The sequence below is a fragment of the Geothrix oryzisoli genome (assembly GCF_022808865.1).
Classification (GTDB): Bacteria; Acidobacteriota; Holophagae; order Holophagales; family Holophagaceae; genus Geothrix; species Geothrix oryzisoli.
This window is the reverse complement of record NZ_JAKZLB010000004.1, coordinates 1-54,891: the sequence shown is the minus strand read 5'-3', so window position 1 is coordinate 54,891 and position 54,891 is coordinate 1. Positions and strand designations below refer to the sequence as shown.

The 54,891-nt window shown below is 67.2% G+C and carries 51 protein-coding genes (1 of these 51 only partly in view); 24 read left to right on the top strand and 27 right to left on the bottom strand.

The annotated features are described in order from the left end of the window. From MLE43_RS11390 to MLE43_RS11355, 8 genes are all read right to left on the bottom strand, one after another. Window positions 1–1,183: the 5' portion of a vWA domain-containing protein gene (locus MLE43_RS11390; RefSeq protein WP_275976204.1), read on the bottom strand. 329 nt of this gene lie to the left of the window's left edge; the window shows 1,183 of its 1,512 coding nt (coding positions 1–1,183); it begins with the start codon at window positions 1,181–1,183; the stop codon falls past the left edge of the window. Beyond that, complete coding sequence (locus MLE43_RS11385; RefSeq protein WP_243304095.1) at window positions 1,180–2,136, bottom strand: VWA domain-containing protein; 957 nt, start codon at window positions 2,134–2,136, stop codon at window positions 1,180–1,182. Before MLE43_RS11385 ends, MLE43_RS11390 begins: the two co-directional genes overlap by 4 nt. Further along, window positions 2,133–2,888 carry a hypothetical protein gene (locus tag MLE43_RS11380; RefSeq protein ID WP_243304092.1) on the bottom strand — a complete coding sequence of 252 codons (756 nt, stop codon included), beginning with the start codon at window positions 2,886–2,888 and terminating at the stop codon, window positions 2,133–2,135. The genes MLE43_RS11385 and MLE43_RS11380 overlap by 4 nt, the downstream gene beginning before the upstream one ends. Window positions 2,889–2,971: 83 nt before the next feature. After that, window positions 2,972–3,736, bottom strand: a complete 765-nt coding sequence (locus MLE43_RS11375) for a DUF58 domain-containing protein (protein ID WP_243304090.1) — start codon at window positions 3,734–3,736, stop codon at window positions 2,972–2,974. Between the two features lie 50 nt (window positions 3,737–3,786). After that, window positions 3,787–5,217 (bottom strand): DUF4139 domain-containing protein, encoded by a 1,431-nt coding sequence (locus MLE43_RS11370; protein ID WP_243304088.1) that lies wholly within the window; start codon window positions 5,215–5,217, stop codon window positions 3,787–3,789. A 209-nt stretch (window positions 5,218–5,426) separates the two neighbouring features. Next, window positions 5,427–5,852, bottom strand: coding sequence for an SRPBCC family protein (locus tag MLE43_RS11365; protein ID WP_243304086.1), 426 nt, complete (start codon window positions 5,850–5,852; stop codon window positions 5,427–5,429). A gap of 83 nt (window positions 5,853–5,935) precedes the next feature. Further along, window positions 5,936–6,601, bottom strand: coding sequence for a YggS family pyridoxal phosphate-dependent enzyme (locus MLE43_RS11360; protein WP_243304085.1), 666 nt, complete (start codon window positions 6,599–6,601; stop codon window positions 5,936–5,938). Next, window positions 6,598–7,296: a zinc ribbon domain-containing protein gene (locus MLE43_RS11355; RefSeq protein ID WP_243304082.1), complete on the bottom strand. Its 699-nt coding sequence runs from the start codon at window positions 7,294–7,296 to the stop codon at window positions 6,598–6,600. The genes MLE43_RS11360 and MLE43_RS11355 overlap by 4 nt, the downstream gene beginning before the upstream one ends. A gap of 213 nt (window positions 7,297–7,509) precedes the next feature. Between MLE43_RS11355 and MLE43_RS11350 the strand changes: the two genes are divergently transcribed. The 6 genes from MLE43_RS11350 to MLE43_RS11325 all read left to right on the top strand — a co-directional run bounded on the left by MLE43_RS11350 (window position 7,510) and on the right by MLE43_RS11325 (window position 14,920). Then, a complete protein-coding gene (locus MLE43_RS11350; RefSeq protein WP_243304081.1) occupies window positions 7,510–7,797 on the top strand; it encodes a co-chaperone GroES in 288 nt (95 codons plus the stop codon). A 108-nt stretch (window positions 7,798–7,905) separates the two neighbouring features. Then, window positions 7,906–9,531 (top strand): chaperonin GroEL, encoded by a 1,626-nt coding sequence (gene groL, locus MLE43_RS11345; RefSeq protein ID WP_243304078.1) that lies wholly within the window; start codon window positions 7,906–7,908, stop codon window positions 9,529–9,531. Window positions 9,532–10,037: 506 nt separating this feature from the next. Beyond that, the gene (locus MLE43_RS11340) at window positions 10,038–10,811 is read left to right on the top strand and encodes a 4Fe-4S dicluster domain-containing protein (RefSeq protein WP_243304076.1); all 774 of its coding nucleotides are present in this window, start codon (window positions 10,038–10,040) and stop codon (window positions 10,809–10,811) included. Then, the gene (nrfD, locus tag MLE43_RS11335) at window positions 10,808–11,977 is read left to right on the top strand and encodes an NrfD/PsrC family molybdoenzyme membrane anchor subunit (protein WP_243304074.1); all 1,170 of its coding nucleotides are present in this window, start codon (window positions 10,808–10,810) and stop codon (window positions 11,975–11,977) included. Before MLE43_RS11340 ends, nrfD begins: the two co-directional genes overlap by 4 nt. Window positions 11,978–12,250: 273 nt before the next feature. Further along, a complete protein-coding gene (locus MLE43_RS11330; RefSeq protein ID WP_243304073.1) occupies window positions 12,251–13,789 on the top strand; it encodes a sensor histidine kinase in 1,539 nt (512 codons plus the stop codon). A gap of 9 nt (window positions 13,790–13,798) precedes the next feature. Further along, on the top strand, window positions 13,799–14,920 hold the full coding sequence (locus tag MLE43_RS11325; protein ID WP_243304072.1) for a response regulator: 1,122 nt from the start codon (window positions 13,799–13,801) through the stop codon (window positions 14,918–14,920). Window positions 14,921–14,955: 35 nt separating this feature from the next. On the opposite strand, the gene lipA is transcribed toward MLE43_RS11325, so the two are convergent. After that, entirely contained in the window at window positions 14,956–15,840 is an 885-nt protein-coding gene (gene lipA / locus MLE43_RS11320) for a lipoyl synthase (protein ID WP_243304071.1), read from the bottom strand. Between the two features lie 50 nt (window positions 15,841–15,890). Here lipA and MLE43_RS11315 point away from each other — a divergent pair, with 50 nt between their 5' ends. The 3 genes from MLE43_RS11315 to MLE43_RS11305 are packed head-to-tail and all read left to right on the top strand — an operon-like array spanning window position 15,891 to window position 17,734. Then, window positions 15,891–16,712 carry a segregation and condensation protein A gene (locus MLE43_RS11315; protein WP_243304068.1) on the top strand — a complete coding sequence of 274 codons (822 nt, stop codon included), beginning with the start codon at window positions 15,891–15,893 and terminating at the stop codon, window positions 16,710–16,712. After that, window positions 16,709–17,182 carry a hypothetical protein gene (locus tag MLE43_RS11310; protein WP_243304066.1) on the top strand — a complete coding sequence of 158 codons (474 nt, stop codon included), beginning with the start codon at window positions 16,709–16,711 and terminating at the stop codon, window positions 17,180–17,182. The genes MLE43_RS11315 and MLE43_RS11310 overlap by 4 nt, the downstream gene beginning before the upstream one ends. Window positions 17,183–17,233: 51 nt before the next feature. Further along, window positions 17,234–17,734: a tetratricopeptide repeat protein gene (locus MLE43_RS11305; RefSeq protein WP_243304064.1), complete on the top strand. Its 501-nt coding sequence runs from the start codon at window positions 17,234–17,236 to the stop codon at window positions 17,732–17,734. On the opposite strand, the gene uvrC is transcribed toward MLE43_RS11305, so the two are convergent. Then, complete coding sequence (uvrC, locus tag MLE43_RS11300; protein ID WP_243304063.1) at window positions 17,706–19,553, bottom strand: excinuclease ABC subunit UvrC; 1,848 nt, start codon at window positions 19,551–19,553, stop codon at window positions 17,706–17,708. The two genes, MLE43_RS11305 and uvrC, sit on opposite strands and share 29 nt — an antisense overlap. Window positions 19,554–19,631: 78 nt before the next feature. Then, the gene (locus tag MLE43_RS11295; protein WP_243304062.1) at window positions 19,632–20,315 is read right to left on the bottom strand and encodes a hypothetical protein; all 684 of its coding nucleotides are present in this window, start codon (window positions 20,313–20,315) and stop codon (window positions 19,632–19,634) included. 132 nt (window positions 20,316–20,447) lie between these two features. On the opposite strand from MLE43_RS11295, the gene MLE43_RS11290 reads away from it, so the two are divergent. Together MLE43_RS11290 and MLE43_RS11285 are read left to right on the top strand one after the other, a co-directional pair. Then, entirely contained in the window at window positions 20,448–21,083 is a 636-nt protein-coding gene (locus MLE43_RS11290) for a DUF2846 domain-containing protein (protein ID WP_243304061.1), read from the top strand. A 41-nt stretch (window positions 21,084–21,124) separates the two neighbouring features. Beyond that, window positions 21,125–21,748: an MBL fold metallo-hydrolase gene (locus MLE43_RS11285; protein WP_243304060.1), complete on the top strand. Its 624-nt coding sequence runs from the start codon at window positions 21,125–21,127 to the stop codon at window positions 21,746–21,748. A gap of 1 nt (window position 21,749) precedes the next feature. Here the strand turns inward: MLE43_RS11285 and MLE43_RS11280 are convergent, their stop codons facing one another. After that, window positions 21,750–22,352, bottom strand: coding sequence for a hypothetical protein (locus MLE43_RS11280; protein ID WP_243304059.1), 603 nt, complete (start codon window positions 22,350–22,352; stop codon window positions 21,750–21,752). Window positions 22,353–22,460: 108 nt separating this feature from the next. On the opposite strand from MLE43_RS11280, the gene MLE43_RS11275 reads away from it, so the two are divergent. Next, window positions 22,461–23,231 carry a slipin family protein gene (locus tag MLE43_RS11275; protein WP_243304058.1) on the top strand — a complete coding sequence of 257 codons (771 nt, stop codon included), beginning with the start codon at window positions 22,461–22,463 and terminating at the stop codon, window positions 23,229–23,231. Here MLE43_RS11275 and MLE43_RS11270 read toward each other — a convergent pair. Together MLE43_RS11270 and MLE43_RS11265 are read right to left on the bottom strand one after the other, a co-directional pair. Continuing rightward, window positions 23,224–25,170 carry a transglutaminase TgpA family protein gene (locus MLE43_RS11270; RefSeq protein ID WP_243304057.1) on the bottom strand — a complete coding sequence of 649 codons (1,947 nt, stop codon included), beginning with the start codon at window positions 25,168–25,170 and terminating at the stop codon, window positions 23,224–23,226. The two genes, MLE43_RS11275 and MLE43_RS11270, sit on opposite strands and share 8 nt — an antisense overlap. After that, window positions 25,167–26,288: an anhydro-N-acetylmuramic acid kinase gene (locus MLE43_RS11265; protein ID WP_243304056.1), complete on the bottom strand. Its 1,122-nt coding sequence runs from the start codon at window positions 26,286–26,288 to the stop codon at window positions 25,167–25,169. The genes MLE43_RS11270 and MLE43_RS11265 overlap by 4 nt, the downstream gene beginning before the upstream one ends. A 69-nt stretch (window positions 26,289–26,357) precedes the next feature. Between MLE43_RS11265 and MLE43_RS11260 the strand changes: the two genes are divergently transcribed. Continuing rightward, window positions 26,358–26,948, top strand: a complete 591-nt coding sequence (locus tag MLE43_RS11260) for a hypothetical protein (protein WP_243304055.1) — start codon at window positions 26,358–26,360, stop codon at window positions 26,946–26,948. A 206-nt stretch (window positions 26,949–27,154) separates the two neighbouring features. Then, window positions 27,155–29,980, top strand: coding sequence for a TonB-dependent receptor (locus MLE43_RS11255; RefSeq protein ID WP_243304054.1), 2,826 nt, complete (start codon window positions 27,155–27,157; stop codon window positions 29,978–29,980). Between the two features lie 46 nt (window positions 29,981–30,026). Here the strand turns inward: MLE43_RS11255 and gatC are convergent, their stop codons facing one another. Together gatC and tsaD are read right to left on the bottom strand one after the other, a co-directional pair. After that, window positions 30,027–30,311 carry an Asp-tRNA(Asn)/Glu-tRNA(Gln) amidotransferase subunit GatC gene (gene gatC, locus MLE43_RS11250; protein ID WP_243304051.1) on the bottom strand — a complete coding sequence of 95 codons (285 nt, stop codon included), beginning with the start codon at window positions 30,309–30,311 and terminating at the stop codon, window positions 30,027–30,029. Window position 30,312: 1 nt separating this feature from the next. After that, window positions 30,313–31,335, bottom strand: coding sequence for a tRNA (adenosine(37)-N6)-threonylcarbamoyltransferase complex transferase subunit TsaD (tsaD, locus tag MLE43_RS11245; RefSeq protein ID WP_243304049.1), 1,023 nt, complete (start codon window positions 31,333–31,335; stop codon window positions 30,313–30,315). Between the two features lie 23 nt (window positions 31,336–31,358). Here tsaD and priA point away from each other — a divergent pair, with 23 nt between their 5' ends. Then, window positions 31,359–33,629, top strand: coding sequence for a replication restart helicase PriA (priA, locus tag MLE43_RS11240; protein WP_243304047.1), 2,271 nt, complete (start codon window positions 31,359–31,361; stop codon window positions 33,627–33,629). Between the two features lie 43 nt (window positions 33,630–33,672). On the opposite strand, the gene MLE43_RS11235 is transcribed toward priA, so the two are convergent. From MLE43_RS11235 to MLE43_RS11215, 5 genes are read right to left on the bottom strand one after another with little or no spacing between them, the layout of a single operon-like run. Then, window positions 33,673–38,436, bottom strand: coding sequence for a pilus assembly protein (locus tag MLE43_RS11235; RefSeq protein ID WP_243304045.1), 4,764 nt, complete (start codon window positions 38,434–38,436; stop codon window positions 33,673–33,675). Window positions 38,437–38,489: 53 nt separating this feature from the next. Then, window positions 38,490–39,233: a pilus assembly PilX family protein gene (locus MLE43_RS11230; RefSeq protein ID WP_243304043.1), complete on the bottom strand. Its 744-nt coding sequence runs from the start codon at window positions 39,231–39,233 to the stop codon at window positions 38,490–38,492. An 11-nt stretch (window positions 39,234–39,244) separates the two neighbouring features. Further along, window positions 39,245–40,435: a PilW family protein gene (locus MLE43_RS11225; RefSeq protein WP_243304041.1), complete on the bottom strand. Its 1,191-nt coding sequence runs from the start codon at window positions 40,433–40,435 to the stop codon at window positions 39,245–39,247. Further along, window positions 40,422–40,982 carry a type IV pilus modification protein PilV gene (gene pilV / locus MLE43_RS11220; protein ID WP_243304039.1) on the bottom strand — a complete coding sequence of 187 codons (561 nt, stop codon included), beginning with the start codon at window positions 40,980–40,982 and terminating at the stop codon, window positions 40,422–40,424. Before pilV ends, MLE43_RS11225 begins: the two co-directional genes overlap by 14 nt. 2 nt (window positions 40,983–40,984) lie before the next feature. Continuing rightward, window positions 40,985–41,662, bottom strand: coding sequence for a pilus assembly FimT family protein (locus MLE43_RS11215; protein WP_243304037.1), 678 nt, complete (start codon window positions 41,660–41,662; stop codon window positions 40,985–40,987). 171 nt (window positions 41,663–41,833) lie between these two features. On the opposite strand from MLE43_RS11215, the gene rsmA reads away from it, so the two are divergent. Both rsmA and MLE43_RS11205 read left to right on the top strand, forming a co-directional pair. After that, window positions 41,834–42,658 carry a 16S rRNA (adenine(1518)-N(6)/adenine(1519)-N(6))-dimethyltransferase RsmA gene (gene rsmA / locus MLE43_RS11210; protein WP_338029082.1) on the top strand — a complete coding sequence of 275 codons (825 nt, stop codon included), beginning with the start codon at window positions 41,834–41,836 and terminating at the stop codon, window positions 42,656–42,658. Next, the gene (locus MLE43_RS11205) at window positions 42,658–44,373 is read left to right on the top strand and encodes a ribonuclease J (RefSeq protein ID WP_243304035.1); all 1,716 of its coding nucleotides are present in this window, start codon (window positions 42,658–42,660) and stop codon (window positions 44,371–44,373) included. The genes rsmA and MLE43_RS11205 overlap by 1 nt, the downstream gene beginning before the upstream one ends. 4 nt (window positions 44,374–44,377) lie before the next feature. Here the strand turns inward: MLE43_RS11205 and MLE43_RS11200 are convergent, their stop codons facing one another. From MLE43_RS11200 to MLE43_RS11190, 3 genes are read right to left on the bottom strand one after another with little or no spacing between them, the layout of a single operon-like run. Then, the gene (locus tag MLE43_RS11200) at window positions 44,378–44,884 is read right to left on the bottom strand and encodes a hypothetical protein (protein WP_243304034.1); all 507 of its coding nucleotides are present in this window, start codon (window positions 44,882–44,884) and stop codon (window positions 44,378–44,380) included. Window positions 44,885–44,889: 5 nt separating this feature from the next. Then, complete coding sequence (locus tag MLE43_RS11195) at window positions 44,890–45,396, bottom strand: hypothetical protein (protein ID WP_243304033.1); 507 nt, start codon at window positions 45,394–45,396, stop codon at window positions 44,890–44,892. Beyond that, window positions 45,393–46,040 (bottom strand): RNA polymerase sigma factor, encoded by a 648-nt coding sequence (locus MLE43_RS11190; protein ID WP_243304032.1) that lies wholly within the window; start codon window positions 46,038–46,040, stop codon window positions 45,393–45,395. The genes MLE43_RS11195 and MLE43_RS11190 overlap by 4 nt, the downstream gene beginning before the upstream one ends. Before the next feature lie 114 nt (window positions 46,041–46,154). Here MLE43_RS11190 and hpt point away from each other — a divergent pair, with 114 nt between their 5' ends. Genes hpt through holA form a run of 3 tightly spaced genes read left to right on the top strand, consistent with a single transcriptional unit; the run spans window position 46,155 to window position 48,263 of the window. Then, entirely contained in the window at window positions 46,155–46,676 is a 522-nt protein-coding gene (gene hpt, locus MLE43_RS11185) for a hypoxanthine phosphoribosyltransferase (protein WP_243304031.1), read from the top strand. A 43-nt stretch (window positions 46,677–46,719) separates the two neighbouring features. Further along, window positions 46,720–47,241: an LPS assembly lipoprotein LptE gene (gene lptE / locus MLE43_RS11180; protein WP_243304029.1), complete on the top strand. Its 522-nt coding sequence runs from the start codon at window positions 46,720–46,722 to the stop codon at window positions 47,239–47,241. Continuing rightward, entirely contained in the window at window positions 47,241–48,263 is a 1,023-nt protein-coding gene (gene holA, locus MLE43_RS11175; protein WP_243304028.1) for a DNA polymerase III subunit delta, read from the top strand. Before lptE ends, holA begins: the two co-directional genes overlap by 1 nt. A gap of 283 nt (window positions 48,264–48,546) precedes the next feature. On the opposite strand, the gene MLE43_RS11170 is transcribed toward holA, so the two are convergent. Beyond that, window positions 48,547–48,900 (bottom strand): DsrE/DsrF/TusD sulfur relay family protein, encoded by a 354-nt coding sequence (locus MLE43_RS11170; RefSeq protein WP_243304027.1) that lies wholly within the window; start codon window positions 48,898–48,900, stop codon window positions 48,547–48,549. Window positions 48,901–49,031: 131 nt separating this feature from the next. Here MLE43_RS11170 and MLE43_RS11165 point away from each other — a divergent pair, with 131 nt between their 5' ends. From MLE43_RS11165 to MLE43_RS11150, 4 genes are all read left to right on the top strand, one after another. Then, complete coding sequence (locus tag MLE43_RS11165; protein WP_243304026.1) at window positions 49,032–50,012, top strand: fumarate hydratase; 981 nt, start codon at window positions 49,032–49,034, stop codon at window positions 50,010–50,012. Between the two features lie 21 nt (window positions 50,013–50,033). Next, window positions 50,034–50,612 carry a FumA C-terminus/TtdB family hydratase beta subunit gene (locus tag MLE43_RS11160; RefSeq protein ID WP_243304023.1) on the top strand — a complete coding sequence of 193 codons (579 nt, stop codon included), beginning with the start codon at window positions 50,034–50,036 and terminating at the stop codon, window positions 50,610–50,612. Between the two features lie 149 nt (window positions 50,613–50,761). Continuing rightward, complete coding sequence (gene prmC / locus MLE43_RS11155; RefSeq protein ID WP_243304022.1) at window positions 50,762–51,592, top strand: peptide chain release factor N(5)-glutamine methyltransferase; 831 nt, start codon at window positions 50,762–50,764, stop codon at window positions 51,590–51,592. Window positions 51,593–51,704: 112 nt separating this feature from the next. Further along, complete coding sequence (locus tag MLE43_RS11150) at window positions 51,705–51,959, top strand: flagellar biosynthesis anti-sigma factor FlgM (RefSeq protein ID WP_243304020.1); 255 nt, start codon at window positions 51,705–51,707, stop codon at window positions 51,957–51,959. Here MLE43_RS11150 and MLE43_RS11145 read toward each other — a convergent pair. Continuing rightward, window positions 51,950–53,266 carry a hypothetical protein gene (locus tag MLE43_RS11145; protein WP_243304017.1) on the bottom strand — a complete coding sequence of 439 codons (1,317 nt, stop codon included), beginning with the start codon at window positions 53,264–53,266 and terminating at the stop codon, window positions 51,950–51,952. The genes MLE43_RS11150 and MLE43_RS11145 overlap by 10 nt on opposite strands. Continuing rightward, window positions 53,263–54,609 carry a methylenetetrahydrofolate--tRNA-(uracil(54)-C(5))-methyltransferase (FADH(2)-oxidizing) TrmFO gene (trmFO, locus tag MLE43_RS11140; protein ID WP_243304016.1) on the bottom strand — a complete coding sequence of 449 codons (1,347 nt, stop codon included), beginning with the start codon at window positions 54,607–54,609 and terminating at the stop codon, window positions 53,263–53,265. The genes MLE43_RS11145 and trmFO overlap by 4 nt, the downstream gene beginning before the upstream one ends. Between the last annotated feature and the right edge of the window lie 282 nt (window positions 54,610–54,891).

Genomic DNA, 54,891 nt, shown 5'->3' with positions numbered 1-54,891 from the left:
TCAGGGGGGACAGGGCCTTGAGGGCCTCTTCGGGGGAGCCGCTCCGCAGGTCGATCAGGGCCGCCAGGAGGAGGTGGGAGGGCTTGGCGTCATCGGGGCGCCACCGCTGGGCGCCGGGCAGGTCGCCCTCTTCCAGGGCCCGCTGGGCGAGCCAGGCCTTCACGCTGGGAGGAGCCCAGACCTTGCGCGTCTGAGCGTGGAGGGGGGCGCCCAGAGCCGCCAGCAGGAGCAGGATGGGCCGCCAGCGGGCCATGGGCTTCCCGGCGAAGAACAGCCAGAGGGCCAGGCCAACCAAGGCCAGCCAGGCCCCCACCTCGGGGTGGGCCGGCTGAAGGGAGCGCCGGGTGGGCAGGGGGAGCCTGCCGGCGGCCAGGGCCTGGAGGCCCGTGGCGGCGGTTTGGCCGCTGGTGAAGACCTGGCCTCCGGTGGCCTCGGCCAGGCGCGCGAGGAATTCGGGGTGGGCGGTGCTCACCGCGGGTTCCGCCGCCGGAGGTGCCCCCTCCGGGCCGGGCTTCGCCGGAACGGCATGCGGCTGGCCGTCCCCGAAAGCCAATACGCAGACGGGGAGCCTGGCCTGCTTGAGGGCGCTGGCGGCGCGGTCCAGGGCGGCTTCGGGGGCCTCCCAGGTCTCTTCACCGTCGCTGAGCAGCAGGATCACCGCGGGGGCATCCCGGTCGGCCTGGGCGGCCACCTGGGGCAGGCCCCGCCCCAGGCTGGTGCCGGGGGAGCCGACTTCGCCGGGGACCACGGCCCGCAATGCCTCGCGCAGGAGGGTCCGATCCTCGCCGGGGGGCTGGACGGGGATGGCATCGCCGGTCACCAGGTCCAGGCTCCAGCGCAGGCCGGCCTGGGGCTGGGACCAGAGGTGGTCCAGGGCGCCCACCGCCGCGTCCCACCGGGAGCGTCCACCCGCATCGGGTACGGTCATGGACCGGCTGGCATCCAGCACCACATGCACGGTCAGCCGCGGGAATTCGGGCAGGCCCCAGCGGGGCTCCGCCAGGCCGAGGCCCAGGCCCGCTAACATCAGGGCCATGCCCAGGCCTTGCCAGAGCGGGCGCTGGCCCACCACCTGCACGCCCAGGCCCGGCCGCAGGTGGGCGCGCAGGGCCAGGCCCAGGGCCGTCAGCGCCGCCGCGCCGAAGGGCGCCAGGAGCCAGGGATGGGTGAAGGGCAGGTTCATGATCCCTCCACCCAGGCGGGCCTTGGCTTGCCGCGCTTGAAGGCCAGATCGGCGGCCAGGGGCAGGGCCAGCAGGGCGGCCACCAGCAGGCACCAGCGGGCCAGGGGCTGGCCTTCGGTGGGCTGATCCACGGGCAGGAGGGTCTTCTCCAGCTGGTCCACGGCGGCGAGGCTGCGGGCCAGGCCGCCGGGATCCTCGGCGCTGAAGGACTCGCCGCCGGTGAGGTGGGCCACCTGCTGAAGGGTGGCATGGTCCACCTCCACGCGGAGGCGGGCAAAGCCGCCACCCTCGAGGGGCACGAGGCTTTCGCCGTCCGTCCCGAGGGCCACGGCGTGGATGCGGATGCCGTTGTGGCGGGCCTCCTCGGCGGCCTCCTGGGGCGTGACGCGACCCCGGTTCTGCACGCCATCCGTGATGAGCAGGATCACGCGGCTGCGGGCCGGGCTGTCCTCCAGGCGCCGGACGGCGGTCATGAGGGCCGAGCCGATGGCCGTGCCGTCGTCGCGGCTGTCCAGGTTCAAGCGGGCCAGCATGCGGAGCAGGCGGGTGTGGTCGGCGGTCAGGGGGCTGAGGGTGACCGGATGGGCGCTGAACAGGATGAGGGCGAAGCGGTCATCGGGGCGCCGCTGGACGAACTGGGCGAGGGTGCGGCGGGCCGCATGCCAGCGGTCCTCCTCCGGCCGGTCGAGGATCTGCATGCTGCTGCTGCCGTCGAGGACCACGGCGAAATCCACGACTGGGGCCTCGCCCCGCACGGGCCGGCGCCATTCCGGCCCGGCCGCGGCCAAGCCGAGGGCCAGGGCCAGCAGCGGCGGCAGCCAGTGGGAGCTGAGGCGGGCCAGGGAGCTCGAAGGCCGCGACGAGGGGATGCCCCAGCGGTAGATCACCCGCCAGGCCCAGATGAGCAGGGGGACGGCCACCAGCAGGAGCAGGGGATGGCGCAGGGCGATCATGCGTCCCCCTTCAGGCCGCCGCGGGCATCCAGCGCCGCCACCAGCGGCTCCGGGGCGGGGAAGGGCGGTTCCGTGCGGCCGAACCGGGCCGCATCGAGGCTCTTCACCCACTGGTCCCAGGGGTCGAGGTTGCGGGCCTGGAATTCGGTGGGCCCCCAGGCCCGGGCGGCCTCCCCGAAGCGGGCAGCCAGCAGGTCGCGGCCCAGGGCATGGGCGGCGTCGAGGGCGGCCCGATCCCGGTTGGCCGGGGGCCAGTGCCGGCGGAAGGCGTGGGCCGCGTGGTGCAGATGGCGCTTGGCGGAACCCCTCCGCCAGCGCCGGGTGGCCCAGGCGGCGAGGCCCAGGGGCGGCAGCAGCAGCAGGCTGGCCCAGGCCCAGGGGAAGGGGATGGCTGGCAGGAGATCCTCGTTCCCGCCCCCGAAGCCCACCCAGGGTCCGCCGAAGGGGATGGTGCGGGGTACCTCGATGCGCAGTTCGGGGCTGCGCTGGCCATTGCCCAGATCCAGGGCGGGAATCACGGCGGCGCCCGGCTCCAGGGCCTGCACCTGGAACCGCCAGCCACGCCCATCGGCCAGGGGCTCCATGGAGCGGAGGCGGAGCGGCCCGAGGCGGTCCTCCACGGTGGGTCGAGGCGGCGCTGGCGCCGCCGGATCCTCCTCCCGCAGCTCGAGCACCTGCAGTTCACCCAGCTTGAGCCGACCCGGCGCCTTCCAGGTGGGGCTGGCCAGGACGGACAGGCACCCCGCCAGCACCAGAACCCCAGTCTTTTGATAGCTCGGAATGCGCCTGCGGACTCCGGGCATGAAAGGGCGATTGGAGGAACCCAGCGCCAGCATCATGCCCCCCCCACCCGCAGCCAGGCGTTCAGCTTCACGATGGGGTCCTCCAGGAGGTCCCAGCGCTGCCGCTCGATGGCGGCGGAGAAACCCGGGTCGGGCCAGGCCGGGGCCTTGGGGTTCTCGGGGGTCTCCGGCTGGAACCAGACCAGCCGGTGGCGGGTGGCCAGGGGCTTCAGGAGCGGGGCCAGACCCTGCAGCCCCGCGCCGTTGCTGAAGAGCCAGAGGCGATGGCCCTTCCCGTGCTCGCCCCAGTGGCCCAAGGCCTCGCGCCAGGCGGCCTCCGTGGGAAGGGACGGCCCCCGCTCGGCCAGCGTCTCCAGGATGCGCAGGCCATGGATGCGGCCGCGCTTGGGAGCGATGCGCAGGGCGGGCGTGCGCCCGTCGCCGGGGACGATGAGGCCCAGGCGGTCCCCCGTGGCCTGGAGGGTGGCGAAGGCGGCCCCGCAGAGCTCCATGGTCCAGCGCAGGGGCGACACGGGATCGCCCAGGAACATGGAGGGCGAGGGATCCACCACCAGCCACAGCACCAGGTCGCGGCTGCTTTCGAACCGTTTCATGATCGGCTCGCCGGTGCGTGCCGTGAGGGGCCAATTGATGAAGCGGGGATCATCCCCCGGCACGTAGGGCCGGTTTTCCACGAAGGTGAGGCCGGCGCCCTTGAGCTTGGAGGGATGCTGGCCCTCGGTGCCGCCGCTCAGGCGGCCGCGCAGGCGCAGAGGCAGGCGTCGCAGGCGGGCGAGGAAGCGGGCGGGAAGGGGCATGGGGGTTCAGTATGGCGCAGGGCGGGCCCCGCGGGAGGCGAGAGTCTGTCCTACCACTTCACCCGCACGCGATAGGTCAGCTTGGCGCTGCCCTCGGCGGGGACGGTGACGCTGAAGCGGGCAGTGCCCGCGCTCTCCTTGGCGAAGGGCTGGCTGTTCTGCAGCATCTCCCAGTCGCCGGGCAGGGGCTCGAGCACGCTGACGGTGATGGCCTCCTTCTTGGCGTTCTTCAGCTCGATCTCGTACGCGGACTCATGGACGAAGCCGAACTTCCCCTGCCGGCCGAGGCTCTTGTAGTCGGTCTGCTTGCGCCGGGCGGTGACATCGAAGGCCTCGCCCAGCTTCAGGCGGACCAGCTCGTTCTTGGGTGTGTGGTCGACATTGTCCTCGCCCACGAACTGGGCGCGGCCGGCGCTGTCGCGCTTGTAGACGCGGATGATGCCCTTGGGCAGGGGCATGCCCAGGCGGCTGGATTCCTTGTTGTCGAAGGCCACGAAGACCGCCACCTTCTGCTTGTCGCCCAGGTCGCCATAGCTGCCGGAGTAGTAGTAGGGCTGGCCCTGAAGCAGGTACTCCTTGCGGACGGGCACGGCGCTGGCGCTGAGCAGGGCCACCTGCTTGGTCTGGTTCACGGCCAGGGTGGTGGGGCGGTCCAAGGTGTAGAGGTGGTACTCGAAGAGGCTCTCTTCGGCCATGCGGGGTGCCGCCGGGGCGGCCTTGGCGGCCATTCCCGCCATTTCGTAGACGCGCTCGGGACGCTGCTGCGCCCGGTTCACATCCCCCGCCACCAGCTGCAGGGTGGCGTTGGGATAGGCGGCGCCGCTCTGATTGGTGAGGGTCACCCAGCCGCTGAGGTCGAGGGTCTTCTCGTCCGGCGCCAGGTTGGCCACGTAGTCGGCCCGCCAGGAGAGCCCGCCCGTGAGGTAGCTCAGCTCCAGCTTCTGCTCGCGGTCGGCGCCGCTGTTGAGGCTGATCACCAGGGTGGGCCGGGCCCGCAGGTTGCCGGGCACCTTCGGGAAGGCGATCCGGCCGGGAGCGCTGGTCTCGATGCGATCAGCGAATTGGAGCACGGTGCCGTTGTTGGTGGCCAGCACCGTGGCCTCCTCGCGGATCTCATCGGTGCCCGGGCCGGCCGCTTTCGGCCGGGCGGAGATCACCGTCACCTTCTCGCCCACATACTTCTCCAACAGCTTCTGGGGCGTGAGCAGGTCGAAGTCGAAGTTCTGTTCCGCCACCCAGAAGTCCTTCGGGTGCGTCAGGTTCCGCAGCAGGGCTGTTTCCGGCCGGATCTGGGCGGACACCTCCTGGAAGGCCAGGCGGGATTCGCCCTTCGGCAGCCGCACCTCTCGGGTGTCCTTCACCAGGGCCAGGTTGTCGTTGTAGATCGTGACCGCCAGGGCCTTCTGGTCCTTCAGCGTGGTGACCGCTTCCTGGGAGATCAGGAGCGAGGGCAGGGCGGCGAGCAGCAGGGCGGGGCGCATGGAACCTCCGGGGATGGGTGCGGGCGGGATGGGCCCGGTACCAGGTCATGTCGCGATGAAGGGAATCCTTTCAGGGAAACGCCAGAAAGGAAACCGGTGATGAACGGCGATGGACGGGGATGAAAAGCAGGAGCCTGCCTTCCCCCTCACCGTTCATCCCCGTGCATCCCCGGTTCCGGTCTTCCCGGTGGACCCGGATCCTTAATCGTTCAGACCAGCTGGCCCGCTCCCGCCAGTTCCTGGATCCGCGCCAGGCCGCTGTCCAGCTGGCCCTGGAGCAGCTTCTCGGCGCCCATCATGGCCATCATCATGGGGATGTCGGCCTCGTCCACGAGGCGCAGGGTGGAACCCTCGCCGGCGGCGGCAATCTCGAAGCGCAGCTCGTGATCGAACATCTTTTTCGCGCCGGGGACCAACACCACCCGCTGGCCGGGCACGCGCTCCTTCACCACCAGCTCCTGGGGCATCTTCATGCCCATGACCTCGATGACATAGCTGTGCCTGTCGGCGTCGCCCTGGAAGGCCATGGCGGCCGGCTCGAGGAAGGCGCGGTGCTTCGAGAGGTCCGAGAGGAAGGCGTACAGCGCGTCGGCGGAGACGGGCAGGGTGGCCGTGGCGGTCTTGATCGTGGTCATGGAGGCTCCAGGGGTGGAAGAGCCATCGAACCATGAAGCGGAAGGGATCGCGAGGCCCTACCTCCGGGAAGGGTGCTCCGGCCTCAGTACTGCCGCTCGCCGAAGAAGGCTGTGCCGATGCGGACCTGGTCGCTGCCAGCCTTCACGGCGGCTTCCAGGTCGGCGCTCATCCCCATGCTGAGGCGCAGGGGCCGTCCCAGGTCCTGCTGGAGGCGCTCGCGCAGGGCTTGCAGCTGGACGAAGGCGCCCGGGTCTTCGGGCGGAGGAATGGCCATGAGACCCCGGAGCGGCAGGTGGGGGTCATCACCGAGGGCCCCCATCAGGGCGGGCAGATCCGCCTCGGCGCAGCCGCCGAGTTTGGTCGCTTCGTCCCAGAGGTCCACCTGGATCCAGACGGGGCGAACCACGCCCAGTTCTCCGGCCAGGCGGCGCAGGCGCTCGGCCAGCTCGGGGCGATCCAGGCTCTGGATCTCCCGGAAATGCTGAAGGGCGGGCTTGGCTTTGTTGCGCTGGAGGGGGCCGAGGAGCACGAAGGCCAGGTCGGGCGCGGCGGCGGCCTTGTCGGCGCCCTCCTGCACATAGTTCTCGCCGAAGCGCGTGAAGCCGAGGGCCGCCGCCTCCTGGATCAACGCCAGGGGCTGCTTCTTAGAAACCGGCAGCAGCTCGACGCTCTGCGGGTCGCGGTCCGCGGCCTCGCAGGCCTGGATGATGCGGGCGCGCAGGCCCTCGAGGCGATCTGCCAGGTTCACGGCAGGAAGAGGATCCGCTGGCAGGATTCGCAGGCCACGGCGTCCTTGGCCTCTTTCAGCTGGAAGAGGAAGGGGCCGCGGAGCTTCACGTGGCAGCCCGAGCAGGCGCCGTTCTCCACGGGCACCACGACGCGGCCCTGGCGGGCGCTGGCGAGCCGGTGGAACCGGGTGACCTCAGGCGTGGCCAGCTTGGCCTCCAGCGCGGCCTGCTTGGCCTTGAGCTGCTTGCGCCCCTCGACCTGGTTGGCATGCTCGGCCAGGAAGATGGCGTGGAGTTCGTCGAACTGGGCCTTGAGCGTGGCGCGCTCGGATTCGAGTGCCGCCAGCGCCTGCGTGAGGGCGTCCGCTTCAGTTTCGTAGGCCTTCAGGGGGCGGGAGACGGAGGCACGCAGGCGCTCCTTCTCGTCCAGCTCGCGGATGGCCGCGGTGTAATGCACTTTCTGGCTGGTGGTCTTGACGGCAGCCCGGGCGCGCTCCTCGTCCTTCTGCGCCAGGACCAGCTCCTTGGATTTCACCTGGATATGCGTCCGGGCCGAGTCCAGCGACTTGGTCTTTTCCGCCATCTGCTTCTCGATGGCTTTGAGCCGGGTGTCCAGGGCCGCCAGATCCGGGGGCAGGGCCGACAGGTCGCGCTCAATGGTCCGAAGGTAGTCCAAGGTGGCTTGCAGGTCGCGCAGGATGGCAAGGTGTTCCATGGAATTGAGGCTACACCCGCTGAGAGCCCGCCGTTCGGATTTGGAATATGACAATGTAATGAAGAAAATATTAATCATTGAGACTAAAATATTTCGAAACCTTGAAAAATCCTGCTTGACCGGGTCCTGGGATCGATGACAGACTTGGCACTCGCTGTGGCCGAGTGCTAACAGCTCCCTTTCGTCCCTTTCACTTCTTTCCAAGGAGGTCCCATGGCTATCAAGCCTCTTTCCGACCGCGTGGTGCTGAAGCGCGTCGACGCCGCCGAGACCGTCAAGGGCGGCATCATCATCCCCGACACCGCCAAGGAGAAGCCCATGGAGGCTGAAGTGGTGGCCGTCGGCGAGGGCAAGATCAACGAGAACGGCACCCGCAACCCCATGTCCGTCAAGGCTGGCGAGAAGGTGCTGATCGGGAAGTACAGCGGCACGGAAGTGAAGATCGACGGCGTCGACCACGTGATCGTGCGCGAAGACGAGATTCTCGCGATCGTCGGCTAACGCCGCTTTCTGCTCTCGGCCATCAGCTGTCCGTTGATAGCCGAGAGCCGAGAGCTGACAGCCAAGTACCTCGACCGAACCCAACCATTACCCATTTCGGAGACACACATGGCCAAGTCCATCATCTATGCCGAAGATGCCCGTCAGGCGATCCTGCGCGGCGTGAACAAGCTCGCCGACGCGGTGCAGGTCACCCTCGGCCCCAAAGGCCGCAATGTCCTCATCGAGAAGAAGTTCGGCTCCCCGCTCATGACCAAGGACGGCGTCACCGTCGCCAAGGAAGTGGAGCTGAAGGACAAGCACGAGAACATGGGCGCCCAGCTGGTGCGCGAGGTCGCCTCCAAGACCTCCGACATCGCCGGTGACGGCACCACCACCGCCACCGTCCTGGCCCGCGCCATCTACCGCGAGGGCATCAAGGCCGTCGTGAGCGGCGCCAACACCATGGAGATCAAGAAGGGCATCGACCTCGCCGTCGACACCGTCGTGGCCGCCATCGACGACATCAAGAAGCCCGTGGAGGGCAACGCCATCGCCCAGGTCGGCACCATCTCCGCCAACGGCGACGCCGAGATCGGCAAGATCATCGCGGAAGCCATGGCGAAGGTCGGCAAGGACGGCGTCATCACGGTGGAAGAGGCCAAGGGCCGCGAGACCGAACTGACGGTTGTCGAGGGCATGCAGTTCGACCGCGGCTACCTCAGCCCCTACTTCGTGACCAATCCCGACCAGATGAAGGTCGAGCTGGAGAACCCCTACATCCTCGCCTACGAGAAGAAGGTCTCCAACATGCGCGACCTCCTGCCCCTGCTGGAGCAGGTCGTCAACAGCCGCCGCCCCCTGCTGATCATCGCCGAGGACGTGGACGGCGAGGCGCTGGCCACCCTCGTGGTGAACAAGATCCGCGGCACCCTGAACGTGGCCGCCGTGAAGGCCCCCGGCTTCGGCGACCGCCGCAAGGCCATGCTCGAGGACATCGCCGTCCTGACCGGCGGCAAGGCCATCAGCGAGGATCTGGGTCTCAAGCTCGAGAACCTCACGCTGGCTGACCTCGGCAGCGCCAAGAAGATCGTCATCGACAAGGAGAACACCACCATCGTCGAGGGTGCCGGTGCCACCGAGGCCATCCAGGGCCGCGTGAAGCAGATCCGCGCCCAGGTCGAGGTCTCCACCAGCGACTACGACAAGGAGAAGCTGCAGGAGCGCCTGGCCAAGCTCGTGGGTGGCGTCGCCGTCATCAAGGTGGGCGCGGCTTCCGAGACCGAGATGAAGGAGAAGAAGGCCCGCGTGGAAGACGCCATGCACGCCACCAAGGCCGCCGTCGAGGACGGCATCGTGGCCGGCGGCGGTGTCGCGCTGCTCCGCAGCCTGACCAAGCTCGCCGCACTGAAGGTCACCGGCGACCAGGCCACCGGCGTCGAGATCGTCCGCAAGTCCCTGGAGGAGCCCCTCCGCCAGATCGCCAACAACGCCGGCGTCGAAGGCTCCGTGGTCGTGAACACCGTCCGCGAGGGCAAGGACAACTACGGCTACAACGCCGCCACCAATGAGTACGGCGACATGGTGAAGTTCGGCGTGGTCGATCCCGCCAAGGTGACCAAGTCCGCGCTGCGCAACGCCGCCTCCGTGGCCGCCATGATGCTGACCACCGAAGCGATCATCACCGAGCTCCCCGAGCCCAAGGCCCCCGCTCCCGCGGGCCCCGGCATGGGCGGCATGGAAGACATGTATTAATCAGCCGCGACTGCGGTTCGTGGAAAGGCCCCGCGGTTGCGGGGCCTTTTTTTGGATGCACTGGCTAGGAGTTTGGGGGGGCTCGGATGGGCGTGATTCGCTCCCAGGGGGCCCCGCATCGTCGCGACATGTATTAAGAGCCATCAGCCGGCAGTTGTCCGAGAAACGCCCCGCGGTCGCAGGGCGTTTCTCGGCATGGCCGTGAGGGTAAGGCGACCTGAATGTCCTTAGAGGGTGTTGCAAAGTGACAAAAAACCACCAGTAGGGGGGCTGAAGCCGGGGAACGGAAAACCCGCCCCTGCAACGGGGGATGGCGCGAAGAACGGGATGGCCTAACCCATGCAGTTCCTGGGAAGTGGCTCGCGAAAGCGAAGCTTTTTTCTTATATGAGACAACATCGTCATTTTTAATTCATACCAAGGGGTTGACTATGGTTTCGCCCGAATGGATGCTTCTTTCGAACCTCCGGGAATACCTCCCGGAAACTTGAAAAGGCAGGAGAACCCATGGGCATGGGCCTTCTCTTCGACGCTACGCGCTGCATCGGTTGCGGCGCCTGCAGCTCCGCGTGCAAGGAGCAGAACAAGCTACCGGGCAAGGTAGAGGAGGTGTTGACGGCCTATACCTGGACCACGGTCCAGGAGCGGGAGGGCCTCAACGTGCGGCGCCTGTGCATGCACTGCGAAGTGCCCACCTGCGCCTCCGTCTGCCCCGTGGGCGCGCTGAAGAAGACGCCGGAAGGGCCGGTGGTCTACGATGCCGAGCGCTGCATGGGCTGCCGCTACTGCATGATGGCCTGTCCCTTCGAGATCCCGAAATACCAATGGGACCGGCCGGTGCCCGTGGTCGGCAAGTGCATCATGTGCGCGGGCCGCATCAAGGAGGGGCAGCCCACCGCCTGCGCCGCGGCCTGCCCGGCGGAGGCCACGATCTTCGGCAAGAAGGAGGATCTGATCTGGGAGGCCCGCACCCGCATCCGGCAGAAGCCCGGGGCCTACGTGGACCACATCTACGGACTCACGGAAGCCGGTGGAACCTCGGTCCTGATGATCTCCAACGTGCCCTTCGAGAAGCTGGGGCTGAAGTCCAACCTGCCGGGCGAGCCTCCGGCCATGAAGACCTGGCAGGTGCTGTCGAACATCCCCGACTTCGTGGCGGTGTGGGCCGTCTTCCTGTATGGGGTGCACTGGATCACCGCCCGGCGTGAGGAGGTGGCCAAGGCCACGGCCAACGGCCATGGCCGCAACGGACAAGGCAATGAACGGGAGGACCGGTCATGAACACCCTCGCTACGCTCGCGCCGCGCCGGTTCCGGCCGGGTTTCTGGACAGCGGTCTTCGTGGTCCTGTTCCTCGCCTTCTGCGCAGTCACCGTGATCCGCTACACCAAGGGCCTCGGGGCGGTCACCAACCTGAGCGACCAGTTCCCCTGGGGCCTCTGGATCGGCTTCGACCTCCTCTGCGGCGTGGGCCTGGCCGCCGGCGCCTTCACCCTCACCGCCGTGGTGCACCTCTTCAACCTCCATCGCTTCGAGCCCATCGTTCGCCCCACGATCCTCACGGGCTTCCTCGGCTACGCCTTCGTGATCGTGGCGCTCCTGCTCGATCTGGGCCAGCCCTGGCGCATCTGGCACGCCATCATCTACTGGAACACGCACTCGGTCATGTTCGAGGTGGCCTGGTGCGTGATGCTCTACACCACGGTGCTGGCTGTGGAGTTCGCCCCGGTGGTGCTCGAGTACTTCGGCTTCCACACACCGGCCAAGCTCATCCATCAGCTCATCACACCCCTGGTCATCCTCGGCGTGCTCCTCTCGACCCTGCACCAGTCGTCGCTGGGCTCGCTCTACCTCATCGTCCCCAGCAAGCTGCATCCGCTCTGGTACTCCCCGATGCTGCCGCTCCACTTCTACATCTCGGCCATCGGCGCGGGCATCGGCATGATCGTCCTGGAGTCGTACCTCAGCAAGCGGGCCTTCCACCGCCACCTGGAGATGGACCTCCTGGAACCCCTGGCCCGGGGCATGGTGGTGGCGCTGGGCATCTACGGCCTCATGCGGCTGCAGGGGATCGCCCGCAACCACGCGTTCGGGACGATCTTCAACCTCAGCTATGAAGGGCGCATGTTCCTCCTCGAGTTCACGCTCGGCGTGGTGCTGCCGGTGGTGCTGATGTCGTTCCGACGCCTTCGCACGAACCCCGACTGGCTGGTGGGCAGCGCCTTCCTGGCGGTGCTCGGGTTCGTCATGAACCGCCTGAACGTGAGCATCACGGGCATGGAGGCGGCCTCCGGCACGCGCTACCTGCCCTCGGCCATGGAGATCACCGTGTCCCTGGGCCTGGTGGCCATCGGCATGGCGGTCTTCGCCTTCGCCGTCCGCACTTTCTCGGTCTTCCCCGAAGGCCCGGTGGCGGAGCGTCCCAAGGAACCGGCCATAGGAGCCTAGGGTCTGCCTTCAGAACGGGGTGTGGCCGCGCAAGGGGCGCCGCCCAAGCGAGACAAGGAGAACGACGATGGCAATTGCGGCACTATTGGCGAGGAGTTCGACGCAGTATCGCGCCGGGCGCCGCCCCTTGCCCTCCGGGACGGGGCCAGCCGCCCCCCTGGTTGCGTTGCCGGCCTTGAACGATGTCTCGCATCGCCCGGCGGCCGGCGCCTTGCCAGGAGTGCGGCTGGCCGGCGTCGCGGCCCACATCCGTTCTGAAGGCAGGCCCTAGCCATGCGGACCCGCATCGGCACTCGTCTGATCCTCGGCGCCGGCTTCGCCACGGCGGTGGTGATCGGGGGCATGGCCTTCGCCCTGCTCCGGTCGCACACCGCCCAGCTCCTGGCGGAGCGGACCCGCAGTGCGGACCAGTTGAGTGAGACGATCAAGAGCGCCACCCACTTCGACATGCTCGAGAACCGCCGGGAGAACCTGCACCGGCAGATCCGCGCCGTGGGCGGCCTCCAGGGCGAAGGCATCCGGAAGGTCCGGGTCTTCAACAAGGAGGGGCGCGTCATGTTCTCCTCCGCGGAGGAGGAGATCGGTTCCAGCCTCGATATCCGGGGCGAGGCCTGCTACGCCTGCCACGCGGAGGGCCGGCCCCTGGAACGGCTGGGCATCCAGGCCCGGGCCCGGACCTTCCGGGCCCCCGACGGAACCCGCGTCCTGGGCCTCATCAATCCCATCCCCAACGAGCCTTCCTGCTCCACGGCGGACTGCCACGCCCATGCCGCGAAACAGAGCCTCCTGGGCGTCCTGGACGTGAACATCTCCCTCGCCGAAGTGGATCGCGAGATCGGCCGCAGCCGGATGCTGATCACGCTCTCCGCCGCCGCCGCCATCCTGGCGGGGAGCCTGATGCTGTGGTGGCTCAACCGGCGGCTGGTGGTCCGGCCCGTGGCGGCCCTGGTGGCCGGCACCCGGCGGGTGGGCGAGGGGGACCTCGGTACCACCATCCCCGTAAGCGGCAACCATGAGCTGAGTGAACTGGCCGGAGCCTTCAACACCATGACCCAGCGGCTGGCCGAGACCCAGCGCCAGCTGGCCCAGGCGGACAAGCTCGCCTCGGTCGGTCGCCTGGCGGCCGGAGTCGCCCATGAGATCAACAACCCGCTGACCGGCGTGCTGAGCTACGCCTCCCTGCTGCGGAAGCGGCTCGCCGACGATGCGGAGGCCGCGGAGGATCTGGATGTGATCGTGCGGGAGACGGTGCGGTGCCGCGGGATTATCCGGGGCCTGCTGGACTTCGCCCGGCCCACACCGCCCGCGCGGAAACCCATGGACCTGAACGAGGTGGTGCGCCGGGCCGTGTCCGTCGTGATGACCCAGCTCTCCCTCAACCAGGTGGATCTCTCACTGGACCTGGCCACCGAGCTGCCCGTCGTGCAGGCGGACGCCAACCAGATCCAGCAGGTGGCCGTGAACCTGCTGCTCAACGCGGGGGACGCCATCGGCGACGGCGGCGGCACCATCCGCGTCACCACGCAGACCGGCGCGGAAGGCTCGGTGGAACTGCTGGTCCGGGACAACGGGCGGGGCATCCCGCCGGAAGACCTGCCGCGCATCTTCGAGCCGTTCTACACCACCAAGGGCAGCCATGGCACCGGGCTGGGCCTCGCGGTCAGCTGGGGCATCGTGGAAGCCCACGGTGGCGCCCTGGAAGTCCACAGCGAGCCCGGACAGGGCACCTGCTTCACCCTGCGCATTCCCACGTCCACTGAATCCGGCGAGGGCGCCGGCAGCGGCCAGCCCCCCATTCCCACCACCACCTAGGAGGTTTCGATGACCGCCCTGTTGATCCTTTTCATGTTCGTCGCCTTCGTGGGCATCGACTTCCTGGTGCGCACCAGCCTCCGCCGCATCCGCGAGACCCGCGAGCGGCAGGCCCGGGAAGCTGTGCTGAACACGGCCATCCACCTCGATTTCACCCATGAGGCCAAGAGCCTCAAACGGGTGGAGGTGCCGAATCCGAGAGCCCGCATCCTGGCGGTGGACGACGAGGCCGTGGTGCTCGATTCCTTCCGTCGGATCCTGGTGCTGGAGGGCTTCAGCGTGGACACGGTCGAGCACGGTCCCGAGGCCCTGGGCCTGATCCAGCGGCACGACTACGACTTCCTCTTCACGGACCTCAAGATGCCGGACATGGATGGCGTCGAAGTCGTGAAGGCCGCCAAGCACCTGCGGCCCGACATCGATGTGGTGGTGATCACGGGCTATGGCAGCATCGATACCGCCGTGCAGACCCTCCAGCACGGCGCCTGCGAGTACGTCCAGAAGCCCTTCACCGCCGACGAGCTGGCGGACTTCGCGAAGAAGCTCCTCATCAAGCGGGAGGCCCGCATCGAGGCCCAGCGGCGGCCCAATGTGCGGGTGGTGGCGCCGGAGATGGCCGAGGTGGTGTCCGCCAGCGAGTTCTGCGTGCCGGGTGGCGCCTTCCTGTCCACGGGCCATGCCTGGGTGCGCATCGAACCGGAAGGCCAGATCCGCGTGGGCATCGACGATTTCGTGCGCAAGGCGCTGGGCCCCGTGAAGAGCGTGGTGCTCCCGGAGCGCGGCAAGACCTTCCGTCAGGGGGAGACCCTGTTCACGCTGAAGGGTGCCACCGGCGAAGTGCATGTGGCCGCGCCGCTGAGCGGCCGCATCGAGCACGACAATGCGGGCCTGCTCACGGATCCCGGCGAGCTGATCCACAGCCCCTATGACCGCGGCTGGGTCTGCCTGATGACCCCGAGTGACCTGGCCGGGGAACTGCCGGCCCTCAAGATCGGGCAGCCCGTCATCGACTGGTACCAGGACGAGATCACCCGCCTCCGGACGGCGGACGCACCCCAGGCCACGGGGGCCGTGGACTGGTCCTCCTTCGAGAAACAGTTCCTGGGCCTGAGCGATCACGCCAAGGCCTGAGGGCAGGGCGGTCGACAAGAGAGCTTCGGGGGCGATCAGCCCTCGAAGCTCTCCTTCGCGTGATAGCTGGAGCGCACCAGGGGCGCGGATTCCACCCGCTGGAAGCCCATCTCAAGGCCCTTCTGGCGGTACAGGTCGAACTCGGCCGGTTCCACGAACCGGTCCAGGGGCAGGTGCAGCCCGGAGGGCGGGAGGTACTGTCCGATGGTGGCGATGTCCACGCGGGAGGCGCGCCAGTCCGCCATGAGCGTCAGGACCTGCTCCGGCGTCTCGCCCAGGCCCACCATGATGCCGCTCTTCACGCGCATGGCCGGGGCATGGGCATCGCGCCACTCAGCCGTTCGGCGCAGTACCGTGAGGCTCTGGAGGTAGTCGGCGTCCGGCCGCACGCGCCGGTAAAGATGAGGCACCGTCTCCACGTTGTGGTTCAGCACGTCGGGCCGGGCCTCCAGCACCGTGAGCAGGGCGGACTCGCTGCCGCGGAAATCGGGGATGAGCACTTCGACGCCGCAGTGGGGCGACAGGGTCCGGATCCACTGGATGGTGGCGGCAAAGTGGGCGGAGCCGCCGTCCGGAAGGTCATCCCGGTTCACGGAGGTCACCACGGCGAACTTCAGACCCAGGCGGGCCACGGCTTCCGCCACGCGCTGGGGTTCCTCCGGATCCAGCTCCCCCGGGCGGCCCTTGCCCACATTGCAGAACCCGCAGTGGCGGGTGCAGACGTCGCCCATGAGCATGAAGGTGGCCGTCCGGTGCACGCCCCAGCACTCATGCAGGTTGGGGCAGCGCGCCTCCTCGCAGACCGTGACCAGGCGCTGCTCGCGGATGAGGCCCTCGACCTCGGCCACCACCTCCGGCGCCGGCACACGGATCTTCAGCCAGTCGGGTCGGGGGCCGGGGAGGACGGGGGGGCGTGCCATGGCCTTCCATTGTCGCTCAAGGGCGGCTGATGGCGAGGTAGAATGACCCCATGTCCGACACCCCCCAGGAAATCCCCGAATCCGTGGCCGAGCCGGTGCCGGAGGCGTCGGTTCAGGCATCGCGGACCTTCGAGCCGCCCAAGGGCTTCGAAACGAAGTTCCGGGGGCTGGCCCTGCACCTGTCCTCCTTCGATGGGCCTCTGGACCTGCTCCTGCACCTCATCCACGAGCAGAAGCTGGACCTCCTGAACCTGCCCATGGCCGAGGTGACGCGGCAGTACATGGACTATCTGAAGCTGATGGAGGAACTGAACCTGGAGATCGCGGCGGAGTTCGTGGCCATGGCGGCCCAGCTGCTGCAGATCAAGTCCAGGCTCATGCTCCCGCGTCCGCCCCAGGAGACGGGCGAGGAGGATCCCCGGGAGGAGCTGGTGCAGCGGCTGCTGGACTACCAGCAGGTGAAGGCCGCGGCGCGGGAACTCTCGGAGCGGGAGTCCGACTGGCAGAAGATCGCCTTCGCTCCCGGCCTCGATCTGGAGGACCACCGGCGCGTGGAGGATGAGCCCATCCGCGCCACCCTCTTCGACCTTCTGGGGGCCTACCGCGAGGCGCTGAAGCGGCTGCTGCCGCCGCCGCCGGTGGAGGTCCGGACCCAGCCCAAGACGCTGGAGCAGCGGGTGGTGGAAGTCCTCCGCGACCTCCAGGATGGCCTGTGGAAGCCCTTCCAGGGCCTGCTGGGCCAGGCCCGCTCCCGCGAGGAGCTGGTGCTGACCTTCCTGGCCCTGCTCGAACTGGTCCGTACGGGCCGGATCTCGCTGGTCCAGGGCGAGACCTTCGGGGAGATCCGCGTCAAGGCGGCCGAGGCCGCGTGAGCGAGGCACCGGGACCGCTGCGTGTGGCCTATCTGCAGGCCCGCCTGGTGGGGCTCGTGCTCTGCCTGGGCACCCCGACCCTGATCGGGGGTCTGATCCTGTCCGGAGGGGTCCCCGCCGGTGAACACCTCCCCGAAGGCGACCTCCTCCAGATCGGCTATGTCTTCACGGGGCTGGTCTTCCTTTCCGCCGCCTGGGTGCTCTGGCGCCGGGGGGTGATGCTGAGGACCTTCCGGCAGATCCCCGAACCCAGCCGGCCAGGGCTGGTGCGGCGGGAGACCCTGCTCTATGCGGCGCTGTTCGAGCTGAGCAGCCTCTATGGCCTGATCTACTGGCTCCTGGTGGGGAAGCACGCGGTGCGCCATGTGTTCGGCTTCATCATCCTCGCGCCGCTCCTCTTCCTGGCCCTCACGCCCCGCCTCGGGCACTGGGTGAAGGCTCTGGAGCTGGGCCCGGGAGAGGCCCCGTGAACCCTCTGGCCTTATCCTGGGTGGTGCGGTTCGAGATTCCAGGGGGGGCCCATGCCTAACCACGAGACCCGGCCAGGCCAGGAAGGCTCCCCGGACCAGACGCAGAAGCTGGTTCTCCCCCTCACCTCCGAGGCGCCCCAGCGGACCCAGAAGATCTCCCTCCCGGCGGGGACCGCCGGGCAGACCCAGCCGCCCCGTCCCGCACCCGGGACTTCCCGGGGCCGGGGCTGGAAGGTGTCCCTGGTCCTCGGGGCGGTCCTTGTGCTGGGCGGGGCGGTGTTCCTCCTGTCGTCGCGGGGCTCCGTGGCCCAGCCCGCCAGGGTCCGGGTGGCGGCACCCGAGGCGGAGGTTCCCGGCGCAGCCAGGGGTTATCTGGATCAGGCCAAGGCGGGCGATGCCAATGCCATGCGTATGCTGGGGGCCATGTACTACTACGGCCTGGATGTCCCACCGGATCGCGAGAAGGGTCTCTCCTGGTACCGCAAGGCGGCTCAAGCCGGAAGCGAGGTGGCCCGGGCCGAACTCAGTCGGCTGGAGGGGGCGGGGAAGTAGCCCCGGAGGGCTCCGGGACGCTCCGCCAGGCCAGCACCTTGGCGGCTCCGGCCTTGCCGATGGCTGCAATCAGGGGCTCCTCCTCGGCGGCGCGCACCTGGGTGGCGCTGCCGAAGGCCTGGAGCAGCTTCTTCGCCGTGGCGGGGCCGATCCCGGGAATCTGGGTCAACTCCGTCTGGAGGGTGCGCTTGGCCCGCAGGGCCCGGTGGTAGGTGATGGCGAAGCGATGGGCCTCATCGCGGATGCGCTGGAGCAGCTGCAGCACGGGTGAGGACTTGGGGATGCGCAGGGGCTCGCTGGAGCCTGGCCGGAAGACCAGTTCCTCCTTCTTGGCCAGGCTGCCCAGCTCCAGCTGATCGATGCCGAGGTCCTTCAGGGCCGCCTCCGCCGCGTGCAGTTGCCCCAGCCCGCCGTCGATCAGCACCAGGTCCGGGAATTCCTGCCCCTCGTCCCGCATGCGCTTGTAACGGCGCGTGACGGCTTCGTGCATGTTGGCGAAGTCGTCGTTCTGCTCGTTGGTCATCTTGAAGCGGCGGTAGCGGGCCTTGTCCGGCACGCCGTCGCTGAACACCACGCAGCTGGCCACGACCTCCCGGCCCTGGCCATGGCTGATGTCGAAGCACTCGAGGCGCCTGGGCAGGTGGCTCAGGCCGAGAAATGCCTGCAGGCCCTCCAGCACCGCCTCATTGAGCCGCGCCGGCTCGAACTTGCGCTCCAGGGCCAGCCGGGCATTCTCCTGGGCCATGGCGAGCAGGTCCACCTTCTCGCCCTTCCTGGGCACCTGGATCTGAGGACGGGAGCCGCGCATGCCGCCCAGCCAGTCCCGCAGCAGTTCCGCATCGTCCGGCTCGATCTCCGCCAGGATGCGGCCGGGCACGGGATCGGCGCTGTACACCCGCTGCAGGACTTCGGCCAGCACGGCGCCGTCGAAGGTCTCGACCTCATTCAGCACATACTCCTGGCGGCCCATCATGCGGCCGTCCCGCAGCATGAGGCGGTGGACGCAGGCGCGGCCATCCAGCACGGCGCTGCCGTACACGTCCATGTCCTCCAGGTTCGGGCCGGCGGCCTTCTGCCGCGTGAACCAGGCGTCCACCTGCTGGAGCGCGTCCCGGTGCTGGGCGGCCTGCTCGAAGGCCGCAGCCTCGGCGGCCTTCCACATGGCGGCCTCCAGGCGGGCCTTCAGCTCGTCGCGCTTGCCTTCCAGGAACAGCCGGGCCTCCTTGGCCTGCTCCCGGTAGGCTTCCTGGCTCACGGCGGCGATGCACGGCGCCGTGCATCGATGCAGCTGGTATTTCAGGCAGGCCCGGCCGCGCTTGCCGTCGATGTCGATGTCGCAGTCGCGGATCTGGAAGAACCGGTACACCAACTCCGCCGTGCGGTAGGCGGTGCTGGCGGGGAAGAAGGGGCCGTAGTAGAGGCCGCCGTCCTTCCGCACCTTCCGTGTGACGAAGACCTTGGGATAGGCCTCCTTCCAGGTGAGCTTCACGTAGGGGTAGCTCTTGTCGTCGCGGAGCAGGATGTTGAAGGGCGGCAGGTGCTCGTTGATGAGGTTGTTCTCCAGCACCAGGGCCTCGAGCTCCGTCTCGCAGACGATGAACTCCAGGTCCCAGATGCGGGCCACCAGGCGGCGGGTCTTGGCATCCTGGTGCTTGTTCTGGAAGTAGGACTTCACCCGGTTCCGCAGCACCTTCGCCTTGCCGATGTAGAGCAGGTTCCCCTTCTGGTCGCGGTAGAGGTAGCAGCCGGGCCGCTGCGGGAGGTCCGCCAGCTTGCGTCGCAGGCTTTCCGATCGGTCGATGTTGGTGCGGACGGGCATGGCCTTCCCATGAAACGACAGCTTTCAGTCCTCCACTCTACCGGTTCCCGGCCTTGGGGCCGCAGGCGCCGTCCCGCCTCAGTGGAGGGCCGTGTCGCTCAGGTATCTGGCGAACATCCGGCTCCACTTCTCCAGCTTGTCCTGCACCTCCGTGAAGGCCGACCCGCTGACGCAGCGGTGATGGACGGCCAGCAGCAGCTCGTTCGTCCGCGTGTCGACGATCTTGAGGTCCCAGGTGGCCGTGCCGCTGCCCGCCCCCATCCAGATGAACAGCTTGGCGTTCTGGGAGCCGGCGTTGACGTCCACGAACCGACCGATGAGGGTGAGGTCGCCTTCCGTGCTGGAGAGCTTGACCCGGGTCCCGAAGGTGGGCCCGAGGGTGTTGCGCAGCACGAGCGGGAACAGGTAGGTCAACTCGGCCGCCTTCTTGAGGTCCTTCTCGTCGCGCTGCTTCTGGAGCATGACCGCGGGTTCCCAGCTCCGCAGGCGGAGCTGCCGGCCGGTGAGGTTGAACCCGGGCTTCACCCACAGGAAATCGATCTCCTTCTCGCTCCTGAAATCCACCGGCACGCCGAACCAGGACTCCTGGAGGAGGCCGTCATCGAGGACTCTGAACGCCGGTGGTTTTGGGACCGCAGGCTCAGGCGCGACCGCAGCGGGAGGGGCGGGAGGCGCGGGCGGAGGCTGGGGCGCAGGCTCCTGGGCCGCTGCCGAGGCGAGGGCCTGGATGAGGATGAGTGCGAAACGCGGGGACGTCGTCATGGGAGAGCCTCCTGGCAAGAAATAAAAGACCCATTCATGGATTGTCTTTCTTTATTTTACGAGCCCGGGACAGATCTAGAATCAACCGTCTCTTCTTCCCTTTCCCGCTCTTTCCGCCCCAGGAGGCCGGCCATGCGCTCCACCCCCGTTCTGCTATCCGCCCTGTTGTCCCTCGCCCTGGGAGCTCAGACCCCGCCGTCGACTCCGCCGCCTCCCGAGGCGCCGAAGACCGAACCTCCGGCCAAACCCTCTCCGGAACCGGCTCCCGCCCCGATGCCCAAGCCCCAGGAAACCCCGACGCCGGCGGCGCCAGAGACCAAGCCCATGGAAGCGGCCAAACCGGCCGAGGCGCCTGCCCCCGCCGAGGCCGCCAAGCCTGTGGAGACGGTGAAGGCGCCTGAGAGCGCCGGCAAGGCCATCCTCCTTTTCTACCGGGAGAGCCGCTTCGTCGGCGGGGCCCTCCGGCCCTCCATCTACGTGGACGGGGTCGAGGTGGCCTACCTCAGCAGCGGCTCGTATCTGAAGGTGGCCGTGGCCCCGGGGGATCATGGGATCTACGCGGACAAGAAGGACGACCAGCTCATGTTCCCGGTCGAGGCGGGCAAGACCTACTACTTCCGCGTGGGAATCCGGGCCGGGCTCTTCAAGGGGCACGGGAAGGTCGAACCCGTGTCCGAGGAGGCGGGCGCCAAGGAGTTCGAGGCCTGGAAGCCCAAGCTCACCTACACCGAGAAGATCCTCAAGCCTGAGATGGTGGTGAAGGACTAGGAACGCCGGATCGCCGCCGGGGAAGGCCGTACACTCGGGGGATGCTGAACCTCGAGTCCTTCCCCGTGGGCCCCCTGGGCTGCAACTGCTCCCTGCTGTGGGAGCCGGCCACCGGCCTGGGGGTGGTGGTGGATCCGGGCGGCGACGGCGCGAAGATCCGGAAACGCGTGGAGGTTCTGGGCTTCAAGGTGACGGCCCTGCTCCACACCCATGCCCACTTCGATCACGTCGGGGCCACGAAAGAACTGCAGGACCTCTGGCAGTGTCCGGCCCACCTCCACGGGGACGACACCTTCCTCATCGAGGCGCTGCCGCAACAGACCGGAATGTTCGGGATGCCCACCATCCCGCAGCCCGACATGACGGATCTGCATGCCGGCGATCGCCACCTGGACCTTGCCACCCTCCACACCCCGGGCCATACGCCGGGCTCCTGCTGTTTCCACGGTGAATTCGATCAGGGCCGGATCCTGCTGGCGGGAGACACCCTCTTCCGCGGTGGCGTGGGCCGGACGGATCTCTGGGGCGGCAGCCGGGAGGCGCTGGAGCAGAGCATCCGCCGGGAGCTCTACGTGCTGGATGGCGCCACGCTGGTCATCCCCGGGCATGGCCCCGCCACCACCCTCGGGGTGGAGGCGGAGACGAACCCGTTCGTGCGGAAATAGGTCAGCGGCCGAACCGGAACACGGCGCTGATCGACAACCAGGTGAGGGAGTCCATGCCCAGGCCGTCGATCCCGGTCTTCTCCACCGAGACGCTGTTGAAGTGGCCTTCCAGGCTGAAGAGGCGGTTGAAGGTGTAGCCGCCGCCGATGCGCAGGCCCAGGCGTCCGGACTGATTCGACTCCAGGTCGGGATAGCCCGCGAGCTCGTAGGTAGCCTTGATCCGGTTGACGTTCAGGCCCACCAGGAAGTAGCCGCCATGGACCGGCGAGGTGGCGTTGAACACGTAGTCCGCCCCGGCCTGCGCCACGCTGAAGGTGTTCTGCTGGGTGTTGCCGAAGATCGTCTGCTCCTTGCTCGCGAAGCCGTTCGCGTTGAGCATCAGGCGGAGCTGGTGGTGCTGCGTGAAATTGAAGTCGAAGTGGCCGCCGAAGTGGAGACCCACGCCGCCATTGGCGCCCACGTACTCGCCGAGGGTTCCCTTCTTGTCCGCGAAGTCTCCGACGGGAAGGTTGAGGCCGGTCTGCAGGCCCCCGTTGAAGGTGGTCGTCTGGGCGGCGAGACCCGTGCCCAGGAGAAGGGGGAGGATAAGCGCTGGGACTCTCATGGCATCTCCGGGAAGAAAGCGACGAGAGAATAGCAGATATTGGGGTTGGTTTTCGCTGGAGCCCCGGGGTTCTGCTGGCATGATGGGGCATCCCTCCGGAGGCTCTCCATGCCTGACCTGCTCGCTTCATCGTTCGGCTGCTTCGGCCCGGTCGCGGCCATCCTGGTCATCTACCTCTTCGCCTGCCTCAAGGTCGTGAACGAGTACGAGCGGCTGGTGGTCTTCACCCTCGGGAAGGTGGAGGACAAGCCCAAGGGGCCCGGCCTCTGCTTCGTGTGGCGTCCCTTCCAGACCGCCATCACCGTCAGCCTCCGCACCACGGTGCTGGAGGTTCCGAGCCAGGACGTGATCACCCGCGACAACGTGAGCCTGAAGGTGAGCGCGGTCGTCTACTCCCGGGTGCTCGATCCCAAGCAGGCCATCATCGGCGTGGAGAACTACTACTACGCCACCAGCCAGATCGCCCAGACCACGCTGCGCTCCATCCTGGGCGAAGTGAGCCTGGACGAGTTGCTGGCCGACCGTGAAAAACTCAGCGCCCGCCTGCGGGAGATCATCGACCGCTCCACCGAGCCCTGGGGCGTGGAAGTGAACAGCGTCGAGCTGAAGAGCGTGGACCTGCCCGAGCAGATCCAGCGCGCCATGGGCAAGCAGGCCGAAGCCGAGCGCGAGAAGCGGGCGAAGATCATCGCCGCCGAAGGCGAGCTCATGGCCAGCCAGCAGCTGCTGGAGGCCGCCAACAAGATCAGCCAGAACCCCACGGCCATCCAGATGCGCTACCTGCAGACCCTCACGGAGATCGCCGTGGAGAAGAACAGCACCATCGTCTTCCCCCTGCCCATGGAATTCATGAAGGCCTTCGAGAAGTTCGTCAGATAGGGGCTTTCCAGCCCCGCCAGGCCACAGCCTCTGCCTTCGCCAAGGCGGAGGCTGTGCCGTTCCGGCCGCCGTAGGCCTCGGTCTCCACCGCGTCCGCGAGTCTCCGCAGGCTCTCGGCCCGCTCCGGCCGCAGGGCCCCAAGCCGCAGGAGCCAGGCCCGGGCCGTCTCGCCGGTCAGGGGAGTCGCGCCGCGGCGCGTCCGGTCCAGCAGGGGGCGCAGCGCGCGGATGCTTCCGGGGCCAGGCGGCACAGGCCGCCAGTGCCGCCGGGTGCGCCAGGCGACCCAGCCCGCGGCCACCAGGGCGAGACCCCAGGACAGGCCCGCCGGAGGCGCCTTCCAGCGCCACTCCCAGCCCTGGAGCCGAGCCTGCATCCAGGAGAGCCCGGCCATCTGATCCTGGTCCGAGAACCGCACCACATGCCGGTCCCACTGGTAGCGCAGGTTGTCCAGCCAGCGCACGAGAAGGCCGAGGCCCGAGGTGGCGCCCCGGGTATCCTGGCCCGCGGTCGCGGGCGTGGGGTCCGCCACGTGCCAGCGGCCCTGGTCCCAGTACTCCACCCAGCTGTGGGCCTGGTCCTGGCTCACGCGGAAGTAGCCGCCCTCGGGGATCCAGGGGCCCAGGCGGAAGCCGTTCACCACCCGGGCGGGCACCCCCCGGGCACGGAGCATCAGGGCCATGGCCGAGGCGAAGTACTCGCAGTGGCCGGCCTGGGTGCGGTCCAGGAAGTCTTCCAGGGGATTCGCCGCCCGTCCGGAAGGGTTGTCCAGGGTGTAGCGGAATCCGCGCAGGTCCTGCTCAAGCACCTTGGCCAGCTCCGGCGTGGACAGGATCCCCGGCGCGAAGCGGAGGCTCCAGCGGCGCGCCGCTTCGTGTTCGGACCCTAGCTCCGTCAGGTGCTCCAGCCGGCGGGGCGCTAGCCAGGGCTCGGAGACCTCCGGGCGGCCCAGGCTCCAGACCACGTCCAGCGGGATGGGGCGGCTCTGGGGAAATCGCCACCGGATGCTGCCTCCGCCGCCCAGGCGAAGGGAGAGGTCGGGCCTGAGGCGGACGGTCCCGTAGGGCAGGGTTAGGATGCCCTGGGCGCTGGGGGAGAACAGGAACTCCGCCTGCTGGGTCCTGCTGGCGCCGCGTTCCCCCCGGAGACCCGGTGGGGTCAGATCGGAGGTGCTCCAGTGCATCCCCTGGACTGTCTCCAGGGCCACCCCGCGCAGCAGGTCCGATCCCGCCAGCGAGGCCGTGTCCGTGCCCGGGGGCGGGACGATGCGCAGGACGACTTCCGGGTTGGGAGCGATGGGCCCCCCGCCGCCGAGGTCCATCTGGTCCCCGAAGCCGGCCCGGGCGGCCATGGCGGCGGTTCCCAGGAAGGCCCTCGGCCGGAGGCCGGCGTTGAGGCGCGGCAGGATCAGGAAGAAGCCCGCGCCCAGGACCAGCGCGGCCCCCATCCAGGCGGGCACGCGCGCGTAGGGCGGGCTGAACAGCACCCCCCGGCGGAGGCTGGCGGAGGTCTCCCAGGCCTGCTGGAGCAGGGCCGCCGCCGCCGAGCCGAGCCAGAGCAGGGACCAGAGCAGGAAGACCAGGTCAGTGGTGCTCGCAGCCGTGGCGAGGAAGAGCAGGAACCCCATCAGCACCAGCTGGCGGCGCTGGGGGAGTTCCCGGGGCAGGGCCAGCCGGACACCCGCCAGCAGGAAGAGGGTGTGGATGGCCACGGGAAACACGCCGCGCCCCCGGGCGAGATCCGCCAGGAAGAAGATGAGCGCGCCCACCTCCAGCCAGCGGTGGTGCCGACCGAGATCCCAGCGCAGGATCTCCACGGCTGCGGCCACCCCCAGGGGCAGGGCCATGACCACCAGCTCGCCCGGTTCGTAGATGTCCGTGGCGACGGTCGCTCCGAGGGCCACCCAGAGGGGCAGGTGGTCGATCCAGCGCGCCCACCTCACGGCCAGACCCAGCTCCCGAGGGCCACTGGACGCGTCGCGCCGGTCACCTCGGGGAGGTTGCCCGCCACGCCCAGGGCGCTGGCCGCCCCGAGCAGGGCCCAGCTCACGGCCTCCCGCGCTCCGGAGGGGAAGGTGGTGTCGTCCGCTAGCGGGAGTGCCAGGCGGGAGGCCAGTTCCGACCGCAGCCGTCCGTGCAGGGCGCCGCCGCCGCTCACCAGGCCGCGCGTGCCCAGGGCCAGGGGGGCGAGGCGGGCCGCCTCGTGGGCCACAGCCTCGGCGCTGAAGGCCGCCAGGGTGGCCAGGCGATCCGGCAGAGGCAGGGCCTCCAGGGCGGCGGCTTCCTCCTCCAGCCAGGCTCCGCCGAAGACCTCGCGGCCCGTCGATTTGGGCGGCGCCTGCTGGAAGTAGGGGTGCCGCATCCAGCGCGCCAGCAGGCCGTCGTGGACGCCACCTGAGGCCGCGGCTCCACCGGGATCGAAGGCCTGCCCCAGCCAGCGGCGGGCGGCCAGGTCCAGGAGCGACATGCCTGGACCCGTGTCCCAGGCGTGGAGGCGGGCCCCGTCCCAGTAGGCCAGGTTCGCGATGCCGCCGAGATTCAGGGCCAGCCAGGGCTCCGTGCCGCGCAGCCACCGCTCGGGCAGAGGCACCAGGGGGGCGCCCTGCCCGCCCAGGGCCAGGTCGCGACGCCGGAGATCCCACACCACCGGGCAGCCCAGGGCCTCCGCCAGCACATAGGGATCCGCCAGCTGGAGGCTGGCTCCCTCGGCGGGATGATGCTGGACGGTCTGTCCATGGAGGGAGGCCAGGTCGGGCTTCAGCCCAAGCGCCGTGCACAGGTCCGCCGCGGCGCGGGCGTGGTGGTCTCCCAATCGCCGTTGGAGGATGCAGAGGCCGGCCGGATCCAGGTGGTTCGAGGCGGCCGCGAGCACCTCCGCCTTGAGGGCTTCGGGATAGGGCGAGGCATGGTGCCCGAGGAGGCTCCGGAAGGGCCGGCCATCCGGAAAGGCGGCGGGATCCACCGCCACGGCCACGACATCCACACCATCGGCGCTGGTGCCGGACATGAGGCCCAGCACGCGCCAGGGGCGGTCCTCCGGGAGCGGGATGCGGGAACGCATGCTGCTGATCATGCCAGCAAGTACCGCCTTGGGGTTTCGGGGTACCCTTAAAGGTCTCGGGGGCCCGTCATGTTCTGGATCATCCTCATCGCCGGCATCGTGCTCTTCTTCGTCCTGCGCGGGAAGAAGGACCGCCCCGAACAGCTGGGCGCTTCGCGCCGCGCCCTGCCCACGGCGCCGCTGGAACCCCACACCTTCCCCTGTCCCTTCCCCAAGTGCCCGGCCTGCGGTGCCACGGGCGACAAGATGGCCCAGGAGTGGGATGGCCTGCGCGCCGTGAAGTGGACCTGCGGCTACTGCGGCGCCCTGGCGGGCGTGCAGACGCTCAAGGACGAGGAACTCCCGCCCTCGGCCCGGCGGCGGCTGGGTCTGGATGCCCCGATGCCGGGGGCGGCCCCCATGCAGCAGGGTGGCTATGGCCAGCCGGGCGGTGGCATGGGCGGACTGCTCACCGGCATGATGATCGGCAGCATGATGGGGGGTGGCGGCCATCACCACGATGGGCAGGACCACGGCGACGGGTGGGGCGGCGGTTCCTCTGAAGGTTCCTCCAGCGACTGGGGGGAAAACAGTTCCGGTTCCAGCGACTGGGGTGATTCCGGTGGCGGCGATTGGGGCGGCGGCGATTCCGGTGGCGGGGACTCCGGCGGGGACTGGTAGATCCCCGAAGGCCGCAAGGGAACGGCGTCCCGGCGCAACCTCAGCCAGGGTAGGGATTTGGCTTCATATGCATGAATGGCGATGCTTGTATCGCGAATAAATGCATTGGAGATTTTCCTTGATGTGGACATTTTAATCCGCATCATGAAGCCACTTTCTTTTCGATCCTGGCCATCCGATGGTGGCCATTCCTTTTTGGAGCGGCCATGTCCCGCCATCGCATGCGCTATCTGACCCTGCTGCTTGCCTCGGGAACGATCCTGTCGGCGCAGACGACCGGGGCGCTTCAAGGCCGTGTGCTGGATTCGAAGGGGAACGCGGTGGCCGGCGCCCGGGTGGCCGTGACCGGCGTCGGTGTCCAGGGCGAGCGCGCGGCCCTCACGGACGCCTCTGGCGCCTACCGGATCGGCCTGCTGCCTCCTGGCCTGGTCACGGTCACCGTCACGAAAGAGGGCCTCAATACTGCCAAGGCCCAGGTCCAGGTGGGGCTCGACAAGACCGCCACGGTAGAACTGAAGATGGCGTCCGTGGCCGCCGCCACAGTCGAAGTGCTGGGCACGAGCACCGTGGTGGACACGAAGGCCACCACCTCCGGTGGCAACTACACCGCGGAATCTCTCGCGAAGCTGAACGTGTCTCGCGATTTCGCCAACATCGCCCTGCTGGCGCCCGGTGTCACCACTGAGGGCAGCATGCCCAACGGCAACCAGGGCGTGAAGATCTACGGGGCTTCCGGTGCCGAGAACAACTATGTCGTCGACGGCATGAACTCCACGAACGTGGAGTTTGGAACCCAGGGGAAGAAGATCCCCATGGAGTTCATCCAGGAATTCCAGGTGAAGACCGGGGGCTACGAGGCCGAATACGGCAAGGCCCTGGGCGGCATCATCAACGTGATCACCAAGTCCGGCGGCAACGACTTCACGGGGGATGTGTTCGCCTACTCCGAAGGGGCTTTTCTCAAGACCGGGAACAAGCATCAGAATGAAGGCAACCTCTCGCAGCCCCTTCTCCTCGAGAACAAGACACTGGAATTGGGGTTCGATGTCGGCGGTCCCATCATCAAGGACAAGCTCTGGTACTTCGTGGCATTCGACCGCCGGACCAATAACCAGACCAATCTCATCCGGTCAGTGGATCCCACCGTCAATGGCCTGAAGGCGCCCACGGACTCGACCCGTGATCTGTTTGCCATGAAGCTGACGTGGCGTCCCACGGAGGGCCAGAGCTTCATCGCCTCGGTGGTGGGCGATCCCGAGAAGATCACCGGCGCCGTGGTCACTCCCAAGGGCACTGAGGGCACCTGGGATGGCGAAAGGAAGATCGGCGGCACGGACTATAGCCTCCGTTATGAGGTCTCGGGAGACAAGTGGTTCGGACAGCTGCAGTACAGCCAGCACGCCGAAACGAACTCGACCCTTCCCGGTGCCGGAGGCAGCAGCATCCAGCTGGTGGACAATACCCTGGGCGGAACCCAGAGCGGGGGCTTCGGCCGCTGGGATGACAAGAAGTTCACCCGCAGCAACATCACGGGCTCCATCACCGCGTTCCTGGATTTCTTCGGCTCCCACGAACTCAAGGCTGGTTTCGACCTTCAGAGCGACAAGGCTGACATCCATCGCAGTTACACGGGTGGGCAGCAGGTCACCCTTCTGAATAACGACGGCCTGGGCAATGCGAACTCGAAAATCTATTCCCACTATTGGTGGACCAACGCTGCCGGGACCCTTGGATTCCCCTACGACCCCGATCCCACCTCGGTCTTCAACGCCCCCAGCATCGTCTTCGCTTCCAAGCCCAAGCATGAGAGCACGTCCTACTTCCTCCAGGACAAATGGAGCCCGACCGCCCGATTGAACATCAACCTGGGTGTCCGTGTGGACAACACGGACGTGAAGGATCAGTTCGGCGTCACGGCATTCTCCCTCAAGAACGAGTACGCCCCCCGTCTCGGATTCATCTACGACTTCCTGGGCAAGGGTCAGGACAAGATCTACGGCAGCTTCTCCCGCTACTACGAGCAGGTTCCGCTCGACCTCGTGATCCGCTCCTTCAGTGTCGAGCGTAATCCGACGACCTACAACTACAGCGCTACGGGCTACGCTCCTAACGCGGCTGCTGAAGCCACCCTCAACACCCTGGCAGGAAACCCGACCCCCCCCATTCAGTCTTCCATCGTTGGTTCCTATGTCGAACCGGTGGACAAGAACCTGAAGGGGTCGTACTCGGATGAGATTCTCGTCGGCGCTGAGACGACCTTCGACAACCTCTACGTCTTCGGCGGCAAGTACATCCGCCGCTACCTGGGACGGGCCATCGAGGATGGCCTGGATGTGAACTCCCCCCTGGGCGACTACTTCATCATGAACCCGGGGCAGAGCTCTCCGGCAGGCGTCACCTATCCCCAGGCCATCCGGGACTACAAGGGCCTGGAACTCACGGCCCAGCGCCGGTTGTCGGATCACTACACCTGGCAGGTCAGCTACCTCTGGAGCGAACTGAAGGGCAACTATGAAGGCGCCTTCCAGGGGATCGGCGGGGCGGATGGAACAGGCCAGCTGGACCCCAACATCAATTCAGCCTTCGACCTTCCCGAGTTCATCGTGAACAGCTACGGTCTCCTGAGCGGTGACCGGAAGCATCAGTTCAAGGCCAATGGGGCTTACGAGTGGGATTTCGGCCTGAGCCTGGGAGCCAACCTGGTCTACCAAACCGGCACGCCCATCAGTCGGCTGGGCTACCACAGCGGCTACGGGCGGTATGAGCTGTTCCTGCTGCCCCGGGGCACGGAGGGGCGTACCCCCGACACCACCCGTCTGGATGTGAACCTGGCCTATGCCCTGAAGCTGGCCAACAAGCAGCGGCTCCGCTTCGTACTTGAGGTCACCAACCTTCTGGATTCCCAGACGACGACCGTGGTCGACCAGAGGTACGACTTCTCCCAGGGTGGGCCAGCCAACCCGAACTACAAGGGAGCCTTCTACTTCCAGGCGCCGCGTTCCATCCGGCTCGGCATCCGCTACAGCTTCTGATCCGCACCGACCAGGCAGCGGCCACGGTTCGTGGTCGCTGCCTGGTCTAGAGGACCTTCGGCACCACGAACAGGCCCCGGTCCTGGTCGGGTGCATTGGCCAGGGCCTGGGCCTGGGTGAACGCATCGCGCGGTTCGTCCTCCCGCCGGGGCAGGGGGCGCCCCAGACCGGCCGGCATGGGTTCCACACCGTCCAGGAGCAGCTCGTCCAGGCTGGCGGCATGGGTGAGCATCTGCGCCATGGCCAGGCGCATGGGTTCGACCTCGTCCTCGCACAGGCTCAGGTGGGCCAGGGTGGCGCAGCGCAGCACATCCTCGCGGGTCACGTCCATGTCAGGCTCCCAGCTTGAGGTCCGCGTCGGCGTTCTGGATCCAGGGGGCCGGGTCCGGGGGCAGCAGGGCGCCGGCCGCGGCGATCATGGCGCCATTGTCGGTGCAGAGGCGCGGTTCGGGGATGGCCAGCGCCAAGCCCTCCCGGGCCGCCAGGATCGCGGCATCGACGCGCAGCTGGGAGTTGCAGGCCACGCCTCCGCTGATCACCAGGCTGCGCGCGCCCTGCTCCCGGGCCAGCGCCGGAACGGGCTTCAGCAGCCACGAGGAGATGGCTTCCTGCAGGCTCCGGCACAGGCCCTGCACCTCGGGATCGGAAGCACCCGCCTCGGCCAGGCGGGGAGTCCGCTCCACCCGCAGCTTCACGGCCGTCTTCAGGCCGGAGAAGCTCCAGGAGGCCTTGCCATCGCGGAACTTGGGCGGTGTGAAGGGGTCCGCGGCGCGCCCCGCCGCCCGGGCGCAGGCATCCACTACTGGGCCGCCGGGGTAGCCCAGGTTCAGCATGCGGGCGGTCTTGTCAAAGGCTTCGCCGGCGGCGTCATCCCGGGTTTTCTGGAGCAGCTGAAGCGAGGTCCAGTCCTGTGCCAGGTACAAGTGCGTGTGGCCGCCGGACACCAGCAGCACCAGGGCGGGGAAGGGCAGGTCCGGCGCGGCGAAGCGTGCGGCGTTCAGGTGTCCCAGCAGGTGGTGGACGCCCACCCAGGGCAGCCCGGTTCGCCAGGCCACGGCCTTGCTGGCGCTGAAGGTGGCCAGCAGGCTGCCGACCAGCCCGGGACCGCGTGTGACGGCCAGGCGGTCGAGCCCCTGGAGGCGGATCCCGGCCTGCGCCAGGGCTTCGGCCATGACCGCGCGCACCTGCAGCAGGTGCTCGCGCGCCGCCAGCTCCGGCACCACCCCGCCGAAGGGGCCGTGGATGGCGTCCTGGCTCTCGCGCACCAGGGAGCGGAGCCTCGGGCCGGAGGGCGTCTCCTCCACGACAGCGGCGGAGCAGTCGTCGCAGGAGGATTCCAGACCGAGGACCAGCATCTGCCAAGTGTATCCTGGCCCCAATGGTCCTCGTTCCCACCCGCATCCAGCTGAACCGCCCCCTGCCTCCACTCACCTACCTGGCGCCGGAGGACCTTCCCGCAGGCGTGCGGGTGCAGGTCCGGGTCCGGAACAGCCTGGCGGTGGGCTTGGCTATGGGGCCCGATCCCGCGCCGCCCGCCGCGAAGCTGCGCCCCGTGGACGCGGTCATCGACCCCTTCCCCCTGTTGCCCTCGAAGCTGCGCGAGCTGCAGGCCTTCGCCGCCCGCTACTACGGCTGCCTGGAGGCCCACCTGCTGCCTCTGAGCCTGCCCCAGGCCCTGCTGCCCCACTGGGAGGCGGATGAGGATGGGCAGCGCCTGTCCTTTCACCGAGATCGGGACGCCTGGAAGGTGCTCGCCGACCTGGGTGAAGCCTGGCACCGCGATCCGTCCATCCTGCCGACGCTGCTGCACCGCCCCCTGCTGCGGGGTGCCGGGTTCACGGAAGTCCGCCTCACGGGGGCGCCCCATCCGCCCCGGGTGACCCCGTCCCAGGCCAAGGTGCTGCTGGCCCTGGAGGACGCGGGGGGCGCGCTGATGGAGACCGAGCTGCTGGAATCCGCCGGGGTCGGCCCTTCAGTGCTGGGCACCCTGGAAAAGCGGGGGCTCATCGAGCGGATGAAGCGGGTGGATCTGCTGGGCCAGCGGCGCGAGGCCGGGGTGGACCGCACGGTGGCGCTGAACGAGGAGCAGCGGGTTGCCCTGGAGTCCGTGGTCCTTGGGGCCTTCGGCGTCCACCTGCTCCAGGGTGTGACGGGCTCCGGCAAGACCGAGGTGTACTTGGCCCTGGCCGAGCGCGTGCTGGCCGCCGGCCGGCGGGTGCTCTGGCTGGTCCCGGAGATCGGTCTCACCTCCCGGCTTCTGGATCGCCTGGAGGCCCGCTTCCCCGGCCGCATCGCCGTGGGCCACGCGGGACTGAACGCCGGGGAGAAGCACGGCGACGTGGTGCGCCTGCTCTTCAACGGGGCCGACCTCTTCGTGGGGGTTCGGAACGCCGTGCTGGCCCCCCTGCGTGACATCGGCCTCATCGTCGTGGACGAGGAGCACGAGGGCTCGTACAAGTCCGAGGAGCATCCCCGCATCCATGCCCGGGACCTGGCCATCAAGCGGGCCCAGCTGGAAGGCTGCCCCATCCTCCTGGGCAGCGCCACGCCCAGCCTGGAGAGCTGGCAGGCCGCGCAGGTGGGCCGCTACCGGCTCCTGCAGCTGAAGCAGCGGCCCGCAGGCATCACGCTGCCCAGCGTGGAGGTTGTCGACCTTCGGGACGCCTACCGGCAGATGCGCCGGAAGGTTATCCTTGCGCCACCGCTGATGCAGGCCCTCACCGAGACCGTGGCCCGGGGCGAGCAGGCCCTCCTGCTGCTGAACCGGCGCGGCTACGAGAACTTCTGGATGTGCCGGGCCTGTGGCAAGACCCTGGGCTGCCCGCACTGTGCCATTTCCCTCACCTACCACCGAGGTGATTTCCGGTTGCGCTGCCACCTCTGCGACCATGAGACCGTGCCGCCGGAGGCCTGCCCCGACTGCGGCGCGGATCACCTGCGGGGCGTGGGCGAAGGCACGGAGCAGGTGGAAGAGCATCTGAACCAGCTCTTCCCCGCCGCCCGCATCCTGCGGCTGGATCGCGACACCACCCGGCGCCGGGGCTCCTTCGAGGCGGGCCTGCTGGCGGCCGAGGCCGGGGAAGTGGACATCCTGGTGGGCACCCAGATGCTGGCCAAGGGCCACACCTTTCCGAAGCTCACCCTCGTGGGGGTGCTCAACGCGGACCAGGGCCTGAAGGTGCCTGATTTCCGGGCCTCCGAGCGCACGTTCCAGCTGCTTACCCAGGTGGCGGGCCGCGCGGGCCGCGCCGAGCTGGCCGGCCGCGTGATCCTCCAGACCTACTCGCCGGAGCATCCCGCCATCACCTTCGCCCTGGCCCAGGACTTCGAAGGCTTCGCGGCCTCGGAACTGCCCTTTCGTGAGGGCCTGGGCTACCCGCCCTTCACGGCCCTCTCCCTCTACCGCGCCGAGGCCGACACCCTGCGGGAGGCCCAGGAGGCCCTGGATGGGTTCCGGCAGCGGCTCTCCGTTCCCGGCCTGCGCGTGCTCGGCCCCCTGGAGGCGCCCGTGCCCCGCGTGCGCGACCGCTGGCGCATGCACCTCCTGCTCAAGGGTACTCGCGGCGCCCTCGGCGAAGTCCTCGCCCGCCACCCTCTGCCGCCCGCCGGTCCCATCAGCCTCGACCGGGATCCCATCCAGTTCGGATGAAAAAGGGCCCCCGAAGGGGCCCATGGTTTGGAACTGCTCGAACCTACCGGACGACGCGCCAGGAGCGAAGGCGGAAGCCGGGATTGCTCTCAGTGTCTTTCACAGCCTGGATATCAGGTGTGTTGGAACCGGCCAGGTTCGTCTCGGTCGAGGCCTTGGCCCCGCCCTGCATCACGTAGTCGCCGGCATCCACGAGTTGGCTGGACAGAGAGTTGAACGTGAAGGCCAAGCCGCTGCATCCGTCGGTGCTCTTGTTGAGGCCGCCGCCGTTGGTGTCACCTACCTTGGATGAGGTCACATCGATCTCGGGATCGAAGTAGAGAGGGCGGGTGATGTCGCACTGTCGGAAGGTTCGGGTGGTGGAGAAGGGCGAGCAGCCGAACCCACTCGAACCGTAGACGTTGTAAAGAGAGTAGAAGAGGGACCCCTGCTTGATGAGGGGGCTGACAAGCACCTTGTCGCGGGTCCGGTTTGGACTGTTTCCAGCCGGCGCCAGCAGGGCGTTGGTGCTGTCGTTGTGGGGCAGATCCAAGTAGTACCCGTAGTGGTAATTGGAGCCTGTGTTGGTCGCAGTGCTGAACGACCCCCAGAGATAGCTGCTGCTGCCCGGGGTCACTTTCGGGTCGCTGTAGCTGGTCGCCCACGAACTGTCGATCTTCTGGAGGGTGGCGATGTCCAGCGCCCCGCTGGAGTTCTGGAGATCGGCAAAGGTATAGAACCTGTTGTATTCGGCGATGGTCGGAGAGACCGACTGGGTGACCCCGTTCTTGTCGACATAGGTGAAGTCTTCGGGCGCATCGATGGGGTTATTGCGATCTCCAGACCCGATGGACACCATCACCGTCAATGGCCGAGTTGAGGAGGTTCCTGCCGCCATCAGCACGGGGAAATCACCGGGCAGGCGGAAGGCGTCGGGGGCAGTGGTGAACCGAACCTTGGGGTCCGAATAGATCAGCCTGACCTTGTCATTGGAATACCATGCGTTGATGTCGGGGAGGTCGGCTCGGTAGCCCGAGGCCGTAGCGGACTTGTCCGCATTGAGGGCCCAGACACTGCCTGTGAAATCACCAAAATAGATGCGATGGGTCAGGCCGGTCCCCAGATTCAGGACCTCCACTGGCACGACACCGCCGGCGATGGCGCCCACGGCGGTGGCGCGGAAGTCCCATGGATTCTCTCGGACATGCTCGCCAGTCATAGGGTTGAGGGCCATGACGAGCCGACCCAGGCCGTCCCCAAAATAGGAGGTGCCCTGAATGGCATCATCGTTCTTGTACCGAGTGTTGATCTCGGTATTGGTGTAGCCACCCGTGATGAAGACCACGCGAGTGAGTGCTCCGTTCTTGTCCTTGACGTAGCCGAAGGATGGCACCGAAGTGCTCATGCCCATGGTGCGGAGGAGCGATGCCTGGGAGGAGGACTTGAGTTTTGATGTGATGAGATCCCCGGTGATCGGACGGATCCACCAGGCCAGGTGCGGTGAGGAGGGTGTGGTGGCGCTGTTGGAACTATCGGAGATCTTGATGGTGAAGTAATCGCGGGCGCCCTTCCGGAAGCTGAAGATGATGGCCGCATCCTCACCCACGCTGACCCGGGTGTCCCCGATGATGGCTCCCGAAGGCGCCTTGTCGACGTGGAAGAGCACCGGGTCGCCATCCACGCCGTAGTGATGCTTGAAGATGGTGGCATCGGTCTGGGTCTTCTGGTTGTAGAGATCCCAGAGCATGGGGAAGAGGTTCGGGGGGATGAAGGTCCAGAGCTCATAGGCTTTCGCGGTGTAGAACCCGTCGGGATTGGTCAGGGTGTTGATGGATTTCGCGGCCACTTCGACGAAGCAGTGCAGGTGCCCGGTATTAGTCCCGACCAGGATGAGCCGGGTGTGGGGATCTGTGTATTGAGTGGAGTCGTAGGCGTTGGTATAGAAGTCATCTTTTTTTAGGGCATCGGGCAGCGTATCCGCCAGGTCTTTGGAGAGCTCCACGGCCTGCGGGGCGGAGTTCACGATGTCGCCCATGATGTTGAGGTGGCCGAGGAGGGGTTTGGTCGTCTTCGAATTATCGGTGTCGAACTTGTCACGGTTGAGCAGGTTGGCATTGTCGGTAGGTTCAAAGGCCCCCAGCAGGAAGCGCATGAGATTGCGGGCGTCGTCGTTGGTCGGACTGGCCCCACCTCCCCTGATCATGGAGGAGAGGTAGTACCGGTTCGTGGGATCCTTGACCGTGATCCAGGAGATGATCCGGCTGAGTTGAGCTGCGTTGTCGGTCGTCCCATTGTCGGAGTGGACGTAGAGCTCGATGTCCCTTCCGCCTGTGCTGCTGTCTGGAGAGCCCATGATGTAGGCGCTGCGGTTCTTCCACGAAAGGGCGGCGCCACCCAGGATCTTTTCCGTGTTGACGGTCGTGTTCTGGTACTTCCCGAAAACGATGTAGGCGCTCCAGAGGTTGAGCACATCGAAATCGGCCGTATTGGTGCCGACGTTATTGACCGTCTCGTATTTCTTGGTACCGTCATTGATCCCGTAGAACTTGAACACACTCTGGACCGATCCCGCAGTCACTCCGGGGATGACGGTACGCTGGAGGCCGATGGCGTAGAGGTTCCCGGCCCACAAGGGCACCCGGTCAGAGGCGGAGGTGCTGGCGGTGGTCTGGAACGTGCCGAAGTAGGCCTGGTTGGCATTCTGGATGCCGGTCGCGGGAGTCGCCGGGGCCGAGAGGGCCGCCTTGCCGTAGACGATGAAATTGCCGATGTTGAAAAGCGCCTGTTCCAGTGAGGCCGGGTCGGCGGAGGGGAAATACCGGACGTTGTTGGCGTTGGCTGGCTGGTAGAAATAGATCAGGTCAGAGGAAGGGGCCGGATTGGACGGGCTCCATCGTTTGTTGCTGGGATTGCCCCACTGGGCCACGTCAAAGAACTCTTCGTGGGGGTTGCGGCCGTTGTTGTCGCTGGCCAGCACGTAGGTTCCTGGAACCGCCAAGCTGATGCACATGGTCTGGATACCCCGGGTCTTCTTGGTGACGGGGTCGTTCCAGGGGGCGTCGTAGGCGGACGTGTTGTTGGTTACACCGGGCAGTCCGAAGGCCGCTGAGGCCGACATGGTAGCCGGGTGGAAATAGTCGCTTCCAGGCGCGAAGCTGTTGTTCTGCATGGCGCTGGTGACATTGGCGTCGGGATAATTGATGCCGCCCTTGCTCAGTCCGGTATTGCCATGGGTATAGGAGTAGTAGCCGGCGCTGTTTCCGTTGTAGGCGGCTTTTTGGTCGCCGCTCAAGGTCAAGGAGTCGTTCATGCCGTTCGCGGAGATCGGGGCCACGAATATCTTCCCGCTGCAATCACCGGTGGCGAACTTGGTGGTGTCACGCACGATCTTGCGGTAGGTGTTCGCAAGGGCCACCGCCAGGGGTTCCGGCGTATAGGCGTCCAGGGAATCAAGGTTGGACCCAAAACTCGAGTTGGCCACGGCCTGGGTTCCCACCATGTCCTTGGCCCCGATGGTCTGGAGCGCCGAAGTTTGGCTTGTGAGGAGTGATAGCGTCAGCTGCCTCAAGTCAGACAGGTAGTTTGGGTTCGTCTCGGCCCCCGAGCGGTCCGCCTGATAGCTGGAAGGCGTGGCGTAGGCCGTGAGGGAAGAGGTCAGCTCCTCATCGTTATTTGGGTCGCCGTAGGCGGGCGCCAGGAACCGGTAGTACCAGGTGGCCTTGTCCAGCTTGTCGATGAAGGCGTTGATGACGGCGGCCTTCTCCGCCTGCAGGCGGGTCATGTTCGGCAGGTGGTTGGCGAAACCTTCGCCTTTGGCCGTTGTCGTTCCGGTGGATCCGTCAGAGATGGTCACGGTGTCCGTAACGGTGGGGACCGCGTAGCCTCCGGCGTACCCGTATGAATTGGCCGTCCAGTCCACGGTGCCGGCTTTGTTGCCCGTCAATGCATAGGCTCCCCGGATCGACTTCCCGTAGAAAATCCAGGCGAGGTAGTCCGGAGAGTAGTAGAACTGCCCGATGATCGTGTCCGCATAACCCAGGATGGTGCGGGTGGCGTTGGCGCTTTGGTCCGAATACACATCGTACGGAATGCCCGTGTGACCCGATTGATAAGTCTGATTCCTCTGGAAGTTCCGCTGGTAGGCCTGGATCGGGGGGAAGGGGACTTCCTTGGTCGGGGCTGGCGGCTGGGCCACGGCACTGGTGCTGTCGTGGATTCTCCAGGGACAGGGCAGGTCGATGGTGCGGCTGTTGATCGTGAAGCGGATGTGGGTGACGGGGCTCCCATTGTTCCGCAAGGTGGTGAGCGCATCGGTGTTCCAGGCGACCTCAGTCATCGCGGTACCGGACCCTGAATAGGCCTGCGGGTAGCCCACGACTTCGGTATTGCCTCCGATGGCCGTTCGAACGGTGAGGGGAGCGCCGCTGGGCCATGTGTACATGCGCACTTCAGCCCTGGTCCCCGATCTCTTGATACCGAACACATAGCCGAGAATGGGGGTCGTCCTGTTGAGGGCCGTACCTGCCGGGCCTGGTTTGGAAAAGACCGTATCGGAGCCGACGTCCCCCGGCGAAGGATTCCCCCCCATGCCGTTGTTCGCCCCGAGGAAGGCCCTTCGCGCTTTGTTGGTCAGGTAATCGAAGGATTCGAACACGCCCCGGCTAGCGGTAGTGCTATCCAGAATCAGCACCAGGGTGGAGGACCCCGATCTGGACTGATAGACGTCGCTCAGATCCGTGGCGGTCTGCAGGTTCGGCTCGACCTGTGCATGCAGAGCCAAGCTCGTGGCGAGGATGAGGAAGGGGGCGAAAAGACGCTGGACTCGCATGGGAGGCTCCGAGCAGATGGGGTATTCCGGACGTTCCTGGAGCGATGGGCCGATCAGGGGGCGTAATCCACAAGGGCTTCGCGCTGAGCGATGAAAGACTGGCCTGTGGCGCCGATGTTGGCCCGGCCTACGGAGCGGATGAGGAACAGGCCTCCCTGCTTCTTGGCCCTGAATCCGCTCGCGCGATTGGCGAGAGATTCGCCCAGGTAGCGGACTTCCACGTCGAAGGCCTGAGCCACCACGGAGTCTTTCTGAACAAAGCCTGTGCTGCCTGCGGCGGTCTGGAAGAGCTCAGGAGCCGTGGTCTTATTGAAGTCCACGCTCCGGAGGAAGAATCGGAGGGAACCGCTGTTGCCACTCTGGTTGCCGTAGGTGTCCGGGCCACTGCCTGGGGCCGTGTTGGGTAGCGGGTCCAGCTTGGTCACCCGCAGGCTCGAATCGCCGATGGCGGCCAAGAGCTTGTTCATCTGGACCTGAACGATGCCTGGTGCGCCAGTCAGAGTGGAGGTGGTGATGGTCGAAGTGTTCGCGCCCGTGATCGGATCTGTGGAGGCACTGATGCTGGTGGCTGCGTTCGGATTGCTCCAGATCAGCACCCAGTCGAGGGCGGAATCCGCGGCCTCGGCGGCCTTACGGCCCGTGCTTTCGTTGCCCGTAATGGCGAGTTCGCGGAGGGTGGTCTGGCTCATTCCCAGGGCCGCGACAGTCATGACCGAGAGGAGGATCAGGGCTACCAGGATGGTGATGCCACCCTGTTCGGACTGCCTTGAGGTTGTGGACGAGAAGCTCGATCGCATGGTCCGTTCCTTCAGATCTTGCCGAGGGCGAAGTTGCGGGATGAAATCAGCAGCGTCTCGCGCCGGGTGCGGTAGTCCGCTGCATTCGCAGCGTTGCTGTACTCAGTCCGCTGGAGTTTCGAGCGCGTCTCGATGTCGAGGCGGATCACCACGGGTGCATAGTTGAACCAGAACGGGTCCACGGTGCTGTCCATGCCTCCGACCAGGAGTTTGGTCAATGGACTGGTGGTGGCGATCGTGGTCAGTTGGCTGCTGGTGGCCGTCTTGATGGCACCCCACTGGGCCGTTGTCAGGCCATTATCCTTCCGGACCCAGCTCTTTCCACCGTCGAGGCTCCAATCCAACTGGAATCCAGTGACGCCCTCCACGATGATCTCGGAAGGGCCAAAGCTTGCATCGGCCAGGGCTTTGGTCCTCCGGATGAGGCAGGGGACGGTGGCGGTGTTGTTGCCGGGATCCAGATTCATGGCTTGGATGGTGTAACTGACCACCTGCAGGGGGCGCACGAAGGCCACTTGTGCGCCTGGAGCGGTCCCGCCATCGGTTCCGATGTGCTTCTTGTTGATGAAAGGGGACACGAGGCTGGCATTGGTGTCGTTGCCAAACTGGTCGAGCAGAGTGGTGTTGTCCGCCAGGGTGAGGGTGTACGTATTTCCGATAGAGGCGATGCCATTGATCTTGAAGATTTCCCAGGCCGAGTCCTCGATAAAGGCCAGATCGCCAACCTTCAACGCCGCACCACCACTGGGGATGAGGACCTTTAAGGTGTCCGTGGCACCCGCAGCAGGATCGACGGTGGCGTCGAGGATCCCATGAAGGCTCAGCGGAAGATCCATCACCATCTGAAGTTCATCCGGCGTCACCAGGGTGACGTCGGTGCCGTCCGTGGATTTATAGGTGAATTTGGTCTGGAGGGTTTCGATCTTGAGCGGGGGCTGGGCGTTTCCGAGCAACTCCGTCACGATGCGGGGGGGGAGCAGGTAGCCAGCCTGCAGGATGTCTTCCTGGAGTTGGAGCAGGGCGAACCGCGCGGTCCGCTGGATTCCGATGGTCTCGGTGCCGGCGGTGAAATTGCTGATGCTGGCGGTAAAAATTTTGCTCATCCCGGCCATCAGGATTCCGGTGAATACGAGCGCCACCAGGAGCTCAACCAATGAAAAACCGCGATGGTTCCGGCGTGAGTGGAGTTTAAATTCGCACATAGCGGCTCACAGAAATAGACTTGGTGATGGTGGCCTTCGTTTGCGGATTGATCTCTGTCCAGGTGACGTTGACGACGAATTCCTGGAGGCCGCTTTTGGCGTAGGCATTGATCACCCCTCTGCCCCGAATCCACGAAGTGTTGTAGACCAGAGTCTTGTCGGCCGTGGCATGAGGTCCCTTGGGGTCGTAATAGGGATCATCGGGCAGGAGCCCCAGGATGGTGTAGCCGTCATCGTTGGCAAGCGCGGTCGTGGCTGCGGCTCCCGCGGGATCGATATACTTGAATCGGCCATTCGGCGTGACGGTCCCATCAATGGAGATGGCCCGCTCTCCGGAACTCAATGCGCCCTCGGCTTGGATGCGGTCGAGCAGGTTGTGTGCCACGAAGCTTGCCGTGCCCCGCTGGCGGGCCCCGAGTCCCTGGGCCTGGGCAGAAAATTGGAGGGTGGCAAGGCCGAGCAGCCCGATGGCCAGAATGAACATGGTGATCAGGAGTTCCACCATGGAGAAGCCCTGCGAGGGGTGTGGCTGTCTGATGGTCGACATGGCTACTCCAATCGCTGCCATTGATAATCGGGATCTGTGCCGGCAGCGGAGTCCGCTTTGTAGAAGGCGATGATCTTGCCCTGGTCATTGACCAGGACGACGCCGACGGGCACACCGGTGTGATTGACGGTATTGCCCACGACACCGACGAAGAACCCTCCGAGGAGGGCTGCGCCACTGGTGTTGTCGATGAGGTACCCGTTGGGGGCGAAGGTATAGGTGGAAGAGTTGAAGAGGTCGGTCTTCCATCCATTGCTGCCCGAAGAGAACCCATAGGTGGTGGCGGCCGTGAGGCTTTTCACGTCTGGACTGGTCGTGGGCAGGGACGCGCCGCCAGAGCCGGTGACCCGGCAGTAGCGAAGGGAAGAAGCATCAAGGGCAACCTGGGATTTCATCGCGGGGACAGGCGAATCATCTACCGTGACGATGCTGGCCGTTTTTGCTGCGGAGTCCCAGGTGGCTCTAATGGTGATATTCCGGCCCGTAGAAATCGCAAGCTCTCGAGCCTCCTGGAGGGCCCCGCGCACCTGCAATGTGGTCGATTTGACGGCCCGGGGTGCCCGGCTGCCAAGGCTGAGGGTTCCAACGATGGCAAGGATCGAAAGGATCGCGAGCACCACTAGCAGTTCAATCAGGGAGTACCCCTGATTGGGAGAACCGTCGTGCGGCATGGGTTCCATAGGCGCCTCGATGGAAAATGGTAGGGGGGGAAGGGCTGTGTTGATAAAAATTTTAAGTCGAATTGAATGAATTGGTAGAGATAAGACGCATGGTGAAAAAGCATGATTGGTCAATAATGTGTATAAAAAATACACACCCCTTTCAGGCAAAATGACCTCTGGATAAGGTGCGTGGTAGCCTGGGCTGTGTCCGAATCCGCCCCACTTCTCAGACTCCGGGCAAAAAAGCGGCTCGGCCAGAACTTCCTGGTGAACGAGGGGGCCATCGCCACCATCGTGGGCTCGGCCTTGGCTTCTGCGGCACCCCGGCTGCTGGAAATCGGCCCGGGGCCTGGGGTGCTGACGGAGCGCCTCCTGGCGGACGGGCGCCCCCTGTGGGCGGTGGACCTGGATCCCGAGGCGTGCGCGCTGCTGCGGGAGCGCTTCGCCGCCCAGCCTCAGTTCCACTTGCTGGAGGGTGATGCAGTGCGGATTCCCCTGCCCGAGGGCGGGCCCTGGTCGGTGGTGGGCAACCTGCCCTACAACGCGGCGACACCGATCCTGGCGAGGCTGCTCACGGAGGGCATTCCCTGGGACCGCATGGCCCTCATGTTCCAGCTGGAAGTGGCCCAGAAACTCATGGGTGAGCCCGGCACCAAGGCCTACGGGCCGCTGTCGGTGCTGGCCCAGCTCTGCGCCCGCCTGACCCGTCTGGTGAAGCTCGGGCCCGGCTCCTTCCGACCCGCTCCCAAGGTGGATTCCGCGGTGGTCCAGTTCGACCCCCGCCTGGACGCCCCCAGCTTGGCTGAACGCCGGGCCCTGCTCGCAGTCCTGCACCGCTCCTTCGGCCATCGCCGCAAGACCCTGGCGAACAACTGGCAGGGAACTCTGACCGCCGAGGCCCTGACAGCGGCGGGCCTGGCCTCGGCGCTGCGCGCCGAAGTGATCGCGCCTGCGGCATGGCTGTCCGCAACTCGTACCCTGTTGAATCAACACCCGGAGGTGTTCCCATCGTGATGCCCGTCGCACCTGAATTTGCAACCTGGACGGAGGCCCCCGCCGCCGGCGAACTCCGGCTGATCCCCATCGGCGGGCTCGGTGAGTTCGGGATGAACGCGCTGGTGGTGCACAGCGCCCGCAGCCTCTTCCTGGTGGACTGCGGCCAGCTGTTCCCTTCGGACGACCAACCGGGCATCGACTCCATCGTGCCGGACTTCGCCTACCTGGAGCCCTTCGCGGACCAGCTCCAGGCGGTGCTGCTCACCCACGGCCACGAGGATCACATCGGGGCGCTGCCCTACTTCCTGCGCCGGTGGCCGGTACCGGTGTACGGCACCGCTTTCACCTTGGGCCTGGTGGAGGGCAAGCTGCGCGAACATGGCCTGGACGTGGGCCTGCTCCACACCGTGCCGGACTACGGCCGCGTGAGGGTGGGGGCTGGGGAGATCGAGGCCGAGTGGATTCCGGTCACCCACAGCCTTCCGGACGCCTGTGCGCTGGCGCTCCACACACCCCAGGGCGTGCTGGTGCACTCCGGTGATTTCAAGATCGATCCTGAGCCTCTGGACGGCCGGACCACGGGCATGGAGCGGCTGACGGCCCTGGGGGATGCCGGCGTCCGGCTGCTCATGGCGGATTCCACCAACGTGGGCCGCCCGGGCCGTTCACCTTCGGAATCGGCCTGCCGCGAGGGACTGGAGGCGGCCTTCGAGCAGACGAAGGGGCGGCTCTTCGTCACCACCTTCAGCTCCAACATCCACCGCCTCCAGACGCTGATCGATCTGGCGTACGAATTCCGCCGCCGCGTGGTGCTCCTGGGGCGCAGCCTCGACCGCAACCTCACGCTGGCCCGCTCCCTGAAGCGGCTGTCCCTGCCTGACGACATCCTCATCGATGTGAAGGATGCCCAGCTCTTCGATCCCGAGGATCTGCTCGTCCTGTGCACCGGCAGCCAGGGTGAGCCCATGAGCGGGCTGGCGCGCCTCCTCCGCCGGGAGGTGAAGGGGCTCCCCATCCAGCCCGGCGATCGGCTGGTGGTGAGTGCCCGCTCCATCCCCGGCAACGAGGTCGCCATCTCGCGGATGCTCGACGAGGCCGAACGCCTTGGAGCGGAGACCTCGCTGGAGGGTCTTGGACCCGTTCATGCCTCCGGGCACGGCAGCCGCGACGAGCTGGCGGATCTCATCCGGGCGGTGCGTCCCGCCCAGATGGTGCCGGTGCACGGCACCTACCGGAACCTGCGGGCCCACGGCAAGCTGGCCGCCTCCCTGGGCTGGGCACCGGAGCGCATCTCCCTGCTGGATGGCGGGCTCTGCCTGCGGTTGTTTGTGGATGGCCGGGTGGACATGCCAGGTGCCGTGCCCGTGGGCAAGTGCTTCGTGAGCGAGGGGGTGGACCACATGGTGGACGCCCGCGTGATCAAGGACCGGCTCATCCTGCAGGAGGATGGCGTGGTGTTCGCCACGCTGCTGGTGGACCCGCAGACCGGCGACTTGGCGGCGGATCCCACCATCCTCAGCCGCGGTTTCGTGATGTTGTCCGATGACGAGGCCTATGCAGATCTCTTGGCGGGCGTCGCTCGCAAGACCTACGAGGAGGCGCCGCCCCAGGTCCGCAAGGATGGAGAGGCGCTGCGGGACACCTTGCGCCTGGCCCTGCGGCGGGTCATCCGCAAGACCACCCAGACGCGCCCCCTGGTGATCCCGGTGGTCCTGGAGGCGCCCCCGTCCTAGCGGCTCATCGACGGCCGCGACGGATGGCCGCTCCGGGGCGGAGGCCCGGCTCGGCCCGGTTGCCGAGGCCCTGGCGGATGGCCTCCACCATGCGCCGCTGCATCTCCTCGACATGGGTGATGAGGCGGACCTGCTGGGCGGGGCTCAGCCGGGCGCGGATGTCCTCCTCGAACTTGAACTTCAGCTCCGCCTGCTGGCGGCGCAGGTCAACGAACTGCTCCACCAGGGGCCGGACCTTGGCGTTCTTTTCTTCCTCGGAACCCGGGCCCATCAGGATCTCGTTGAATCGGCGCCGGATCTGCTGGATCTGCTGGGTCTTTTGGAACTGTTCCCGATCGTAGCGCGACCATCGCTCCACCACCGTGCGGGCCTGGTCCTCGGGAAGGCCCACCGTCTGCTGGAGCTGCTCCATGCGGAAGCGCATCAGAGGGCGTTCATCTTCCGCCTGGGCGCGGACCGGCAGGCCGGCGAGCAGCAGGAGGAGGGACATCAACAGGGAGGGGCGGAACATGGGGATCACCTCGTCGGGGCCGGGGCCGAGTCCAGGCGCTTCAAGAGTGCCTTCATTTCCTCGGGGCTGAGGGCCTGGATCTGGGCCGCCTCCTCCTCATGGTTGTGGAAGGGGGTGTCGGAGGTGGATACCTCGAGAATGTCGGGCTGGCGGGGCAGCGTGGCCTCCACATAGGGCGTCCGGTTCGCCCGTCCGGCCAGGAAAGCGCCGGTGCCCACGGCCATGAGCACGGCCGCCGCCGCGGTCCAGCCCAGCAGTCCCATGCGGTGGTGCAGGGCCGGGCGGGCAGGAAGCTTGCGGAGGATCCGGCCAGGGAGGCGGTCGAAATAGCCGGCCGGCGCCAGGACCTCCGGGCTGGCCTCCTGGGCCAGGAAGAACACCCGGGCCTCGGAGCAGGCCGTGCAGGCCTTCATGTGCGCCTCCGCCGCAGGGCCGGGGTCCATGGGATCGGCTTCGATGGCGGACAAGGCCGCGACACAGGTTTCTGGAACGGGAAGGGGCCCTGGGTTCATGCTCGGCCTCCTTTGATGTGGCGGGTGAGGTTCTGGATGGCGTGGAAGATGTGGGCCTTCACGCTGCCCACGGAGGTGCCCATCTCCTGGGCGATCTGTTCGTATTTCCAGTCGTGCTGCAGCTTCAGGGTGAGGGCTTCCTTCTGGCGGCGGGGCAGTTTCGGGAGGGCCTCGTGCAGGAGCCGTCTGGCCTCTTGGTCCAGCAGGGCCGACACCTGGGTCTCCTCCACCCGCAGGGCCGGGTGCTCCAGGGTGCCATCCGGTCCTTCGAGACTCTCGTGGTCCCGGGCCATGCGCTCCCGGAAATTCAGGGCCTGGCGGGTGGCGATGGTGATGAGCCACGTGCGGAAGGAGGACTCGAAGCGGAAACCGGGCAGGGCGCGGAACACGCGGATGAAGGTCTCCTGGACCACGTCGTCGGCGTCCTGGTGGTTCTTGACGATGGAGAAGGCCTTTCCGTAGATGTCCCGGGAGAACAGCCGCACCAGGTTGGCGAACGCGGTCTGGTCCCCGCCCTGGGCCGCTTCGACCCAGGCCAGCACCTCCGGCGTGTGATAGGGCGAGGCCGGATCGGGGAGCCGATCGGCGACCCGGTGGGCCGTCTGGGGTATCAGGGGCTCGTTCAAGGTGGCTTCCGCCATCATGTTAGGCTCCGGCGCCAGGGACAGTGGAGGAGAAACGCCGTCACTGGATGGACCCGGGAAGCCCTTCTGGGGTTGAATGGAAAGGGTACAAGTCTTCAATCTCCAGGAGTCTCCATGCGCGACCGCATCACCCCGCTGCTCACGGAAGCGCAGATCCGGACCCGGGTCCAGGAACTGGGCGCCCAGCTGGCCCGGGACTACGCGGGACAGGACCTGGTGGTGATCGGACTCCTGAACGGGGTGTTCCCGTTCTTCGCGGACCTGGTCCGGGCCATGGACCTGGACATCGACGTGAGCTTCATGCAGGTTTCCAGCTACGGCGCAGGCACCGAGAGCACGGGCGAGGTCCACATCCTCAAGGATCTGGACCGGTCGATCCAGGGGCGCCACGCCCTGGTGGTCGAGGACATCGTGGACACCGGCCTCACCCTGTTCAAGGTCCGCAACCTGCTCCGGGACCGGGAACCCCTGAGCCTGAAGATCTGCACCCTGCTCTCCAAGCCCAGCCGCCGCAAGGTCGAAGTGCCCGTGGACTACATCGGCTTCACCATCGAGGACCACTTCGTGGTGGGCTATGGCCTCGACTTCGACGGCAAACTCCGCAACCTGCCTTACGTGGGTGTTTACCACCCCTAGGATCTTCGTGCCTGCTTCCTCGCGCTTTTTCCTTGTCGCCATCATGGTTGGGGTCAGTGCCGGCTGCGGGTACCACCGCCTGGACCGTCAGCCCCGGTCGGCGGCGTGGGCGAAGCAGGGCGAAACGATCCGGTTGGCGCGGTTCCGCAACCTGACCCCTCGGCTGGGGCTGGAGGACCGCTTCACCAAAGCCCTGGAGAACCGCATTGTCGCGGCCAGTCCCTGGCGCCTGGTGGGGACGGGTGAGCCCTCCCGCTGGGTGCTCCAGGGCACGCTGGAGGGCTACACCTCCCGTCCGCTGGGCCTGTCCCTGGGCAACGACCGGCTGAAAGCCAGCGCCGGGTCCGCCTCCCGGGTCGAGGTGGCCGTGGTGGCCAGCGTGGAGCTGCTGGATGGGCAGACCGGTGCGGTGGTGCTGTCCCGGCGCGGCCTGACCTTCTCGAACCAGTACCGGGTGGACCAGAACTTCGCCAGCTTCGACAGCCGGGAGCTTCAGGTGCTGGAGAGCCTCGCGGATGATTTCGCGGAAAGCTTCCTCACCCAGCTGCTGGAGGGTACGGACTGATGGCTGCGGCCCAGGTCTGGCTGGACCACACCTTCGCACTGGTCCACGGCGAAGACGGCGATGGCCGCCGGAAGGCCGTGGCGGAATGGACCGCGCGACACGTGGATGCGGAGTGGGCTGATTTCGCCCTGACGGTGTGCGGCGAGGGCTGCCCCTGGCCCGAGGTGATGGCGGCCCTCCAGGAGTCGGCGCCCCTGGGGGCCGAGGCCCGGACCGTGATCGTGCCGGCCGCGGACAATCTGTTCACCCGCGCCAAGGAACTGCCGGGCGCCGTGAAGGCGCTCCTGGAGAAGCCGCCCCAGGGCGTGAACCTGCTGCTGGTGGCCTGGACGACACTCCCGGCTGCGCCCGGGAAGGCCCTGGGCGCCAAGCCATGGACGGACTGGACGAAGGCCGGCCGGATCCTCAAGGTGGGGGCCCTGGAGGCCCTCGAGGTCCCCGATTTCATCGAGGCTGAAGCCAGGCGGCTCGGGCTGTCGCTCCAGGGCGCCGCAGCCACCCTGCTGGCCCAGCGGCAGGGCGGGAATCCCGGGCTGCTCAAGCGGGCCCTGGAGGTGCTGGACCTGCTCGCGGAGGATCGCCGTGTCACGGAGGACATGGTGGACCAGGTGACCTTCCGGCTGGCGGGGCAGAAGGCCTTCGCCTGGTCTGGGGCGTGGCAGAAGGGGGATGCCGCAGGCGCCCTCAAAGCCCTTCGCGTGGCCCTGGAAGATGGTGACGAGCCTTTAATGATGCTGGGCCAGGCGCGGCGCGAAGTGGACCGCCTGCTGCGGTATGCCGAAGCCCAGGCCGCCGGGCTGAAAGGGCCTGAGTTGACGTCCGCCCTGGGCCTGTCCCCCAGGCAGGCTTTCCTGCTGGACGGCTATCGTGGCGCCTACGAGAAGCTGAAGCCGAAGGGCGTGAAGGGTCTCCTGGGACGCCTGAACCAGTGCGAACGGGATCTCAAGGGCCTGGCCCTCTCCCGCAGCGAGGCGCCCCTGCTAGACCTCACCCTTGCCCTCTGCCGGGCCTGGGGACGGTAGCTTCCCTGATCATCTGCGCGGCCTTCACCACCTCCCCCAGGCAGCAGGAGCCCGAGGGATTCATCTGGTCGCATCGGCAGCGGCCTTCCTTGACGGCGGCCCGGATCACTTCCACCGAGTCCAGGCGGCCGGTGGCTTCCCACTCGGCGCGTAGGCTCTCCAGGCTATGGCCGAAGCAGTAGCACAGGAGGTGGGCCGGCCCCGGCTCCCGCGGGGCCGGGGGCTTGGAGCCCTCGCAGCAGGGGCAGGGGCGTGGTTCACCCGTGGCGGTCACGGCGCCGCTCTAGAACACCAGCACCTGGTCCGCCCACAGAGTCCAGTCCGTGAGCTCTTCCAGGGTGCTGCGCCGGCAGCCTTCGGCCAGGTCGGCTTCGGTCAGGCCCCGCGCATCCATGCAGGTGCCGCAGACGCCCACCAGGCCGTGGCGGGCGGTGACACCCTTGAGCATGCGTTCCAGGTTGTAGTAGCCGTCGGGAGTCTTCTGACTCCGCTTGGCGCAGGCCGCCGCGTCGCCCATCAGGAAGACGCGCACCTCGGTGCCCTCCCGCTTGGCCGTGGCCCCCGCGAGGCGCAGCCCGTTGTAGCTGCGCTCGGTGCCGTAGGGTGGATCGTTGAGGATGAAGAGGATGTGGCTCACGGAAGCCCCCGCCGAAGAACCTCCAGCCTAGCTTGCTGCGGATTCCAGGCCGATGGCAGCATAACCGGGCATTGATCACTTGAGCGTGAGCTTCGGCGGGCGGATGATGGGGTCTGGATTCCGGAGGGCCCATGTCTGAATGCGTCATTCCCACCCTGACCTCCAACGAGGTGGTGGCGTCCAAGTCCGTGCTCCCGACGGGATGGAAGGCGGACCTGTCCAATCTGAAGGGCCTGGATCTCACCCTGCCCATGCTGGAGCTGCTGCGCCGCTCCACCAGCCGCCTGCCCCAGGATGTGATCGACGCCCTGGTGAAGGGCCGCGATGCCGAGGAGGAAGGCAGCCGGGCCTTCAACACCCTGAACGACATGGTGCGCAACATCATCCTCGCGGATGGCCAGGTGACGCCCCTCTGCCAGGACACGGGCACCATCATCGTCTGGGTCCGCCACCCCTTCGGCCTGAGCCAGCGCGCCGCCAAGCAGCAGATCCGGGCCGCCGTGGCCGAAGCCACCAAGCGCTCCTGGCTGCGCCCCAACTGCGTGGAGGCCCTCAGCGGCAAGAACACCGGCACCAACATGGACCCCTTCCATGAGGGCCACCCGGCCGTCCACTTCGAGGAGTGGGACAAGCCGGAAGTCGAGATCGCCGTCATGCAGAAAGGCGGAGGTTGCGAGAACGTGGGCGCCCAGTACCGTCTGCCGGACGCCGCCATCGGCGCGGGCCGCGACATCAAGGGCGTACGCAAGTGCATCATCGATGCCGTGGTGAAGGCCCAGGGCCAGGGCTGCAGCCCGGGGATCCTCGGCGTGGCCATCGGCGGCGACCGCGTCAGCAGCTACGAGAAGAGCAAGGAGCTGATCCTCCGCAAGCTGGGAACCCCCAACCCCGATCCGAAGATGGATGCCTTCGAGAAGGAGATCACGAACGATCTCAACACCCTGGGCATCGGGCCCATGGGCTACGGCGGCAACACCACCGTGCTCGGCGTCCTGGCCGAAGAAATGTACCGCCACCCGGCCAGCTTCTACGTGTCCATCAGCTACATGTGCTGGAGCAGCCGCCGGGGCTCGATCACGCTCAAGACCAACGGCGAAGTGTCCTTCGACTGATCCGCGACGACGAGGCTCAACATGATCCGTCTCACCACCCCCATCACCGAAGACCAGATCCGCCAGCTCAAGGTCGGCGACGAGGTGCTGCTCAACGGCCGCGTCGTCCTCAGCCGCGACATGGGCCACAAGTACATGAAGGAGCAGAAGCCCGAGTGGCTGAAGCCCATCCTCGAGAACATGGTCATCTACCACTGCGGGCCGGTCGTGAAGAAGCACGAGGACGGCCACTACAGCTTCGTGGCCGCGGGCCCCACCACCTCCATCCGCGAGGAGCCCTACCAGGCTGACGTCATTGAGACCTACAAGGTCCGGGGCGTCATCGGCAAGGGTGGGATGGGCAAGAAGACCAGTGAGGGCCTCCAGAAGACCGGGGCCGTCTACCTCCATGCCACGGGCGGCGCCGGCAGCCTGCTGGCCGAGCGCTGCAAGCGCGTGGTGGACGTCAAGATGCTGGAGGAGTTCGGCAGCCCCGAAGCCTTCTGGATCATCGAGGTGGAGGACTTCCCCCTGGTGGTCACCATGGACAGCCATGGCGGCAGCCTCCACGAGATCGTCGCCCAGCAGAGCCAGGAACGCGCCAAGGCCCTGACCGCCTGAGCCATCGAGCATTCTGGAGCGATCCCTCCCGCGCCTAGGGGCCGGTGCGGGATGGCCGGTGCATTCTCGGCCATCCCGCTCTGGCCCCCTATGCCGCCCCTGCGCATGGGGGGAAGGTATCGTTGGATGAAGGCGGCTAGGCTGGAGGGATGGTCCAGACTTACCGACAGCTCCGCCTCGATCTGGGCGCCGCCTTGGCCGAGTTCCTGGACCACGCCGAGGCCCATGCCGAGAGTCTCCGCTGGTTCGAGGAGGGGCTGGGCCTCTCCCGGTCCTGGATGGTCGCCCATGGTGGCGACCTCGTGCCCGACGAGGTGCGCGCGCAGGCAAGCGCCTGGGTGCGTCGCCGCCGGACCGGCGAACCCTGGGCCTACATCCTGGGGTGGTGCCTCTTCCGGGGCCGGCGCTTCCGGGTGAACCGGGACACGCTGATCCCGCGCCCTGAGACCGAACTGCTAGTGGAGGCCGCCCTCGATGTGGGAAACCGGCTGGGCGTGGCGGACTGTGTGGACGTGGGGACGGGCAGCGGCATCATCGCGGTGAGCCTGGCCCTGGAGACGGATTGGCGGGTTTCGGCGACGGATCTGAGCCCCGGCGCCCTCGCCGTGGCCCGGGAAAACGGTGCGGCCTTGGGTGCGAAGGTGGCCTTCTTCGAGGGGAGCCTGCTGGATTCCATCCCCGATCCCCTGGGTCTGGTGGTGGCGAACCTGCCCTATGTCGATCCGGCGGACGAGCCGGGCCTCCAGAGGGAGCTGGCCTTCGAGCCAGCTTCGGCTCTCTTCGCTCCGGACCGGGGATTGGCCCTCTCCGCGGACCTGCTGAGGTCCGCCATAGCGCGCCGGGCGCCGGCCTGCCTGTTGGAGATCGGAGCCGGCCAAGGGGGTGAGCTGTGCCGCAGGGCCCTCGGGGCGGGGTGGGGTAAGGCCATGGTGCATCAAGATTTTGCGGGCCACGATCGGATCCTGGTGGCGCTGGCCTGACGCATCGGCATGGCCCGACCGGGTCGGCTGCCCCCAAGCCCGACGAAAATGAGGTCTCCGGAGGGCTTGAGAGTTCCTGGCGGAATGCCGATAGGGTCTCGTCGAGGTGGAGATGAGCGGGAGCGGCAAATCACACAGGGGCGGCGGCCCCCGGAAAGCCGAGGAGGCCAAAGAGTCCGCGGCCGACCATCTCGTGGCTGTGGCGCATGAGGTGCTGGCCGAAACGCCCGACGTCCGGACCGAGAAACTCAGGGCCCTCAAGCGCCAGCTGGAGGCCGGGACCTATCACCCCGACGAAGGGGCGGTTGCCGAAGGCGTGATCCGCGAGTATCTGTCGAAGACCGATCGGCAGGACGATCAGGGCTGAAGGGCTTTCAGGGGCAGCCACCACATCCGGTCGGGGCCGCCGCAGAGAAGGGTCCCGCTCTCGGGCCGCAGGCTGCCCGGTTCCGGTGGGCCGGGAATCCCTGGAGGTGGCGCCAGGCGTTTCCAGGCCTCCGCGACAGGGACCAGCTTCATGTGGTCCTCGCCGGGCTTCCAGACGTAGAGGCGACCCAGGCCTTGATTGAGGTGGGCTTCCCAATCCTCCCGTGAGGGCGAAGCCGCGGGCGGTGCCGGTGGGGGCACGGTCACCTCCGGCGTGGCGGGATCCGAAGCGGCTGGAACCGGGGCCATCACCGGTACCGGCACTGGAGCAGGAAGGCTGGGGCGCGCCAGGTCGAACCAGAGCCGTCCGTCGGCTTCCTCGCCAAGCAGGTGGAGCAGGCTCGCATCCAGGCTGGCCGCCTCCGCAAGGAGGGGCTTCAGGTCGCGGGGGGTCCCCGGCTTCCCGTTCGGGCCGAGCGGGATCAGAACGCCTGGTTCAGGCTGCCACCAGCCGGCTTTGGGACCGCCCGCGATCTGGCCGAGCCCTTGGGGAAACCCGAGCGGCGATGGGGGTGGTGCCTGCAGATGGGTCCAGCCCCCCTGGCGCCAGGTGGAGAGTCCTCCCTCATGGGCCACCAGGAAGGCCTGGGGGCCGAGGGGGAGCAGACTGGAGATCCCCTTCACTTCGGGGGGAGGTTCGACGGTGGTGGCGGCCGGGGGATGGCTGGCGCTCCGGTTCGCCAGATCGTAGATGCTGACGGGAACCCCTGCACCATAGAGGAACAGGCTGCGCCGATCCGGCGCCAGAGCCAGGTGCTCCCCCGGTGCGCGCTGGGACCAGCGGACCTGCTGGGTGCGCAGATCGAGGACGACCAGGAGGGCCGGCGAGGCGGCGTTCCCCGAACTCCGGTAGAGCAGCGCCAGGGTTTCGTCAGGCACCAGGGCCGCGTCCGTCAGGTCCGCGAACTGGAAGAAGGAGTCAGGGGTGCCCGCAGGCTCGGGCACGGTGAAGGTCGGGCCCGGCGCGCCCTGGACGAAGAGGACCGCCTGCTGCCGCCCGGTCTGGGTCAGGACCTGGGCCACCGCCGCACCACCGGGGAGCGGGAGGGTCCATCGGACGGTTCTCAAGGGGGTGGATGGCGGTTGGAGCTCGATGAGCCGGCCGGCGCCCATGACGGAGGCGCGGAAGGGCTCCTGGTTTTCTTCCTGGGGGGGGGAGCCGGGCGTGCGGCGACTCATCCACAGCGCCCCGGTGCCGAGGGTGACGGCCAGGGCGACAGCGCCCAGGACAAGGGTGGGGCGGGTCATGGCTGGCCTCCTGCGAGTCCGAGATGCCGTTCCAGCGATAGAAGGGCCCGCTCCCGGTGGGCCCTCCCCTTGGCGGACTTCACGGCGCGGGTCCCTCCCGTGCGCTTGAGGCCACGCAGGTCCAGGAGACCTTCGGGAAGGGGCGGCAGCAGGCCGAGCATGGCGTTGGTGGGGCCGAAATCCACGCTTGAGGCGTGAGCCAAGTAGTGGAGCAGGCTTCCGAGCATGGTGTCGGCTGGGAAGGGCATCGGTTCGAGCCCGCGCACGGCCCGATCCACGGCAAAGCCCGCAGCGAGCCCGCCTGCGGCGGATTCAAGATAGCCTTCCACACCCGATACCTGCCCTGCGATCCAGAGGTCGGGGATGGATTTGACAGCGAGTGTCGCATCGATCACTTTCGGAGCCTGGATGTAGGTGTTCCGGTGGATGCTTCCGAACCGGGCAAACTCAGCGTTCTCGAGGCCCGGGATCAACCGGAAGACCTCCTTCTGGGCTCCCCACTTCAGGCGGGTCTGGAAGCCCACCAGGTTGAAGAGGTCGCCAGCCAGGGTGTCCTGGCGGAGCTGCACGACCGCGTGGGGCCAGCGTCCCGTGCGCGGGTCATCCAGTCCCATGGGTTTCATGGGTCCGTGGCGGAGGGTCTCGCGGCCGCGATCCGCCATGACCTCGATGGGCAGGCAGGCCTCGAAATAGGGGGTGTCCAGATCATGCAGGGGGACTCGTTCCCCGGCGAGGAGGGCGTCCAGGAACCGCTCGTACTGGGCCTTGTCCATGGGGCAGTTGATGAAGTCCGCTCCACCCTTGTCGTAGCGTGCGGCCATCCAGGCGATGCCCATGTCGATGCTGTCACGCTCCACGATCGGGGCGATGGCGTCGTAGAAGTGCAGGCGGTCGCTGCCGGTGGCCTCCGCCAGCCAGTCCGCCAGGGGCTCGGCGGTGAGCGGCCCGGTGGCCAGGATGGTCGGCATCCCGGGCTGCGGCGCCTCGATGCGCGCCACCTCCCAATGGATGCGGGGATGTCCCTTCAGCGAAGCGGTGACGGCCTCGGCGAAGGCGTCCCGGTCCACGGCGAGGCTGTTTCCCGCCGGCACCCGGGTGGCCTTGGCGCATCGCAGGATCAGCGAGTCCATCCTCTGGAGCTCGGCCTTGAGAATGCCCGTTGCGGAATCCGGGTCATCACTCTTGAAAGAGTTCGAACAGACCATCTCCGCGGCCCGCTCGGTGGTGTGGGCTGGCGTCGTCCAGGTCGGCCGCATCTCGGAGAGGCGCACCTCATGTCCTCGCGAGGCCAACTGCCAGGCGGCTTCCGAGCCGGCCAGGCCCGCCCCAATGATGTGGATCACGCATCCTCCCCAGGGAGTTGATTCTACGGCAGAGGCCTTCTGGATTCAGGATTTCCGGGGCCCTCCGCCGGGCTTCGGGGGGCGTGGGGCTTTCCCTTTCAGGACGTCGCTTGAAATTTTCTCTTGCATGCAGGCTGCGCGATGGTAATCTGATTGTCCTGCGCAGTTGAGGCTGCGGGGTGCTGGAAGGGGCCGAGAGGCGACTTCGGACTGTGCGGAAGCGCGGTGGGCGTCTTTGAAAACCGGATAGAAGATAGGAAGCCTTTGAGGGTTCCATGGAGC

Bases quoted from the DNA above. Each gene is read 5' to 3' on its own strand.
- MLE43_RS11370 (WP_243304088.1), bottom strand. From the start codon at position 5,217: ATGCGCCCCGCCCTGCTGCTCGCCGCCCTGCCCTCGCTCCTGATCTCC.
- tsaD (WP_243304049.1), bottom strand. From the start codon at position 31,335: ATGCTGGTCCTCGGTCTGGAATCCTCCTGCGACGACTGCTCCGCCGCT.
- uvrC (WP_243304063.1), bottom strand. From the start codon at position 19,553: ATGCCCGTCCGCACCAACATCGACCGATCGGAAAGCCTGCGACGCAAG.
- MLE43_RS11355 (WP_243304082.1), bottom strand. From the start codon at position 7,296: ATGGAACACCTTGCCATCCTGCGCGACCTGCAAGCCACCTTGGACTAC.
- MLE43_RS11315 (WP_243304068.1), top strand. From the start codon at position 15,891: ATGTCCGACACCCCCCAGGAAATCCCCGAATCCGTGGCCGAGCCGGTG.
- MLE43_RS11350 (WP_243304081.1), top strand. From the start codon at position 7,510: ATGGCTATCAAGCCTCTTTCCGACCGCGTGGTGCTGAAGCGCGTCGAC.
- MLE43_RS11275 (WP_243304058.1), top strand. From the start codon at position 22,461: ATGCCTGACCTGCTCGCTTCATCGTTCGGCTGCTTCGGCCCGGTCGCG.
- MLE43_RS11330 (WP_243304073.1), top strand. From the start codon at position 12,251: ATGCGGACCCGCATCGGCACTCGTCTGATCCTCGGCGCCGGCTTCGCC.
- MLE43_RS11230 (WP_243304043.1), bottom strand. From the start codon at position 39,233: ATGCGATCGAGCTTCTCGTCCACAACCTCAAGGCAGTCCGAACAGGGT.
- MLE43_RS11160 (WP_243304023.1), top strand. From the start codon at position 50,034: ATGATCCGTCTCACCACCCCCATCACCGAAGACCAGATCCGCCAGCTC.
- MLE43_RS11255 (WP_243304054.1), top strand. From the start codon at position 27,155: ATGTCCCGCCATCGCATGCGCTATCTGACCCTGCTGCTTGCCTCGGGA.
- MLE43_RS11290 (WP_243304061.1), top strand. From the start codon at position 20,448: ATGCGCTCCACCCCCGTTCTGCTATCCGCCCTGTTGTCCCTCGCCCTG.
- MLE43_RS11340 (WP_243304076.1), top strand. From the start codon at position 10,038: ATGGGCATGGGCCTTCTCTTCGACGCTACGCGCTGCATCGGTTGCGGC.
- MLE43_RS11205 (WP_243304035.1), top strand. From the start codon at position 42,658: ATGCCCGTCGCACCTGAATTTGCAACCTGGACGGAGGCCCCCGCCGCC.
- pilV (WP_243304039.1), bottom strand. From the start codon at position 40,982: ATGTCGACCATCAGACAGCCACACCCCTCGCAGGGCTTCTCCATGGTG.
- groL (WP_243304078.1), top strand. From the start codon at position 7,906: ATGGCCAAGTCCATCATCTATGCCGAAGATGCCCGTCAGGCGATCCTG.
- MLE43_RS11295 (WP_243304062.1), bottom strand. From the start codon at position 20,315: ATGACGACGTCCCCGCGTTTCGCACTCATCCTCATCCAGGCCCTCGCC.
- MLE43_RS11150 (WP_243304020.1), top strand. From the start codon at position 51,705: ATGAGCGGGAGCGGCAAATCACACAGGGGCGGCGGCCCCCGGAAAGCC.
- MLE43_RS11200 (WP_243304034.1), bottom strand. From the start codon at position 44,884: ATGTTCCGCCCCTCCCTGTTGATGTCCCTCCTCCTGCTGCTCGCCGGC.
- MLE43_RS11225 (WP_243304041.1), bottom strand. From the start codon at position 40,435: ATGTGCGAATTTAAACTCCACTCACGCCGGAACCATCGCGGTTTTTCA.
- MLE43_RS11165 (WP_243304026.1), top strand. From the start codon at position 49,032: ATGTCTGAATGCGTCATTCCCACCCTGACCTCCAACGAGGTGGTGGCG.
- MLE43_RS11235 (WP_243304045.1), bottom strand. From the start codon at position 38,436: ATGCGAGTCCAGCGTCTTTTCGCCCCCTTCCTCATCCTCGCCACGAGC.
- MLE43_RS11145 (WP_243304017.1), bottom strand. From the start codon at position 53,266: ATGACCCGCCCCACCCTTGTCCTGGGCGCTGTCGCCCTGGCCGTCACC.
- lptE (WP_243304029.1), top strand. From the start codon at position 46,720: ATGGTTGGGGTCAGTGCCGGCTGCGGGTACCACCGCCTGGACCGTCAG.
- MLE43_RS11260 (WP_243304055.1), top strand. From the start codon at position 26,358: ATGTTCTGGATCATCCTCATCGCCGGCATCGTGCTCTTCTTCGTCCTG.
- MLE43_RS11265 (WP_243304056.1), bottom strand. From the start codon at position 26,288: ATGCGTTCCCGCATCCCGCTCCCGGAGGACCGCCCCTGGCGCGTGCTG.
- holA (WP_243304028.1), top strand. From the start codon at position 47,241: ATGGCTGCGGCCCAGGTCTGGCTGGACCACACCTTCGCACTGGTCCAC.
- prmC (WP_243304022.1), top strand. From the start codon at position 50,762: ATGGTCCAGACTTACCGACAGCTCCGCCTCGATCTGGGCGCCGCCTTG.
- MLE43_RS11375 (WP_243304090.1), bottom strand. From the start codon at position 3,736: ATGCCCCTTCCCGCCCGCTTCCTCGCCCGCCTGCGACGCCTGCCTCTG.
- lipA (WP_243304071.1), bottom strand. From the start codon at position 15,840: ATGGCACGCCCCCCCGTCCTCCCCGGCCCCCGACCCGACTGGCTGAAG.
- gatC (WP_243304051.1), bottom strand. From the start codon at position 30,311: ATGGACGTGACCCGCGAGGATGTGCTGCGCTGCGCCACCCTGGCCCAC.
- nrfD (WP_243304074.1), top strand. From the start codon at position 10,808: ATGAACACCCTCGCTACGCTCGCGCCGCGCCGGTTCCGGCCGGGTTTC.
- MLE43_RS11305 (WP_243304064.1), top strand. From the start codon at position 17,234: ATGCCTAACCACGAGACCCGGCCAGGCCAGGAAGGCTCCCCGGACCAG.
- MLE43_RS11325 (WP_243304072.1), top strand. From the start codon at position 13,799: ATGACCGCCCTGTTGATCCTTTTCATGTTCGTCGCCTTCGTGGGCATC.
- MLE43_RS11385 (WP_243304095.1), bottom strand. From the start codon at position 2,136: ATGATCGCCCTGCGCCATCCCCTGCTCCTGCTGGTGGCCGTCCCCCTG.
- MLE43_RS11280 (WP_243304059.1), bottom strand. From the start codon at position 22,352: ATGAGAGTCCCAGCGCTTATCCTCCCCCTTCTCCTGGGCACGGGTCTC.
- MLE43_RS11365 (WP_243304086.1), bottom strand. From the start codon at position 5,852: ATGACCACGATCAAGACCGCCACGGCCACCCTGCCCGTCTCCGCCGAC.
- MLE43_RS11285 (WP_243304060.1), top strand. From the start codon at position 21,125: ATGCTGAACCTCGAGTCCTTCCCCGTGGGCCCCCTGGGCTGCAACTGC.
- MLE43_RS11190 (WP_243304032.1), bottom strand. From the start codon at position 46,040: ATGATGGCGGAAGCCACCTTGAACGAGCCCCTGATACCCCAGACGGCC.
- hpt (WP_243304031.1), top strand. From the start codon at position 46,155: ATGCGCGACCGCATCACCCCGCTGCTCACGGAAGCGCAGATCCGGACC.
- MLE43_RS11195 (WP_243304033.1), bottom strand. From the start codon at position 45,396: ATGAACCCAGGGCCCCTTCCCGTTCCAGAAACCTGTGTCGCGGCCTTG.
- priA (WP_243304047.1), top strand. From the start codon at position 31,359: ATGGTCCTCGTTCCCACCCGCATCCAGCTGAACCGCCCCCTGCCTCCA.
- MLE43_RS11215 (WP_243304037.1), bottom strand. From the start codon at position 41,662: ATGGAACCCATGCCGCACGACGGTTCTCCCAATCAGGGGTACTCCCTG.